Genomic DNA, 54,727 nt, shown 5'->3' with positions numbered 1-54,727 from the left:
CTGACCGGGCTGCCGGTCTGAGGGTCAGTACACGGATACGTCGTCGAAGCGTCCGTCGTAGGCGATATGTCGGGGGTGTGTCGCCTCCATTCCCGAGAGCAGCAGGCGGTCGATCTTCCCCCAGGAGTTCTCGTAGCCGAGGTGGACGAACTCCACCAGCCGTCGCAGCCGTGTCGCGGGATCGCCCTGCCTGACGACCGATCGGGGCCGTCGCTCCTTCAGCGCCGTCACGAGCGCGTCCTCCCCGCGAACGTCACCCTCGAACTCCGTCCACGCCGCGCCGACGGTGCCGTCGAGGTGCGCGTACGAGGAGCCGAACGTCGGGATGTCGAACGCCTCGGCGATCCGACGTCCCCGGTCGTTGTGTCGACCGAACAGTTTCGCGTTGTACGTCTCGACGGCGTCGATCCGGTCGCGGTAGGCGCCCACCTCGGCGCGGGTGAGGCTCACGTTCATGAACTCCGGATGCGGAGCGAGGACGGCCGCGCCCTGTCGCTCGAACTCCGCCAGCGCCGCCTCGAAGGTGATGAAGTCGGGAACCGGATCGTCCAGTCCGACCGCGAGGAGGTGGCGGCGGTTCCCCCAGTCGCCGGTGAACACCTCCCGTGCCGGCACCACCGTCACCGCCTCGGTCGAGAAGCGCTCGGCGCGCTCGCGGATCTCCGGGAGCCGCGTGAAGTGCGGCGCGTACACGAGCGTGTCGACGCCCGACTGCCGTGCCCGCTCGACGACGCGCTCGTCGAGCACCTTCACGTGGGCGTCGACCCGCGTCGGTCCTGCAGTCACACGCGAAGCTATGTCGGGTCGACGTTAGTGATTCCGCTTTGGAGTCGAATGCAGGCGCGGGGACGGACGGGGACGACCGGGAACGGAGCCCCACGGGAACGCTTAAGCGAGCCTGTCGTCTGCATCCGGGTATGTCCCGGTGGGCCTGTGGCCTCGAGGGGTGTGACGCGGCGTTCGACGCGGTCGAGGATGCCGTCGTTCACCAGACGACCGCACACGAGCGACACGAGTGTCAGGTGTGCGGCGCCGTCGTCCCCGACGGCTACTTCGCCATCCGTCACGCCTTCGACGAGCACACCCGCGCCGAGTTCGTCCGCGCGTACGACGCCGACTCGGACGACGTCCGCGAGCGCGAGCGGATCAAAGCCGACGTCGAGGAGGTCGCCGATCTGGACCGGATCGTCGATCGGGTCGGCGACGACGTGTGAGCCGGTCGAAGTCGGCGAGTACCCGTCCGCTATCGTACTGAAAACAGTCCTGTGAGGCGACGAGCTACCGTTCGTCGCTATTCTCGCGAGCGAACGCGAGCGAGAGCACGGCGAGCGCGTCAGCGCTCGTCGGAGGCTGCTCGCGGGCCAGAGGCCCGCTCGCATGGTACGACGAACTACCGTTCGTCGCTATCGAGCACGCGGATCTGGTCGCCGCGCACGGTCACGGGGATCGGGACGGTCGCCTCGTACAGCTCGACGGTCACCTGGTCCTTCCCCTCGTCGATGCGCTGGACCTGTGCCTTCTCGCCCTTGAAGGGGCCGGCGATCAGCTCGACGATGTCGCCCTCGGCGATCCCCTCCACGTCGGGCGTCGGCGAGAGGAAGTGCTCGACCTCCGACATCGACGACCGGCCCGCCTCGCCGCCGGGGCCCTCGACGAGCCCGCGGGCGTGGGGGACCTCCTCCAGCACGCGCCGGATGATCGAGTCGTCGTCCGCCTCGACCATCACGTAGCTGGTGAGCTGGTCGGGCGCGAGCACGGCGTGGATCTCGGCCATCTCCTTGCTGGCGATCATGTCGGCGACGGTGCGCTCCTGACTGGCCGTCGTCTTCACCGAGTAGATCGGCACCGTCAGATCCCCCCGGTGAGGACGGTCATGACCGCGAAGATGATGAATCCGAGAAACCCGACGAGGAAGATGCCTGCACCGGCGATCTTGGAGATCTGGGAGAACTCCTCCCAGGAGGGCGTGCTCGCCAGCTTGAGCACCCTGACGTAGCTTGTCAGGTCGTACTTGACATCCATGGTTACCGGGCGTACTTCGCCGCACCTTCTATATCTGTTGCTCTGACCGCGGAGCGCCCGTCACGGCGGCGCACGCGCTCCGGCGGGAGATCGGGATCACGCCCGTCGATCGATGCCTCGAGAAACGGAACTGTGGAGGACGCCTCGGTCGGAGGGTCGCCGCCGCTGGACTCCGTCGTCGGCGACGAGCGGCCGCGTCAGTCGACGTAGTCGATGTCCTCGAGCCGGTCGCCGGCGGCCGCCTGGGCGGCCTCGTTGCGACCGTAGATCTGCGGGGAGTCGACGCCGGTGACGACGATCATCGTGCGCATCTGCCCGTCGAGTTCCTCGTCGATCGAGGTGCCCCAGATGATCCGCGCGTCGGGGTCGATCCGGTCGTAGATCTCCTCGACGACGCCCTCGGCCTCCTCGATGGACATGTCCGAGCCGCCGGTGACGTTGACGAGCGCGGAGTTGGCGCCGGAGATGTCCACGTCGAGCAGTGGCGAGCGCAGCGCCGACTGCACCGACTCCTGAGCCTTCGTGTCGGAGTCGGACTCGCCCAACCCGATCATCGCGACGCCGCCCTTCTCCATCACGGTGCGGACGTCGGCGAAGTCGAGGTTGACGAGGCCGGGCTTGGTGATGAGCTCGGTGATCCCCTTCACGCTGCGCATCAGCACCTCGTCGGAGATCTTGAACGCCTGACGCACGGGAAGCTTGCCGACGGCGTCGAGCAGGCGGTCGTTCGGGACGACGATCACGGTGTCGGCCACGTCGCGGAGGCGTTCGAGGCCGGCCTCGGCGTTCGTGCGACGCACCTCGCCCTCGGCCGTGAACGGCGTCGTGACGATGGCGATGGTGAGCGCGCCGATCTCGCGGGCCGCCTTCGCGACGACGGGCGCCGAGCCGGTGCCGGTGCCGCCGCCCAGTCCGGCGGTGACGAACACCATGTCGGAGCCCTCCAGCGACTCGCGGATCTCCGACTGCGACTCGATGGCCGCCTCCTCGCCGACCTGCGGGAGCGAGCCCGCGCCACGACCCTGGGTCTTCTCCTGTCCCATCAGGATCTTGGTGTCGGCCTGGATGTTGACGAGGTGCTGGACGTCGGTGTTGGCCGCGACGAGGTCGGCGCCGTGGATCCCCTCCTCGGCCATCCGGTTCACCGTGTTGCCGCCGGCGCCGCCGCAGCCGACGACGGTGATGTTCGTCTGGAGGTCCTTCAGAACGTCCTGAAGCTCCTCGTCGGTCATCTTCCCCGTGCGTGAGGCGTCGTCTCCCGATCCCGACGAGTTCGTCGCGGCGTCGCCGCCGGGCTCGCCGGACGCCGGATCCGCGGAGGCGTCGGTTTCCCCCGCCTCCCCGGCCTCCTCGGCCTCGTTGATCGCGTCCTCAACGATGGAGTCCATAGGTATGGGCAGGCGTTGCCGACGGAGAGTTATTATCCTTCCCCCTCGCGTCTTGCACCCGTCAGACGCCCTCACGTCGGTCGACGCGCGGCCGGAAGCCGGAGACCGCGGCGCCGTCGGACGGCCCGGCAGTTCACACTCCGGCCTGACGGCGTTCACCCATCAGTCAGACGGGGAACACTTCCTCGCGCTCGCGGGCGACGGTCTCCGGGCGGATCGTTTCGCCGCCGACCTCGACCGGTTCGCCGGCCGAGAGCGCCCCGAACTTCAGCCCCTCGGGGACCCCGAGCGTCGCCGCCCGTTCGGGGTCGAACGCCTCGATGCGGGCGCGGACGACGCCGTCCTCGCGGACGACCTCGTCGTACTTCTCGGCCAGCACCGCCGCGAGGTCGTCGACGAGCGCGTCGTACGGGTCGGAGACGCCGGCGGCGTCGGCGTCCGCGCCGGCGACGTGGCCGGCCGCAGGGCCGTCGGGGAGCGCGGCCCGCCCGGCGGCGCGCGTGCCTGCCTGCTCGGTTTCGAAGCCGATCGCGTGGTGCTCGACGGCGTCGCGGGCGGCGTCGGCGTCGATTCCCTGCGCCTCCGCGAGCAGGTCCGCGGGGAGGTCGACGACGCGGTAGGCGTCGGCGGGGTCGCCGCCTCCGTCCACCCCGAGGTCGGCGACGCGATCGCCGAACCGGAGCCCGTCGTCGACCGCACGGAGGTCGGACTCCAAGGACGCGACGAGATCCAGCTCGCGGTCGTCGACCGCGCGGAGCCACGTCTCGCTCACGACCCGCACGTCGCGAGCCGCGAGCGCCTCCCGGAGCACGGGGTACTCCCCCTCGACGAGCGCGAACTCGGCGTCGCTGGCGCTGACGACCGCATCGAGCACGTCGCCGCGCTCTCCGGGGTGGCCAAGCTCCTCCAGTTGCCAGTCCGACGCGATGTGTCCGACGCCCCACGCGGTCTCGCGGATCACGCGCTCGAACCGCGGGGCGTAGTGTCCGCCGCCGAAGCCGACGACGTGGCGCGGGCGGTCGGCGTCGCCGACGGCGACGGTCGCGTCCCGAGACGGGAGATCCAGCACCGTCCGGGCGACCGCGTCGGCGCCGGCGGGGTCGTCCCACTGCTCGTCGTCGCTGCCGAGCTCCGCGAACACCGCAGGGGTCGCGAGTTCGGTCGGTCCGTGGTGGGTTCCCTCGATGGCGACGTCGTACCCGTCGGGCGCGTGCTCGTCGAAGCCGGCGACGAGCGCGCGCTGTACGCCCGGGCAGGCGGGCGCGAACGACCCCGGATCCCCGCCGTACTCCGCGTCTCCGAAGTTCCCGGTGAAGTGGCACGTGAGCAGCGGACCCGTGTCCCCGGAGTGGCGCGAGACGAACACGAGGAACTCGGGGTCCTCGGAGAAGACGGGGGTCGGGTCGTCGAGGTGAATGTGGAGCTCGTCGAAGGTGCGGATCTCGAACCTGCGGGCCCCCTCGTTCGCCCCGTCCGCCCCGTCCGCGTCGTTCGCGTCGTCGCCGGCGGGGGCGACCGGAGCGTCGACGGCGTCGAGCGTGTGGTATGTGCCGCCGCCCTCGGCGTCGGTGCGGGACGCGTCGGTCCGCTCGGTCCACTCCGTCGGCGCGAGCAGTCGCTCCGCGATGTGGGTCGAGGCTCGGTCGGCTCGGGAGACGACGATACCGATCACTGACCGGGGCTAGCGGACGGGCGCTCGAATACGCGTCGGTTCCGGCCGAACGGGCCCGAACGAGCGAGACGGGAACGAACGCGGAGCGGTCCTTCAGTCGGCCGACCGTTCTGACTCGCCGCCGACGGCGTCGCGGATGGTCCTCCCCGAGAGCGACGCGATCGTCCGCATCTCGTCCCGACGGGTCGCGAGGAGCCCGACCGTGAGGACGAGATAGAGGACGGTGTACGCCTCGAGCAGGAGGATCGAGTTGGCCTCGGCGGCCGCCTCCGTCATCGTCCGGATGAAGTAGAACTCGGTCACCACCTGCGAGAGGAACAGCACGAGCAACACCAACGACTCGCGCACGGAGATCTGGAAGTTGACCAGGATGGCGAGCGCGAAGAAGCTCTGTGCGGCGGTGATCCAGATCTCCGCCGCCTGCTTCTCGTCGAACATGAGCACGCCGTACTGCCCCAGCGAGATGCTGTACACGACTGCGAGCGTCCCGATGAGCAGCGTCCACTGGTTCAGCTTCGAGGAGATGAGCGCGTTGAACGCCGCCGTCGCACGAGCCTTGTTGACGAGATACGCGGTGACGATCAGCTCGGGGCTCTCGGAAGCAAGCGGCGCGATCCACTGGATCATGAAGAACTCGGGTATCCCGTACTGGAGCCCGAGGTCCTCGAGCCCGTGAGCGAACGGTTCGACGGCGGTGAAAATGAGCAGCCCCGAGTAGCCGAACAGCGCGAGCACCGAGGTCGCGCGGACACCGAACGGCTTCGACTGGAGGTACGCGGGGACGCCGACCTGCTCCTCGATCTCCTCGACGTCGCCGCGGATGATGACGAGGATGTACGCGACGTACAGCCCGACGAGGACCAGCGTGTCGATGCCGCCGATCCCGCCGCCCAGCGGAACGAAGAACGCGAACACGGTCGCGGCGAACAGGAACGCGATCTCGAGCGCGATGTCGCGGTCGAGCGAGACGTAGTCGCCGAGGGCGTTGTCGGTCGTGACGACGTTGGGGTCGTCGCCGCGGGCGTACGCCTGATAGATGGAGAACAGCGCGATGCCGGACCAGCCGATGCCGATGAGGATCCGGTTCGCGCCGGTCATGTTCGCGACCGCGAGGTTCGCCGCCTGCGCGTCGCCCTGTCCGGCCTGCCAGGCGTACAGCGCGTCGACGGCGTACTCGGGTGCCACAGCGAGCACCGCCAACACCGCGATGGCGAACGCGCGCGGCACGTCCTTCTCGGCCGTCTCCGCGCCCCACGCGAGCAGGAACGACGCACCCAGCACCGCGACGCCGCTGACGGCGACGGTCGTCAGCGTCCCGAAGGACTCGTTTACGCCGGTCAGCCACGACAGGATCCACGGCAACGTCAGCGCCACCCCGCCGAAGAGCGCGACGAGCGGGCTCCGAAGACGTGAACTCATTACCGGCACGGAGCCGGCGGCTTGTCCTTACTCTTGCGCTTCACGCCGATCCGCCGAAACCGGCGTCAGCGCGTCCGATCGGTTCGCTCGGGGACGTTCGCCGCCGTCACGGGAGGAGCAGGTAGAAGAACACGAGGTACCCACCCACCAGCACGGCGCCGTCGAGCCGTCCGATCTCGCCGCCCCGGAGCATCACCGCGACCGCGGCGACGGTGAACGCGATGAGCGCCGGGAAGTCGAACGACGAGACGCCCGAGGAGACGAACACCGGAACGATGACCGCGAGCAGTCCGAGCACGGCGAGCACGTTGTAGATGTTCGAGCCGACGACGTTGCCGACCGAGAAGTCCGCCTCGCCCCGGACGGCGGCGACCACGCTCGCGGCGAACTCCGGAAGCGACGTGCCGAACGCCACCACCGTCAGCCCGATGAGCCGCTGTGTGAACCCGAGCTGATACAGCATCGACCGGCCGCCGTCGATGAGCCACCGGGAGCCGAAGAACAGCAGCGCGAGCCCGACGAGCAGGTACGCGACGTGACGGAGCGAGACCCCTCCGGCGTCGACCTCGGGCAGCTCCTCGACCACCGACCCGCCGTCGGCGACCGCGCCCGACTCGTCGACGGCCGCGTCCTCGTCGATCGCCCCGCGATAGAGGACGACGGTGAACCCCGCGAGCACGAGGAGGAAGACGCCGCCCTCGATCCTGCCGATCGTCCCGTCCATCCCGAAGGCGACGACGAGCACCGCCGCCAGCGCCATGAACGGGACGTGCCTGCGGACGACCTCGCTCGACACCGACAGCGGGCGGATCAGCGCCGAGACGCCGAGCACGAGCCCGATGTTGGCGATGTTTGAGCCGACGATCGCGCCGAGCCCGATCTGTGCGTCGCCCTCGACACCGGAGAGCACGCCGATGAACAGCTCCGGCGCCGTCGTGGCGAACGCCACCACCGTCACCCCGACCAGCGCGGCGTGGAGGCCGACGCCGAGCGCGAGCCCGGTCGCACCCTTCACCAGCGCCTCCGCACCGAGATACAACAGCACGACGCCCAAGAGCAGGAAGAGGCCGTGTTCAGTGAACAGCACGTCCGCCAGCTGTAACATCATCGTGCTGGCAGTTCAACCTCCCCAACTTGAACACCGGGGGCGAAGATATCACGGTTGATTTTCGGAGCGGCCGACGGGCGGCCCGCGGTTCCCGCCGACCCGTCGCCGGGACGCTTTTCCGCTCCCCCCGGAAGGGAGTCGTATGGACGTGTACGGACTCGTCGGGAACCCGGTCGGACACTCGCTGTCGCCGCCGATGCACGAGGCGGCGTACGACGCGCTCGGGATGGACGCCCGCTACGTCACCTTCGAGCCGGACGCCGACGACGGCGCCGCCGCCGTCGAGGCGGCGGCCACGCTCGGCGTCGCGGGACTGAACGTGACGGTGCCGTTCAAACGGGACGTGTTGTCGGCGGTCGAGCCCGCCGACCTCGCGGCGGAGGTCGGCGCGGTCAACACCGTCGACTGCTCGACCGACCCGCCGCGGGGGTACAACACCGACGTGGCCGGCGTCCGACGGGCGTTCGGTCACCACGGCGTCGAGCGCGAGGGCGCCGACGCCGTCGTCGTCGGCGCCGGCGGAGCCGGACGGGCCGCGGCCTTCGCGCTCGCCGCCGACACGGCCTCGCTCCACGTCGCCAATCGCACCGTCGAGCGCGCGGAGTCGCTCGCGGCGGAGATCCGGTCGGCTCGCTCCGACGATCCGGACGCGCCGACCGCCGTCTCCGCGGGCGGACTCGACTCGCTGGCCGAGCGCGTGCCGGACGCGGACCTGCTGGTGAACGCGACGACCGTGGGCATGGAGTCCGACGAGACCCCCGTACCGGCCGAGTACCTGCACGGGGGCCTGGCGGTGCTCGACGCCGTGTACGCCCCGCTGGAGACGCGGCTGTTGCGGGAGGCGGCCGACGCCGGGGCGACGACGGTCGACGGCGCGTGGATGCTGCTGTATCAGGGCGTCGAGGCGTTCGAACGCTGGACCGGCGAGGACGCGCCGGTCGACGCGATGAACGGAGCGCTCCGGGCGGAACTCCCGTGACGCCGGGTCGCCGCCGCTCCTCCCCGGTGTTTTCCCGCCGATCTGCGCTGGATTTTTAAAAGGCGGCGGCGTGGATATCTCAAATGGGACTCCTTCGACAGATCAAGCGACTGCTGGGCATCGGGGGCAGCCAGTCGGGCGATCGTTCGACCGAGACCGCGGTGACGGTCGAGCGCGAACGCGACGAGCCGGACGCGGAGCCGGAGACGACGACCGAGGACGCCGTCAAGGGCACGGACGATCCAGCGAGCGACGGGGACACGGACGAGTCGGAAGTCGAGTCGGCGGACGATACCGACGACGAACCCGTCGCCACGGAGACGGAGGCGGCCGCCTCCACCGACTCGCTGGTCGACGAGGCGGAAGCGAGCGACGACGCCGCCACGAAGGCCGAGCCGGCCGAGGCCGCCGGTCCCGGGTCGGCCGACGTCACGACCGACGTCGACGAGATGGAGTCGGAGGACGACGGCGCCGACGACGCCGTCGAGGACACGGAGGAGTCGGACCCCGAGTCGGCGGACGACGCCGACGACGACCCCGTCGCCACGGAGACGGAGGCGGCCGCCTCCACCGACTCGCTGGTCGACGAGACGGGGGCGAGCGACGACGCCGCCACGAAGGCCGAACCCGCGGAGGCCGCCGGTCCCGGGTCGGCCGACGTCACGACCGACGACGACGGCGATTCCGGTGCCGATGTGTCGGTCGACCAGATCAAGGGGATCGGTCCGGCGTACGCCGAGCGCCTCGGGGAGATCGGGATCGAGACGGTCGCGGACCTCGCGGCCGCCGACGCCGAGGAGGTCGCGGAACGAACCAGCGTCTCCGAGAAGCGCGTCGGGCGGTGGATCGACCGCGCGGTCGAGTTCGAGGCGTAGCGGACGGCGGCGCTCACGTCCACCGACCGGGGTCGTCCGGCCGGATCCGCCGCCCGGAACCGAACCCGCTTTTTCGATGCCGCGACACCACCACCCATGGAGACGGTCACGGACCGCGATACGTTCCGTCGCCTCGCGGCCGACGCCCCCGCGGACGCCCGGATACCCGTGGAGCGCCGGGTCGCGGTCGACGACCCGTTCGACGCCTATCGCCGCGCCCGACGCGACGATCGACCGGGGATGTTCTACGAGACCACCGGCGGCCAGCCCGGCCGGGGATACTTCGGCGTCGACCCCGCGGAGACGCTGACGGTCGGTCCCGACGCGGTCGTCCGTGACCCGGACCACCCGGGCCACGGCGACTACGCCGCCCCGTCGCCGACGCTGTCGGCGCTTTCGGGGCTGCTCGACTCCGGGACGCTCGTGCGCGGCGACTGCGACGTGCCGTATCCGTGCGGCGCCTTCGGCTGGCTCTCGTACGACGTCGCCCGCGAACTGGAGTCGTTCCCCGCCGACGGCGCGGTCGACGACCGCGGCCTGCCCCGGCTGCAGGCCGCGGTGTACCCGACGCTCGCGTCGTGGACGGAGCCGCGAACGGATGAGGAGGTCTCCCTCCGGGTCACCTCCTGTCCCCGGCTCGACGACCACCCGGACGCCGATTCGGCATACGAGGCCGGCCTCGCCGCCGCCGGCGACCTCGCCGAACGGGCGCTGACCGGCGACCCGTCGGTCGGTCCCGCCCCCGCCGCCGGCGACGACGCGGACGCCGACACGACCTTCGAGAGCGACTGCGGACGGGAGACGTACGCCGAGCGCGTCCGCCGAGTCAAGAAGTCGATCCGTGCGGGCGACACCTTCCAGGCGAACGTGAGCCAGCGCCTGACGGCGCCGGCGGCGGTCCATCCCGTCACGGCCTACGCCGCGCTTCGGGAGCGCAACCCCGCGCCCTACTCCGGGCTGGTGGAGTTCCCCGGGATCGACCTCGTGAGCGCGAGCCCCGAGCTCCTGTTGCGGCGCGAGCCCACGGAGGGGATTGACGACGGGGGCGACGGCTCCGACGGCAGCCCCGCCGACGGCGACACGGGCGCTCGACTCGAAACGGAGCCCATCGCCGGCACCCGTCCCCGCGGCGGCGACCCGGAGACCGACGCCGCGCTCGAAGCCGAGCTCGCCGGCGACGAGAAGGAGCGCGCCGAGCACGCGATGCTGGTCGACCTGGAGCGAAACGACCTCGGGAAGGTCAGCGAGTACGGCAGCGTCTCGGTGCCGGAGTACCGCCGCGTCGACCGCTACTCGGAGGTGATGCACCTCGTCTCGCTCGTCGAGGGCACCGAGCGGCCCGACCGCTCGCTGGCGGACACGCTGGCGGCGGTGTTCCCCGGCGGCACCATCACGGGCGCGCCGAAGCCGAAGACGATGGCCATCATCGACGCGCTGGAGGGCACCCGGCGCGGCCCGTACACGGGCTCGGTGTTCGCCGCCGGCCTCGACGGGCGGTTCGTCGCCAACATCGTCATCCGGACGCTCGTGCGGACGGGCGAGGAGTACCACCTCCGCGTCGGCGCGGGGATCGTCCACGACTCCGACCCCGAGGCCGAGTACGAGGAGACGCTCGCGAAGGCCCGCGCGCTCGTCAGGTCCGTGGACGACGCGCTCGACGCGGACATGGCGGTCGAGGAGGGTCACACGAAGCCGGAACGTGGTCACACGGATGGGACGGACCCCGACGCGGGGGTGGACGAGTGACCCGCGTCCTCGTCGTCGACAACTACGACTCCTTCGCGTACAACCTCGTCCAGTACGTCGGGGAGTTGGCCGACGACGTGGTCGTTCGGCGCAACGACCGGATCGACGTCGACGAGATCCGCGCCCTCGATCCCGACGGGGTCGTCGTGTCACCCGGTCCCGGGACCCCCGAGGAGGCGGGCGTCTCGATCCCGGTGTTCGAGGAGCTGACGTACCCGACGCTGGGGGTCTGTCTGGGCCACCAGGCGCTGTGTGCCGCCAACGGCGCCGCGGTGACGCTCGCGCCGGATGTCGTCCACGGGAAGCCCTCGGACGTGCGTCACGACGGCCGCGGCGTGTTCGCCGATCTGCCCGAACGCGTCGAGGTCGGACGCTATCACTCGCTGTGCGTCGAGCACGACGCGATCCCGCCTGAACTGGTCGAGACCGCCTGGACCGACGGCGAGCGCGAGGTGGTGATGGGTGTGCGCCACGCCGAACTCCCCCACGTCGGCGTGCAGTTCCACCCCGAGAGCATCCTCACTCCGGACGGGAAGCGCATGATCCGCAACTTCCTCGGGGTCTGCGAACGAGGTGGGTTCGAATGAGCGACGATAGGGACCGAACCGCCGGCGACGATGGGGACCGAACCGCCGGCGACGACCCGACGGCGACCGACGCCGACGGCGACGACCTCGTCCACCACGTCGACGGCGAGCTCGTTCCCGCCAGCGAGGCGTCGGTGTCGGTGACGGACCGCGGCTTCCAGTACGGCGACGCCGCCTTCGAGACGGTCCGCGCGTACGGCGGGACGCTGTGGCGCTGGGACGCCCACGTCGAGCGCCTGTTCGGCAGCCTCGACGCCCTCGGGATGCCGGCGGACGAGCTCGGGCTGTCGGCGCTGGATCTGGAGGCGCGCGTCCGCGACACCCTCCGCGCGAACGGCCTCGCGGACGCGTACGTCCGCCTGTCGGTGACGCGCGGGGAGACGCCGGCGTTCGCGCCACCCGCGGCTGAGGAGACGGATCCCACGGTCGTCGTCCTCGCGAAGCCGCTCCCCCGGGGCGGCAGCACCGACGCCGGCGGCGAGTCCGTCTGGGAGGGGCCGGCGACGCTGCAGACGGTGAAGACCCGCCGGGTGTCCGACCGCGCGATCCCGAGCGACGCGAAGACGCACAACTACCTCAACAACGTCCTCGCGCGCGTCGAGACCCGCGTGACCGGCGCCGACGAGGCGGTGGTCCTCGACGACGACGGCCACGTCGCCGAGTGCGCGACGGCGAACCTCTTCTTCGTCGCCGACGACGCGATCCGCACTCCGTCGCTGGACGGGCCGGTCCTCCCGGGCGTCACCCGCGCCGAGGTGCTCGACATCGCCCGCGAGGAGGGATTCCCCGTCGAGGAAGGGACGTGCACCCCCGACGATGTCCGCAACGCCGACGAGGCGTTCATCGCCTCGTCGATCCGCGAGCTCCGTCCGGTCGGGACCTACGACGGCGTCGAGGTCGGCGGGGGGCCCGTGACGACGCTCCTGTCGCGGCTGTACGACGAGCGCGTGGAGGCCGAGTGCTACGCCGACGATCCCGGCGGGGCGGGCGACACCGGGACCGATCCCCGCGACGGGACCGATCGCAACGACGGCAACGATGGCGACGACGACGCCAGCAGCGACGGCGACGTGCGCGAATAGGGAGGCATACAAGCGCGCCGTCCCATCACCGCCGTATGGACGAGGCCGCGCGCGTCGCCGACGCCGACGACGTGCCCGAGGGAGAGACGCTGTTGTTCACCGTTCGCACCGACGAGGGCGAGCTCGCGGAGGCGTTCTGCACCCGCCTGGCGGACGGGACGGTCGTCGCGTACCGCAACTACTGTCAGCACTGGACGGACGTGCGCCTCGACAAGGGAGACGGGGCACGCGTCACGAACGGCGAGGTGTGGTGTCAGAAGCACGGTGCCACCTTCCAACTCGACACGGGGTTCTGTGACTTCGGCCCCTGCGAGGGCTCGGTGATGGAGCGCGTCGACGTGACCGTCGCCGACGGCGGCGTGTACGTCGACGACGCGGAGTACGCCTTCGAGCACCTCGGCCCCAGCGGCGTCGACAGGGGCGACGGCGGCGACAGCCGGATCGACTTCACCGGCAACTGAGCGGGGCTCGGGGCGAGCGAACGGCCGCTGTCAGGCGTCGGGCGAGGAGAGCGAATCGCCCGTCGCGCCCAGATCCCGGTCGATCGCGTCCCGGACGGCCTCGATCGCCGTCGTCACGTCCACGCCGGGGTCGAGCGTGAGCAGCAGCCCCTCGCGTCCGGTGTACACGCGGACGATCGTGAGGTGCTCCATCCCGGTGGCGACGTACTCGACGCCGCCCGCGACGGGGAACAACTCGTCGACGAACAGCCCGATCTCCGAGAAGTCGATCCCCGCGTAGCGGTGGATCCGGTCGAAGTGTGCCCCCATCTCCTCGTCGTCGGCGTAGAACGCTCGCGTGAACTCGTCGCAGTGGACGATCTCGTACGCCTCGGCCGTGAACGCGGCGACGACGTGGAGGTCGGAGCCGTCGTCGAGCGCGTCCCGGATGGCCGCCGTCGCGGCGTCCACGTCGAACGAGACGACCTCGTCACCCCCTGTCATGGCACCGACTTTCGGCAGGTGTGTGAAAACAACGTCGGTCAGCGATCGAGCGTCTCAGCGGGGAGGTGTCCCGATGCGGTCGAAGGACGGACCTCGACGCGAGACGAGCCTCTCAAGGACGGAAGCGTCGGTTCGCGAGAAGTAGCGGGAAGTAGATTTGAACTACCGATCTCCGGGTTATGAGCCCGGCGGAATCTCCTGGCTATCCCATCCCGCTACCGAATAGAACAGGAGCTTCACTTGTAAGGGTTGTGTTTCACATCCCGCCGCCGTGTGGGAGTTTCCCCCACGACACGCGACCACACCGGGGGACGTCCGTGTCAGCGACGCGCCGCCCCGAATCACTCCAGCACGCGCCAGGTGAACAGGCTCTCGGCGACGTAGTTGAGCGTCAGCCCGACGCCGATGCCGATCAGGTTGGCGACGGTCGGCCAGAGGTCGCGACCGGCGACGAGGAGCGAGACGTCCGTTCGGGAGGTGAGCAGCCACAGCGTCGTGAACGCGACCGCGAGCCCTCCGAGCCGGACGAGATGGGACTTCCCCCAGCGACGGAGCAGCGCCGCCCCGCCGGCGGCGCCCTCGCCGCCGAACGTGTACCGGTCGTTCAACAGGAACATCAGCGTGATCGACGCCTCCGCGCCGACCGCCTTCGCGGCCAGCGGCGCGGCCGCCGCGAGCGTGGTCAACAGCGCGACGATGGCCGTCTCGAGCGTCGCGCCGGCGACGCCGACGGAGACGAACTGCCCGATCCGGACGCCGGAGAGGAGCGCGCCGACCCCTCCGTCGCTCCCGGCGGCCGCCCCGCCGTCCGTCGTCGCGTCCGGACTGTCCGTCGTCGTGTCCGACCCGTCGGCGTCGCCGCTCACGGGTCACCCCCGTCGCTCACGGCGCCGCGGTCGTCCGGTCGGTCGATCAGCGCGACGCCGTCCTCGCGGTCGATCAGGCGGTGAAGCCGGTCGTCGCGGATGAGCCGGGCGCGGTGGCGCGCCACCAGCAGCCCGCGGCCCATGTCGAGCGTGTCGCCGACGGGTGAGACCGTCGATCCGGGCTGGTCCTCCCACGCGATCGGCACCTCGGCGATCCGGTAGTCCAGCGCCGCCGCGACGGCGACGAGCTCGATGTCCCACGCGAACCCCGGCTCGTACAGGTGGTCGCGAACGCGCTCCCACGCCGGCGCCGTGATCGCCTTCGCGCCGCACTGGTAGTCGTACAGCTCCGCGTCGAGCAGACGGCGGGCGATCCACGCGAACCCGTCGCCGAGGAACCGGCGGGCGAACGTCTGGTGGGACCGGACCACGGAGTCCGGGTGGCGCCGCGACCCCGCCGCGAGGTCGGCGTCGCCGTCGCACACGGGGGCGAGCACGTCCGCCAGCGACGACGCCGGGGTGGCGCCGTCGGCGTCGGCGAAGGCGTACACGTCCGTCGAGAGCGCCTCGAAACCGGCGGTGACGGCCGCGCCCTTTCCGCGGCGACGGCGGACGACGTGGCAGTCCACGCCGTCGGGGAGGTCGAAGGGTGCCGAGTCGGGAGACGGGTCGACCGCATCGCCCGGAAGGGTATCGCCCGGGGAGGTGGCGCCCGAAGGAGTATCGGGTGGGGGAGTATCGTCCGGGAGGTCGAGCTCGACGCGGAGCTCGGCGGGGTCGATCGTCTCGCGGATCGCACGGAGGTAGTTCCGGAGCCGACCGGGGTCCGGATGGTAGGCGGGAACGACGACGCCGACGGTCGGCTGCATGGCGACGACTTCCGCACGGTCGGGTAAAAACGGTGCGAACGCGTCCCGCGGCGGCCGGCTACCGCCGAAGGATCGAGCCGACCAACACGAGCAGCCCGATCAGCGCGGCCGCCGCGAGGACGGGCAGCATCGCCGCCTCGGTCCCCTCCGGGAGCGTGCCGCCGGCGACCAGCGCCTGCACGAGGAGGTTGCCCGCGACCGCCCCGACGAGAACGAGCCCGCCGATGATCGGCAGGCGACTGCCGCCGAAGGCCGCGAAGTCGCCGCCCGCGTTCGTCCCGGTTCCGTCGTCCGTGTCCGTCTCGGCGTCGTCGCTCGCGTCGTCCCGGCGAGCGGTGTCCCGACGTGGCACACGCTCGATCGGGGCGGTCGACGCTTAGTGGTTTGCGTCGACGACCGACGGGACCGACGCACGCCCGGAGCGGTGGAGCGGGGCGGAGGGAAAGGGACTTACCGCGGCGGCGACCCGTGGAAAGCGATGGAGTACGGCCTCGTCGTCCGCTGGCTCGTGGTTCTTCTCGCGCTCGGCGCCGTCGGCGTCCCGGTCACGTCCCGGCTGTTCCCGCGGTCCTCGACTCGGGGAGCCGGGTTCGCGCTGCCCGTCGCCGCGCTGACGCTCGGCCTCGTCGCCTTCTGGGTCGGCCGCGTCGCGTTCGGCCCGATCGCGCTCGGCGTCGCGCTCGCGGTGCTGCTCGCGCTCGCCGCGCTCGCGATGGTCGATCGCGGGGCGCTCCGCGACGGGACCGTCGCGCTCGACGACGACGCGGTCGAGCGCCTACCGGACCGGTCCGTCGTCGCCGAGACGGCCGCGGTGTTCGCGGTCGCGTTCCTGTTCGTCGTCCTGATCCGCGCGTTCGACCCCGGCGTCGACCCGAGCGCGGGCGAGAAGTTCCTCGATTACGGCATCCTCAAGTCGCTGCTGCGGGCTGGAACCCTCCCGCCGGAGGACATGTGGTTCGCCGGCGAGCCCGTCCGCTACTACTACGGCGGTCACCTGCTCGCGGCGCTGTTCACGACGCTGACGGCGACGCCGGCGCGCTTCGGCTACAACCTCGCGCTCGCGGGGTTCTACGCGATGCTCGTGACGGCCGTCTACGACCTCGCGGGGTCGGTCGCCGCGAGCCGCGGGCGCTCGCGTCGAACCGCCGGCTTGCTGGCGGCGTTTCTCGTCGGGATCGCGGGGAACCTGCACACCGCAGGCTGGGTGTTCGTCCGCGCGCTCCCGCCCGGCCTCCGGGGCTCCGTCGCCGGCGCCCTCGGGCTCGACGCGACCGAACTCGTCACGCGCGAGTTCTCCTACTGGACCGCCAGCCGGGTCATCCCCCGCACGATCAACGAGTTCCCGCTGTTCGCGTGGCTCAACGGCGATCTCCACGCGCACATGACGATGACGCCGTTCCTCCTGCTCGGGGCGGCGCTCGCGTTCGCGCTGTATCGCACGCCCGAGACCGAACCGCGCCGCCGGCGACTGCTCCTGTTCGGGGCCGTTCCGCTCGTGGGCGGCTTCCAGGTCGTGCTCGACACGTGGAGCTTCCCGAGCGTGTTCGGGCTCGCGTGGCTCGCGCTCGCGGCCGCGCCGGCGCCGCCGCGGACGCTCCTTCCCGCGCCGCTTCGGCGCAAGCTCGACGCTCGGCTCGGGCGCGACGACGGCGACAGTCGACTACCCGCGGAACTCGGCCGCCCGGTCGTCGCGGCCGCGCTCGTCGCCGGCGCCGGACTGCTCGCGGTCGTCGTGGCCGCGCCGTTCCTGCTCGTCGCCGTCGCCGGCGGCGGGAGCGAGCGCGAACTGGCGGTGTTACCCGTCGAGATGCGCTCGTCGCTGGGCGGGCTGCTCGTCGTCCACGGCGCCTTCCTCGCGACGTTCCTCGCCGGGCTGCTCGGGGCGGTCGGCCGGGAGCGTCCCCTGCCGGTGGTCGCCGGCGCCGTCGCGCTGGCGCTCGCCGGGCTCGGCGTCGGCCTGCCGGCGCTCGGACTCTTCGGCGTCCTGCTGGTCGTCGGCTGGGTCGCGCTCCGGACCGACCGTGCGGGCTTCGAGACGGTGTTGATCGTCGGCGGCGCGGGGCTGGCGCTCGTGGTCGAACTCGTCTACCTGAACGAGCAGGCGGGCCCCGGGCGGATGAACACCGTGTTCAAGACGTACGCGCAGGTGTGGCCGCTGTGGGCCGCCGCCGCGGGCGTCGTCCTCGCCGGGATGCTGGAGGCCGTCCCGCGTCCGGACGCCTCGGTGCTGTGGCCGGGAGAGGGTACACGCGACGTGGCGGCGGCGCTGTTCGTCGCCGTGCTGGTCGTGTCGACGGGGATGTACGCCGCCTTCGCCGTCCCGGCGCACGTGAACGAGGGGTATCCCGACGAGCCGACGCTCGACGGCACCCACTTCGTCGGCGCGTTCCACCCCAGCGAGGAGCGCGCGATCGACTGGCTGGACGCCCGCGAGGGCCAGCCCGCGATCCTCTCGGCGCCCGCGACGGGAGTCTACCCCGGCGCCGAGTCCCGGTACGGCCACTCGCCGACGATGTACCAGTGGGACGCGAGCCCCGCCGCGAGCCTCACCGGCCTCCCGACGGTCGCCGGCTGGCACCACGAGGTCGGCTACCGCGGTCCCGAGGCGTACTTCTCGCGGGTCCGCGCGGTCGACGACGCGTACACCTCGCGAGCGGCCGCCGTCGAGGCCCTCCGCGAGTACGACGTGCGCTACGTGTGGGTCGGGTCCGCCGAGCGCGAACGCTACGACGGCCGCGGCATGATCGACTTCGCGTCCATCGACGGCGTCGAGGTGGTCGAGGAGGCGTCGACGCCGTCGGTGACGGTGTTCCGGGTGACGGAGTCGGAGCTGCCGTCGGCGTCGTCGCTGCGGGACGACGAGAACTGACGGAGCGGATCGGGGACGCGGTCGCCGGGCGTTCAGACGTTGAGGTCGCCGCCGGCCTTCACGACGTCCAGGGCCTCGGCGTCGATCGTGTCGACGTCCAGCCAGTGGGGGACGTACGTCTTCGTCTCGAAGTCCTCGCGCTCGTCGTCGGTACCGATGGTGCACCACAGCTGTGGCTCGTCGGGCCCGTGGTAGTCGCCCTGCCGCTGGATGGAGAAGACGCGCATCTCCTCGCCGTCGTACTCGATGATACCGTCCTTGCGCAGGCCGGGATCCCCGTGGACGATGAGCTTCTTCATGCGCCCGGCTTGGCGGGTTCCTACACTAAGGGTTTCGATGCCGCGCGTCTTCGGGCGGCGAGGCGGCGGTGGCGACGTGACGACGCGTACTGACGCGGCGACCCCGTGGCTCCGACGGCGACGACGGCGACGGAGGTGACGACGGCGGCGCGGCGAGGACGCCTACCCGCCGAGATACAGGCGGGACACCTCGGGGTTGTCGAGCAGGGCGTCCGCCTCGTCGGCGTACGCGACGGTCCCCTGATCGAGCACGTATCCCGAGTCGGAGATGGACAGCCCCTTGCGGGCGTTCTGCTCGACCATCAGGATCGCCGTCCCGAGGTCGTTGACCGCGAGCACGTCCTCGAACACCTCGTCGGCCGTGTTGGGCGCCAGCCCCGCCGACGGCTCGTCGATCAGCAGGACGTCCGGCTCCATCACGAGGGCGCGGGCGAACGCCAGCACCTGCCGCTGGCCGCCCGAGAGCGTCCGGGCCTTCGCGTTCCGCTTCTCCGTGAGGATCGGGAACCGGTCGTACAGCTCGTCGATCACCGGCCCGAGGTCGTCGTCGCGGGCGACCCCGCCCATGCGGAGGTTCTCCTCGATCGTGAGGTTCCCGAACACGTTCTCCGTCTGGGGGACGTAGCCGATCCCCTCGCGGACGATCTCCTCGGGGGCCAGCCCGCCGATGTCGTCGCCGCGGTAGCGGACGTGCCCCGACCACGGCCTCAACAGCCCGAACACCGTCTTCAGCACCGTCGACTTGCCCGCGCCGTTCGGGCCGATGAGGCACGCGACCTCGCCGGCCGACAGCGACAGCGAGAGGTCGTCGAGCACCTGCACGTCGCCGTAGCCGCTGTCGACGTGTTCGACCGAGAGGATGGTCTCCTCGGCGTCGGCGGTGTCGCCCCCGTCGGTCGCGACGGGAACGTCGGTCCCCGCCGGAGCCGTGGGGTCGCTCATTCGCCGGGCCCCCCGAGGTAGGCGTCGACGACGCGGTCGTCGTTGCGGACGGCATCGGGTGTTCCCTCGACGAGGACGCTGCCCTGGTCGAGAACGACGATCGGGTCGGCGAGGTTCATGATGAACTCCATGTCGTGTTCGATGATGCACAGCGTGACGCCCTCCTCGTTGAGGCGGGCGATGTGGTCGCGCAGTTTGTTCGCGAGCGTCGGGTTGACGCCCGCGACCGGCTCGTCCAGCAGGAGCAGCTCCGGCTCGGCGAGCATCGCCCGCGCGAGCTCGACGAGCTTCAGCTGCCCGCCCGAGAGGTCGGTCGCGGGCTGGGTCGCGAGGTGGTCGATCTCGAACTGCTCCAGCATGCGCTGGGCGTCCTCGATGTTGCGCGTCTCCGCGGCCTCGACCTCCCTGGGGCTCGTGAACAGCTTCACGAACGACTCGCCGGGCTGTCGCTGCGGCCCGACGAGCATCGCCTCGCGGACGGTCATCCCCTCCAGCTTGCGGGGCGTCTGGAACGTCCGGATGAGTCCCTCCTCGGCGACCTCGTGCGGTTCGGCGCCGGTCACGTCGACCCCGTTGACCGTGACGGTGCCCGCGTCGGGCTCGTAGAAGCCCGAGACGAGGTTGAAGATCGTCGATTTTCCGGCCCCGTTCGGGCCGATGAGCCCCGTGACGGTCCCTCGCTCGACGGCGAAGGAGGCGTCGTCCGTGGCGATGAGGCCGCCGAACGTCTTCCGGAGCCCGTCGACGCGCAACACGACGTCCTCCTTGTCGAGGTTCGGGCCGTCGGTCAGCGGGGGCGTCCGTTCGCCCTCACTCATCGTCCCCACCTCCGTCGCGGGTCGCGGGGTCGTCCGGCTCCGCGTCGGGACCGGAGTCGGCGTCGTGTGCGCCCGCCGCGGCGTCCTCCGTGACCGTCTCTCGGGGGTTCGTCTCGCCCGGTCCCGCGGAGGCGGCGACCGACGACGGCCAGATGAGCTCCCGCTGGGGCGGGAGCACGCCCTGCGGCCGGAACCGCATCACGAGGATGATGAGCAGTCCGACCGCGAGCAGCCGCGTCGACGCGAAGTTGTTCACGACCGTCGCGTACGTGCTCGTCACGAGCGGCACGTCGACCGGGAACGATGCCGGCAGCACCTCCCCGAGGAAGCGGGTCCCCTCGCGAATGGCGATGACGACGAACCCGCCGAAGATCGCCCCGCGGTTCGAGCCGCTCCCGCCGAGGATCACCGCGATCCACACGTAGAACGTGTTGATCGGCTCCAGGTCGCCGGGGCTGACGAAGAGGTTCAGGTGCGCGTAGAACACGCCCGCCAGCGCCATGATCACGCTGCCGAGGACGAACGACTGCATCTTGAACGCGTAGGTGTCCTTCCCCAGCGCCTTCGCGAGGTCCTCGTCCGAGCGGATCGTCCGGAGCACGCGACCCCACGGCGACCGATGGACCCGTCGGAGCACGGCGAAGACGACGGCGACCATCGTGAGCACGATCCCGACGTTCAACAGCGCCTGCCAGAACGGGGCTCCGAGCGTGAACCCCAGGAGCCGCGTGGACCCGAACCCCGGGAGTGCCACCTCGTGGACCTGAATCCCGGGCAACGTCTGCGGGAGCGTTCCCAGCACCGGCCAGCCCTCGAAGAAGCCCGGAAGGCCACGAAGGCCGGCGCTCCCGTTGGTCACGTCGCGCTGGTTCAGGAAGATCAGGCGGACGACCTCCGCGAGCCCGAGCGACGCGATCGCGAGGTAGTCCGCGCGAAGTCGGAGCGTCGGGATCCCGATGGCGACGGCGACGGCCGCCGCGAGCGCCACCGCGAACAGCAGGCCGAGCACGGTGACCGGGAGGAGGCCGTACAGGCGCGACCCCGAAACCCACACCAACTCCACGCCGGCGAGGCTGAATCGCCACCCCTCGGCCCCGACCGGCGAGTTCCCGGCGGTGAGCAGCGCCGTGCCGTACGCGCCGATCCCGAAGAACGCCGCGACCGAGAAGTTGATCAGTCCGGTGTACCCCCACTGCACGTTCAGCCCGAACGACAGCAGGACGTACATCCCGACGAGGCCGACGAGGTACAGGAAGTACGTCGGCGCGAGCCCGCCGGTGACCAGGCCGAACAGCAGCAGCGCCGCCAGCAGGACGACGAACCCGGCGACACCCTGTTCGGCGCGGGTGAGATCCGCGAACCGTCCGCGGACGGCGTCCGCGGCGCTCATGTCGCCTCCTCCCCGGCGATGCCGGACGGTCGCACGAGCAGCACGGCGACCATGATGAGGAACGCGATCGCGTTCGCGTACTCGATGCCGATCGGGATGCCGAAGCTCTCGGGAACGAACGGGATCTCCTGTCCGAGCCGCGGAAGGATCGGCGTCAGCTGGTTGATCATCCCGATGAGGAAGCCGCCGGCCATCGCGCCGTAGACGGAGCCGATCCCGCCGAGGATGACGGCCGCGAACACGACCAGCAGGATGTTGAATCCCATCCGCGGCGAGATGTTGTTGTAGAGGCCGAGGAAGACGCCGCCGGCCCCCGCGAGCCCGGCGCCGATGACCCACGTCCAGATCTCGATCCGGTCGGTCCGGATCCCCGAGACGCGCGCGAGCGAGGGGTTGTCCGCCGTCGCGCGCATCTTCCGACCGAGGTCAGTGTACTGGAGCAGGGCGTGGAGCCCGGCGACCAGCACGGCGGCGCTGGCGACGATCGCCACGTCGTGCAGCGTCATGCGGATCCCGAACGGGAGCAGCGCCTCGATCGGTCGCAACAGCGGGATCTGGAACTCGATGAATCCGGTGCCGAAGCCGAGCTGGATGATCGCGCGATACACGAACGCGACCCCGATCGACGTGATCAGCAGCCCGATCGACCCGACGTCGAGCGGCTCGTACACGATCTTGTGAGTGACCACCGCGACCGCCGCGGCGACCGCGACGCCGACGACCAGCGCGAGGAAGAACCCGAGCGGCAGCCCGAGCACCTCCGCGCCGAGCGTTCCCACGAAGCCGAACGTCACCAGCGCGGTGTAGGCGCCGACGGTCATCGTGTCGCCGTGGGCGAAGTTCGCGAAGTTCGCGATCGAGTACACCAGCGAGAGTCCGATGCTGGACAACACGATGATGCTGCTGAACACGAGCCCGTTCGCCAGGTATTCGAGAACCGACATCGAGGGTTAGCCCTCGATCGTGCCCGAGGAGACGTACTCGTGGTTCTCCACGGTGAGGACCTGCAGGAACCCGACCGGGTCGCCGTTCTCGTCGAAGTCGATCGGCCCGGAGACGCCCTGGTAGTCGATGTCGGAGGGGGAGCCGTCCTCCCCGAGCACCTCCATCGCCTCCTCGAAGGTGAACACCTCCTCGCCCTCGGGGCGGGTCACGTCCCGGACGGTCTCCTGAAGGGCCGCGCCGGTGAACTCGTCGGCGGTCGCGATCGACAGCGCCGCCGTGACCACGCAGTCGTAGGCGAACGCCGACCACGAGGTCGGACTGTCGCCGTACTCCGACTCGAACTCGGAGGCGAAGTTCTGGTAGTTCTCCTGATCGACGGCCGCGGAGGGGACGACGACCTTCATGCCGTCGAGGCTCCCCTCGGGCGTGTTGCCGAGCACGTCCGACCCCTGGACGGAGTCGGCGCCGTAGAACTGCGCCTCGTAGCCGTTGGAGTACGCCTCCTGCGCCATCGAGGTGAACTCCGGCTGGTAGGTGATGAACAGCCACGCGTCCGCGCCGGAGTTGGCCATCCCGGACACCGTCGAGGAGTACGACGACTGTCCCTGATCGTGTGGCTCGTCGTAGGCGATGTCGCCGCCCCACTCCTCGCGGAACGTCTCGGCCAGTCCCTGTCCGTAGTCGTTGTTCACCCACGCGAGCGCGACCGAGTCGTAGCCGTCCTCCTCGATGATGCGCGCCAGCGCCGTCGACTGCGTGCTCCCCGTCGGCGACATCCGGAGCAGCCCCGGGAAGTTCGTCAGGTCGGGGCTCGTCGAGTTCTGGCTCAACTGAACCACGTCGGTTCCCTGTATCACCGACTCGTAGATGGCCAGCGAGACGCCCGAGCCGACCGCGCCGATGACGAACGGGACGCCGTCCTGGTTGACGAGCTTCTGTGCCGCCGAGACGCCGGACTGCGACTGGCTCTCGGAGTCCTCGACGGTGATCTCCAGGTCGCGCCCGCCGATGCCGACCTCGTTCACGTCGGCGAGCGCGAGGTCCTTCCCGCGCTGGTTGCGCTGGCCGAACGCCGACAGCGACCCGGTGAGCGAGTCGACCATCCCGATGGTGTACGGTCCAGTCTCCCCGTCGTCGCCGTTCCCGCCGTCGTCGGCGGTCGTCTCCTCGTCGCCGCCCCCGCCGCCCGATTCCTCGGTGGGAGTGTCGGTCGCCGCGTCGTCGGTCGTGCTACAGCCGGCCAGGCCCGCCAGCCCCGCGAGGCCCGCCGCCCCGGACACCTTCAGTACGTCGCGCCGCTTCGGTTGGATGTCATCCGATACCATGACTAACGATGTCTGGCTCCACAACCTTATCCCTATATCCCTCCCCGACCATGGTCGGAACGGTAACCGACGCCGGCGATCGGGCCGAGCCGGTCCGTCGTGGAGGGTTGTATTCGTCCGACTCGCCGCGGATCTTTTGGTCGGGTTTCGATTGATGGGGAGGCCGATCCGACTGGGAGGTATGATTCCGCCTATCGCGAACAACTTCGTCGCCGGGGAGACGCCGGAGGCGGCCCTGTCCCACGTCGAGGACCTGAACGCACGGGGGGTCGGCGCCATCCTGAACCTCCTCGGCGAGCACTACGACGAGCGGACCGCCGCAGACGCTGACGCCGACGCGTACGTCGCGCTGGTCGAGGCGCTCGCCGAGCACGACCTCGACGGCTGCGTCTCGGTGAAGCCCTCGCAGATCGGCCTCGGCGTCTCGGAGACGGTATTCGAGGAGAACCTCGCGCGCATCGTCGACAGCGCGTCGGGGACCGACGCGAGCCGATCGAACGGGCGGAGCCCGAGAGACGCCGACGACTGTTTCGTCTGGATCGACATGGAGGACCACGACACCACCGACGTGACGCTCGACGCCTTCGAGCGCCACGCCGTCGAGACGGGCGGGAACGTCGGCGTCTGCGTGCAGGCGAACCTGAAGCGTACACCCGAGGACCTCGAACGGGTAGCGTCGCTTCCGGGGAAGGTCCGGCTCGTGAAGGGCGCCTACGACGAGCCGGCGGCGATCGCCCACCGGAAGAAGTCGCGGGTCGACGAGGCGTATCGGGACTGTCTGTCGTTCATGTTCCGCGAGTTCGACGACGGCGTCGCGGTCGGGAGCCACGACCCGGCGATGATCGAGCACGCCCGTGAGCTCCACGCCGAACACGGGACGCCCTACGAGGTGCAGATGCTGATGGGCGTCCGCGAGGAGGCGCAGGTCGACCTCGCCGCCGAGGGGGTCGAGGTGAACCAGTACGTCCCGTACGGCAGCAAGTGGTTCCAGTACTTCTCGCGGCGGGTGCGCGAGCGCAAGGAGAACGCGCTGTTCGCGCTGCGGGCGGTCCTCGGGTGATTCAGGGATCGAGCAGCTTCGCTTCGGCCTTCCGGAGGTGTTCGAGCAGCGTCGTCTTCGATCGGTCAACCTGGTCGGCCAGCTCCCGCGTCGAGCAGCCGCGGGGCCACTCGTAGTAGCCGGCCGCGCGGGCCGCCTCGAACACCTCACGCTGGGTCGGCGTGAGCGTGTCCAGGCGCTGTTCGCGCTCCGTGCGGTCGGCCGCGCCGTCGGCGGCCGTGATCGAGACGACGGACACCTCCGCGCCGGCGTCCTCGCGGACGTCGTCGAGGGCCGCCTCGATGTCCGACCGCTCGCCGGTGAAACACAGCTGCCACTCCTCGCGGCCGTCCTCGATGCGGACCGGCGCGCTGTGGACGAACCCGTGGCGCAACAGCGTCGGGCAGACCATGTCGTCCGGGTCGTACTCGAGGAAGAACTCGCGAACGACGTTGCCCGGGGCGTCGCGGGCGCGGCCGAACCGCTCCTGCAGTTCGAGCACCTCGCCCGCGTGGTCCGACGCCCGGATCTCCTCGAGGAGTTCCTCCACCTCCCGATTCGTGTCGCCGAAGGCCGTAAACAGGCCGTTGACCGACTCCGGCGCCGTCTTCGGCGTGTCGTAGATGGCGTGGGCCAACACGCCGCCCCCCGCTCGTTCGGTCGCCTCGATGGCCCAGCAGTTCGGGTGCCAGAGATCGAGCGTGAGCCGAGTTCCGGCGTTCATCGCCTGCCTCATCATAGCGCAGGTACCACGTGGAGAGGTATATGTGAGCGGGTACCAACCCCAACCCGACCATAGTCGGGTGTCCGTCGACCGACCATGGACGGTTCGGGAGTTACCACCGACGGCGGCGGTGTCAGATCCATGCCGGCAGCCTACCAGCACTACATCGACGGCGAGTGGACCGACGGCACGGGCGAGGAGACGTTCACCAGCCGGAACCCCGCCAACGGCGAGGAACTGGGCGAGTTCCGTCGCGGCACCGAGGCCGACGTCGACCGCGCGGTCGCCGCCGCCGACGAGGCCTTCGAGGAGTGGAAGGAACTCTCCCACATCGACCGCGCGGAGTACCTCTGGGACATCTACCACGAGCTCAAGGAGCGCCACGACGAGCTCGGCGAGATCGTCACCAAGGAGTGCGGCAAGGAGATCTCCGAGGGGAAGGCGGACGTGACCGAGGCGTGGCACATGGTCGAGTGGGCCGCCGGCGACGCCCGCCACCCCAAGGGCGACGTCGTGCCTTCTGAAATTCCCAGCAAGGACGCGTACATGCGGCGGAAGCCCCGGGGCGTCGTGGGCTGTATCACGCCGTGGAACTTCCCCGTCGCGATCCCGTTCTGGCACATGGCCGTCGCGCTCGTCGAGGGCAACACGGTCGTGTTCAAGCCCGCCGAGCAGACGCCGTGGTGCGCGCAGATCCTCGCGGAGATGTTCGAGGACTCTGGCGTTCCCGACGGCGTGTTCAACATGGTCCAAGGGTTCGGCGACGCGGGAAACGCCATCGTCGAGGACGACCGCGTCGACACCGTGCTGTTCACGGGCAGCGCGGAAGTCGGCCACAAGATCGCGAGCAAGGTCGGGGGCGAACCCGGCAAGCTCGCGGCCTGCGAGATGGGCGGGAAGAACAACATCGTGATCACCGAGAAGGCGGATCTCGACGTGGCCGTCCACTCGGCGGTCATGTCCAGCTTCAAGACCACCGGCCAGCGCTGCGTGTCGAGCGAGCGCTTGGTCGTTCACGAGGACGTGTACGACGAGTTCAAGGAGCGCTTCGTCGAGAACGCGAAGAACGTCGCGGTGGGGGACCCGCTCGATGAATCGACGTTCATGGGGCCGCTCATCGAGGCCGAACACAAGCAGAAGGTCTCGGAGTACAACCAACTCGCGAAAGACGAGGGCGTGAACGTGCTGGTGGACAGGGAAGAACTGGAGCCTGAGGAGATCCCCGACGGCCACGAGGAGGGCCACTGGGTCGGGCCGTTCGTGTACGAGGCAGACCCCCACGAGGACCTTCGCTGCACTCACGAGGAGGTGTTCGGGCCGCACGTGGCGCTGTTGAAATATTCGGGCGACATCGAGGATGCGGTGGAGATCCACAACGACACGGACTACGGGCTCGCCGGGGCGATCATCTCGGAGAACTACCGCCAGATCAACTACTTCCGCGACAACGCGGACGTGGGCCTCGCGTACGGCAACCTCCCGTGCATCGGCGCGGAGGTCCAGCTCCCGTTCGGGGGCGTGAAGAAGTCGGGCAACGGCTACCCGTCGGCGCGTGAGGTCATCGAGGCGGTGACCGAGCGTACCGCGTGGACGCTCAACAACTCCAAGGAGATCGAGATGGCGCAGGGCCTCTCCGCCGACATCAAGACCAAGGACGACTGAGGGGACCGCCCACTGCGACGCCTCCGCGGGGCTTATTCGCCCGGCCGTCGCACCCCCGCGTATGCCGACCATCGCCGAGAAGCGCGTGTTCACGAAGCGCGACGACGTGGTGCGGGCGCTCGCGGCCTCCTCGATGGGCGTCGTGGGCGTCTCGCTGTCGGGCGACATCGTGGGCGAGTTCGGGTTCGAGCACCGCTGTGACGCCCGGGACGTGGCCGCCCGGGGCGAGGCCGTCGCCGTCGCCACCGACGAGGACGTGCTCGTCGGCGACTTCGAGCCGACGGGACACGGCCCCGCGGTCGCGGTCTCGGTCGCCGGCGACGGCGTGCTCGCGGCGGCGCCCGACGGCACCGTCTCGCTGCTCGCCGGCGACGCCGACGGCGAGCCGGGCGGCGACGCCGACGGGGCGGGAACCGGAGGATCGTGGACCCCGGTCGGCGCCGTCGACGACCCCCGCCGGCTGGACGGTCGGCTGGTCGCCGCCGGCGACGGCGTCCACCGCCTGACCGACGGCGAACTGGAGTACGCCGGCCTCGACGACGCCAGGGACGTGAGCGACCGTGGCGTCCCGCTGGCGGTGACCGGCGATGCCCTGTACACTCTCGGGAACGGCTGGATGCGCGACCTCGACGCCGACGGCGACGACGGCGGCGATCCCGAACCCCACGCGGAGGGCGGCGACCGCGCGTTCCGCTGCGTCGTCGCCGACGCCGACGGCGAACGCGCGGTCGCCGCCACCGACGCGGCGGTGTTCGAGCGAGCGGACGCGACCGCGACCGAGTGGGTCCGCCACGACGAGTCGGGGGTCGTCGACGCCGCGTTCGCGGGCCGGCACCTCCTCGGGGTCACCGAGGGCGGCGAGGCTCGGGTGTACGCCGACGGGGGATGGCGCGGCCGGACGCTCGGCCTGCCCGACGTGCGTGCGGTGGCGGTCCCGGGCGAGTAGAGCCGTCGTCGGACGGTTCGCCCCCGGACGGCTCACCGCCGAACAGGGCGCCGCCGGAGCGCCCTCGAGGCGGTCGTCGCGGGCTGTGACGCCGCCGCACGCGTCGCCCGAGTAGGAACGCGTTTGTATCCGGCGGCGGGAACGACGTGTATGATCGTACCCGGGTCCGCGTCGCAGGCGCTCGCGGCCGCCCTCGCCGAGCACACCGGCCGCCCGCTCGCCACGCCGGAGTACCGCTGGTTCCCGGACGGCGAGGAGTGCGCCGCCGTGCCCGAGTTCGAGGGCGAGGAGGCCGTCGTCGTCGCCGCGACCGACTCCAACGACGCGCTCGTCGAGCTGCTCCAGCTGCAGGACGCCGTCCGCGAGGCCGGCGCCGAGACCGTCACGACCGTCCTGCCGTACATGGGCTACGCCCGCCAGGACCGAGCGTTCGAGGAGGGACAGCCCGTGTCCGCGCGGGCCGTCGCCCGCGCCGTCTCGACCGGAACCGACCGCGTCGTCCTCGTGACGCCCCACGAGGCCGGCGTGGCCGATTACTTCGACGTGCCCGTCGAGGTGCTGGAGGCCGCGTCGCTGCTGGCGGAGCCGCTGCCCGCCGACCTGACCGAACCGCTGTTTCTCGGACCCGACGCCTCCGCCGAAGGGATGGCGGCCGCCGTCCGCGACGCCCACGGCGACGGCGAGACGAGCTTCTTCGAGAAGGAGCGCGACTACGACACCGGGGAGGTGACCGTCACGCCCGGCGACGTCGACGTGGCCGGCCGCGACGTGGTCGTCGTCGACGACATCATCGCCACCGGGTCGACGATGAGCGAGGCCGTCGCCGCCCTGCGCGAGCGCGACTGCGGCGACGTGTACACCGTCTGCGTCCACGGGATGCTCGCTGGCAACGCCCGCACGAAGCTCGCCGCAGCCGGCGTGACGCGCGTCGTCGCGAGCGACACGCTCGAACGTGCCGAGAGCGACGTGTCGGTGGCGCCGCTGGTGGCGGAGGCGCTGTAGTCGCGGACGGGACGAACGAGTCCCTTCCGAACGCACGTCGTCGCCGGGTCCGGAACCCGCGACCCCGATCGATCGCCGGTCGGGGTGCCCGGCCGGGTGTCGATCGGATGCTGTCGCGATAACTTGTGTATCGCATTCGATATTCAACCAATATACTTATTGAACGTGCAGCGAGGCTTGACACGAGGATGAGCAACGAAACACCCGCCGCAGACGAGCAGTTCTGCAGCAGTTGCGGTTCAGTGATCAAGAAGGAAGCGGAGATCTGTCCCGAGTGCGGCGTCCGCCAGTCGTCCCCGTCGAGCGGGGGTTCGAAGGACAAGACCAGCGCGGCACTCCTCGCCATCTTCCTCGGGTGGATCGGGGGGCACCACTTCTACCTCGGCAACACCACCCGAGGGATCATCTATCTCCTGTTCTCGTGGACGGCGATCCCCGCGCTCCTCGGCATCATCGAGGGGATCATCTACCTCACGAAGTCCGAGGACGAGTTCCAGCGCAAGTACGGCAACTGAGGTCGAGGCCCCGATGGTTTCGACGTACACCACACCGGTACGCCCCGAGACCACCGACCGCCGATCGCGATGAGCGAATCGAAGGCGGCCGACGAGGCGTTCTGTCGGTCCTGCGGCGAGACGATCAAGCGGGCGTCGGAGCTGTGCCCCAACTGCGGGGTCCGCAACGACGAGCATAGCCCCGTCGGGGGCGGCCCCACGGGTGGTTCCCACGGCCTCACACAGTACGAGACGTCGGTATCGGACACGTGGTGGTACGGCGTCGCCGCGGGAACGGGGATCTGGCTGCTGCTGGTGATCGCGTCCGCCACGACCAGCGATCTGGGCGCCGCGGGGGGACTCCTCGTCCTGATCGGGTGGGTCGGTCTCCCGCTGTCGGTGTACTTCGACACCCGCTACGTCCGTGCGAGCTCCGAGTGGGATCCGAACGTCGCGGTCTGGGTGGTGCTGACGGCGGTGTGGTTCCTCAACGTGCCGGCCGGCGCGGCCTACCTCTACCGACGCCACCGGGTGCTCGGCGAGCCCTGACTCCGCCATGACGGGCGACGACGATCGGATCCGTCATCCCGATCCCGAGGACCGGTTGGTCCTCGCTCCGGACTGTTCACGCTGTCCGGCGCTGGTCGAGTCGCGTACCCGCATCTCGTGGGGCACCGGTTCCCGGGACGCGAACGTGTTCGTCGTGGGTGAGGCCCCCGGCGCGGGCGACCCCGACGCCGAAACCTGGAAGGGTGGGAACCACACCGGCTGTGCGTACACCTCCCGTCACTCGGGCCGCCGGATCCGCCGCCTCGTTCGAGATCTCGGCTACGGCGACGACTGCTTCTTCACGAACGCGGCGAAGTGCCATCCCGAGAACGACCGCGATCCGACCGAGACCGAGCTGACGAACTGCCGCGGTCACCTCGAAACCGAGTTGGAGGTCGTCGACCCGGCGGTCGTCGTCACGACCGGGAAACACGCGACGGCGACGCTGCTCGCGTTCGAGGGGATCGAGTTGGACGGGTTTCTCGACGCGGTGTGTGAGCCGATCGACTGTCCGACGCTCGGCGTGACCTGTCTGCCGATCCTCCACCCGAGCTATCAGGAGGTGTGGCTGTCGCGGCTGGACTTGAGCGACGCGGAGTACCGGGAGCGGATCTCGGAACGGTTGCCGTGAACGGGAGGCGACAGCTCCTCCCGCCGCCCGCAGTTTCAAGCGATCGGACGACAGAGGGGTCACGTACATGAGCGACGACTGCATCTTCTGCTCGATCGTCGCGGGCGACATCCCCGCCCGCGTGGTCGCCGAGACCGACGACGCGCTCGCGTTCCTCGACGCGAACCCGATGGCTCGAGGCCACACCCTCGTGATCCCCAAGGGTCACCACCGGCGCCTCGCGGACCTCTCACGGGAGGAGTCGCGCGCCGTCTTCGACCTCGTGCACGAGCTCGCCCCCGCGATCGAGGACGCGGTCGACGCCGACGCTCACACGATCGGCGTCAACGACGGCCCGGACGCCGGTCAGGAGGTCCCCCACGCGCACGTACACGTCATCCCGCGGTTCGAGGGCGACGGCGGGGGCCCGATCCACGTCGCCGCCGGCGAGCGGCCGGACGTGGGGGACGACGAGCTGGACGAGATCGCCGACGCGATCGCCGAGTAGTCCGGCTTGTTCCACGTTCGAACACACGCAACTATTTATCGGATGCGGGCACAGCAGCCGCATGGCCAGCATCCGATCGCTCGCGCTCGTCGGCGCCGTCGGCGGCGCCGGCACGACCCGAACGGCCGTCGAGTGCGCCGCCGCGCTCGCCCGTGACGGCCGCGAGGTCGCCGTTCTCGACGCCGCCTACGCCACCCAGGGGCTCGGCGAGTTCGTCCGGGGGCGCATCGATCCCGATCTGACCGGGCTGTGTCTCGATCCCGAGCGTTCGCTCGACGAGGGACTGTACGACCTCGATGCGTCGGTCGAGGGCCGGATCGCGCTCGCGCCGGCGAGCGCCCCCTTCGAACGCCTCGCACGCGCGAGCGACGACGCCGCGGCGCAGGCGCTCGCCGACAGAGTGGCGGAGGCCGTCGCTCGCTTCGATCACGTGCTCGTCGACGTCCCGCCGATCGCCGCCAACCCGTCGATCGCCGCGGTCCACGCCGTCGACCGGGTCGCGATCGTCGCACCCGACACCGAACACGGCGCCGACGGCCGACGACGACAGCGGGACGTGCTCCGCGACGTCGACGCGCCCGACGGCGACCCCGCGGTCATTGCGGTCGCCGTCCCCGGCTCCGGGGACCGAACTGACGGGAGCGGGGACGACGGAAACGGGAGCGGCGGGACCGACGCGGACGCGACGGTTCCGCGCGGTCCCGTCGAGTTCGCCGCCGCGCCGGCGTGCCTCGGGACGGACGCGTTCGCCGCCGGCGTCGTGGCCGCGACGGAGACGCTGTTCGAGACGGAGCTGGACGTCGAGTTCGGGGAAACGGGCGTGATCGGTCGTCTCAGTGCCGGCGTCGACCGCGTCCGCGGAGGGAGGTGACGAACGGGTCGATCGCGATCCGTAGCAACGACGACTGACGACGGCGGAAACCGGAGTCACCGCGGGTCCGCGGCATCGGTCGGTGCGTTCCGTCTCGAGCGACACGCCGACCGGAGTCAGCGTAGGTCCGAGACGGAACTCATCGTCTCCCCGAGCGCGTCCCGTTTCTCCACGCTCGCGTTCCCGCCGTCGGCGAGCGCGCCGCGGGCGACGTCGCTCAGCTCCGGGACAGGGTCGTGTGACTCGACGTAGCTCGCGAGCGCGAACGCCGCCTCGTCGCCGCCGGTCAGCTCGAGCGCGTCCGCGCGCGAGACGTCGCCGGAGAGCCAGTCGCGAACCACGCGACGGGCCGTCGGCGCGAGCGGGGAGACGCCCTGTACGCCGCATCGGTGGAGCACCTTCGCGGCGGTCATCGCGGCGACGCCTGCCTCGCGAGCGCTCTCACCCACGCTCTCCCCGCGAGCGTGGTGATCGAGCACGACCGCCGTCGCCTCGGGGGAACACGGCAACGCGTCGACGTGGGGCGCGAGCAGGGACGCGAGGTCGCCGTCGGTGTCGTCCACCGAGGCGACCCCGCGTTCCTCCTGCCGGGCGGTCACCTCGATACCGGCGGCGATGTCGGAGAGCGTCATAGCCACTCTCGGTCGGCATCCGATATAAATTCACTCTTCATCTATCTACAACAACCGAGTGTAGGATCGCAACGTACCGGTTATCGGTACGTTCGAGCGCGCTCGACCGGTCCGAGGGGGCCGGAGCCCCCCACACATAAGTATGGCTTCGGGACCGACGTTCGAGTATGGCAACGAGCACGACGGCGTGTCCCGAATGCGAGGGCCGAGTGTACGCGGACGGCGACGAGGCGGTGTGTAGCGAGTGCGGGCTCGTCGTCTCGGAGGACCGGATCGACCACGGCCCCGAGTGGCGAAGCTTCGCGGACGACGACCACGATCCCAGACGGACGGGGGCGCCGCTGACCCGCTCGCGCCACGACCGCGGACTCTCGACCGAGATCGGCCACACGCGCGTGAAAGGTCGCAAGCGTCGCCAGTGGGCGCGGATGCGCAGACAGCACACGCGGGCACAGATCTCCTCGAAGCGGGACCGCAACAAGGTGTACGGCTTCACCGAGATCCGACGGATCGTCTCGTGTGCCGGGCTTCCCGATTCGCTGCGCGATCGGGCGTGTTCGCTGTTCACCTCGGCGCAGGACGCCGACCTGCTCCGGGGGCGGTCGCTGGAGGGGTTCGCCGCGGCGGCGGTGTACGTCGCCTGCCGGGTCGCCGGCGTCTCGCGCACCCGCGGCGAACTCGTCGCCGACGCCAAGGCCGACGCCGACGAGCTTCGCGCCGCCTTCGACGCGATGAACCGCGAACTCGGCCTCCCCGTCGGTCCGATCGACCCGGTCGAGTACCTGCCCCGGTTCGCGACGGAGCTGGGACTCGACACCGAGGTCGAGCGCGCCGCCCGCGAGTATCTGGACCGCGCCCGCGACGAGGGACTCACGAACGGGCGCAACCCGTGCGGCGTCGCCGCGGCGTGTCTGTACGCCGCCGCACGCGACGCCGGCGCCGACTGCACGCAGGCGGCCGCGGCCGAGGTCGCCGACGTGACCCCCGTCACGCTCCGCTCCTCGTACGTCGAGCTTCGCGGGGAGTGACCGGTCGAAGCCTCTGCGGGTGAACGGGTCGTCCTTCTCGCCTAGGCGACCGCACAGCGACGGACGGCCGCGGCGAGTTCCTCGATCGCTCGAGCCGCGGCCGACTCCGGGGCCGCCGTTCCGATCGGTTCCTCCGCGGCGATCGACCGCCCGATCCGTTCGTCCGCCGGAATCCCCGTCGTCGGCGCGCCGAGCGCGCGTTCGACCGCCTCGACGGGCGGGTCGTCGACGACGCGGTTGAGCGCGACGGCCGCGAGCCCGCAGTCGAGCTCCCGGGCCAGTTCGCGGGCCGCGAGCGCGTCCGCCAGCGCCCACCGCGTCGCCGACGCGACGAGGAGACACGCGTCGGCGACGGCAAGCGGCGCGCCCGCGTCGACGCGGAGCCCGGCGGGCGAGTCGACGACGACGTGCTCGTACCCGTCGACCGCGACCGTCTCCCGGAGCCGGCGCACGTCGGCCAGTCGGGCACCCGCGAGAGTTCGACCGCACGGGAGCACGTCCACGGGCCCCGGCCGAACTGCTTCCGCGGGGGTCGCCCGGCCGGCGAGCACGTCGTGGAGGTCTGGCCCGCGCTCGCGCCCGCCCGGCAGGTCCGCCATCGCGAGGTACGCGTCGACGACGAGCGCGTCGAGCGCGCCCGCGACGTTGTACGCCAGCGTCGACTTGCCGACGCCGCCCTTCCCGCCCGCGACCGCGACGATCACGCGAGGCGCTCCAGCGCGTCCGTCGGCACGTCGACGGCCTCCGCCCGCGCGGCGAGCGACTCGGCTCGGTCCGCGATCCGCGCCAATGCCCGCGCGTCGAGTGCGACCAGTTCCTCCAGCCCGACCGGAGCGACTCCTCCCTTGAGCTCCGCCGTCGCCTCCGAAACCGACCCGCTCTCGAGCGTCTCCGCCCGCGAGATCCGACCGTCGACCTCCTCGAGGTAGCGCGCCACACCCGGCGGAGGCGTCGCGGGCGCGGAACGCGACTCGCGTGGTGTCGGCGTGTCGGGAGTCGACCCGTCGGGGCTCGACCCGTCCGGGCCGGACTCGCCCGCCGTCGACGCCTCGGCCTCGGCCCCGCCGGGATCCGGCTGGCCACCCGCCGGACCGACCGCGTCCGGCGGGGGCCTGTGATCCGCCAACCCGGCGAGCGCATCGCTCAGCGGGTCCGCCTCGCCGGTCGACGGGTCCGAAACGTCGACGAGTTCGACCGGCTCCTCCGTCCGACAGGCGTTGGGAGGGTTCGGACCGTCCGAAGCGTCCGGGGCGTCCCGTGGGGGCTTCTCGTCCTCCGAAGTGGCGCCGTCGCCGTCGACTCGGCAGGCGTAGCCGAGCACGAGTTCGCCGTGCGCGTCGACGACGCCGGCGTAGCCGTCGCTCGACCACCCCGGCTCGGGCACGCCGTGTCGCCGCGGCGGGAACACCGAGCCGGGGAGGCGGTTCTCGACAACGACACGGCGGGCGACCGGCTCCGAGTTCCGGACGCGGACGGAGACGAGCGCGACGCCCCCCTCGGTCCTCACGCCGGAGTCCAGCGAGATCGGCATGCCCGGAGTGGTTCCGTCATCGGCGATAAACGTCCGTCCGGTCGGGTCGACGGTCTGAGCTCGGTCGGTCGCCTAGTTGCCGTGTACAGCGTACGGATCCGGCGACAGGTCAGTCGGGAGCGACGAACACGACCGGCGAGCCGAGCCACTCGTGGACCTTCTCTGGAGACGGGAATCGGTCGACGGCGACGACGACGGGGTCGGCCCGATCGGCGATTCGCACCGCAGCCGCGTGCGCGACCACGGCGTCGCCATCGAAGTCATCCGGACCGTCGCCCGGTCGAGCGGTGAGAGACCCGTCGGAGGCGGTGCCGTGGGCGTCGGAGTCGCCGACACCGGAGTCGCGGGTGGCCGAGTCGCCGCCGAGGATGCACGCGGCGTTCGAGCGGAACGTCGCGACCGCGTCCACGAAGGCCGGATACACCTCGCGAGCGAGGTCGCGACGGATCTCTCGGCGGCGGTTCGTGAGCGCGTCGCGGAGGTGGAGGCGACGCTCACGTGCGTCGCGAGCCGCCCGCGACCGCTCGACGGCGTCGGCGAGCGCCTGTTCGGCCGCGACGCGCTCGGTCTCGGCCTCGGTCAGCGCGCGCGTCGCCGCCTCGAACTCCGCCCGCAGCGCGTCGACCGTCGTCTCCGCGGCGTCCGAGTCTGCCTCGGTGTCGGCGCTCGTCCGTTCACGCGCCTGCGTGAGCCGCCCGCGGAGTGTCGCCGCCTGCTCGCGCAGCCGCTCCACGTCGGCGCCGGCCGTCGCCGCGCGACGGCGCGCTGCCGCCAGCGCGTCGCTCGCGTCCCCCGCGTCGTCGACGTCCGCGTCGACGGCCTCGAGCTCGGTCCGGAGCCGACGGCGTTCATCGTCCAGTGGGTGCTCCCGACCGCGCTCGCGAGCCGCGGCGGCGAGCGCACGCCACAGCGACGGCGGTCGATCCGTGAGCGTCGCCAACGGGTCGTCCGGGTCGAGGTCGAGCACGGCACACGCACCCTCGACGGTTCCCGCCTCGGCGGCACGTCGAAGCGTGGCCGCCTCCGCCGGGGCGGACCGAGGCACGGGTCGCTCGGTCACAGTTCGGCGTCGCGCATCGCCGCCGGGTCGGGGTGGTCGTCGCCGGCGGCGAACTTCGCGTACGGCGTGCTCGGCGTCTCGCGGTCCTCGTAGGCGACGGCGGCCTCGCGCACCGCCGGCCGGACGGCCGCGAACTCGTTGAACGGCTCGGTGCGCTCGACCTGCACGTCGGAGCCGTGCTTCGCCCGGAGGCGACACGCGAGGAAGGCGCCCAGTTCCGTCTCGGCGAACAGCGCCGCCCGACCGAGCCGCCGGACGACGGTGTCGTCGTGGCTGCGACAGACGTTGCGGAGCGTCGTTCGCGCCCCGCGGGAGTACGTCACGACGAGTAGCATACGTTCGCGGATTCAGTTACTAATATAAAACGTTCCGAGCCGCGTATCGAAGTCGATACCGCCGTCGCCTACAGCGATTCGACCGTCACGTCGGCTGGAGTTTCCCCGTCACCGCTGTCGGCGAGCCGGACGGCTCGCTCGCGCGCCTCGGCTGGCGTTCCGGCGACGACGACGCGCCCCTCGCCGGGACCGTCGACGACGCGGTACGCGCGGCGGTCCTCCACCTCGAACTCGGTCGCGTAGGTGCGCAGCACCGTCGCGACGCGACGCTCGGTGTCGGCGAGGTCGGCCTCGCCGTCCTCGAACGCACGGATGGCGTCCTCCACGTTCCGGAGGGCGGAGATGCGGTCCATCCGCGGTCACGTCGTCCGGACGTAGCCCGGCTTCGGCTCGTAGATCTCGCCTTTCGTCCGGAACTTCTCGATCTGTTTCTCCGCCTTGTCCGCGTCCATTCCGGCCTCCTCGGCGCGTTCGAGGATCGTGTCCACCGGCGCGCCGGGCTCGTCGTCGTACTCCTGGGCGATCGTCTCGATCAGCTCCTTGACGCTCTTGATCCGGTCGCGCTGGCTCTTGCTGGTCCCGGTCTCGACCACGTCGGCGTCGAACTGGCCCGTCTCCGGGTCGACGCCGATGTCCTGCAGACACGAGCGGACGATCTCGATGATGCGCGTGGCGTCCTCCTCCTCGACGGTGTCCGAGAGGCGAACGCGGGCGCTCGCCTCCGAGAGCCGCACGAGCGCCTCCAGCTTCCGGGCGGTGACGGGGACGGGCGCGTCCTCGTCGGCGCCCTTCGCCCGGAGGTCCACGTAGAACTCGCGGATCGCCGCCCGCGCCTCGTCGGTCATCGTCGGGTAGCAGTTGCGCTTGGCGTACGCGATGTACTTCCGGAGGAGTTCGGCGTCGATGACGGGCGCGACCTCCTCGGTCACCTCGTCGACCTGCTCCTGCGTGAAGTTCGAGGTCGCCATCTCCGTGCGCTGGGTGTTCAACTCGCCGGCGTAGTTCGTCGTCAGGATGTGGTCGGCCAGCTTGGCGTCGTGCTCGGGGTCGGGGCTGTCGGTGACGGTGAAGATGAGGTCGAACCGGGAGATGAGCGCCGGTTCGAGGTCGATCTGCTCGCCGATCGGCTCGTACTGGTCGAAGCGGCCGTACTTGGGGTTGGCCGCGCCCAGCAGCGAACAGCGGCTCTTGAGCGTCGCGTTGATGCCGGCCTTGGAGACGCTGATCTGCTGTTGCTCCAGCGCCTCGTGCATGGCCGATCGGTCCTCCGGGCGCATCTTGTCGAGCTCGTCGACCGCCGCGATCCCCTTGTCCGCGAGAACGAGCGCCCCCGCCTCCAGCGTCCACTGCTGGCCGTCGCCGAAGTCGTCGCGGACCGCCGCCGCGGTGAGGCCGGCGGAACTGGACCCCTTCCCGGAGGTGTAGACGGAACGCGGGGCAATATTTCGAATGTATGATAACATCTGGCTCTTCCCCGTACCCGGGTCCCCTATCAGAAGCATATGTAAGTCGCCACGAATGCGCGACCCGTCCGGAAGGTGCTTCGTCACCCCCGAGAACAGTTGGAGGATCATCGAGAGCTTCTCCTGCTCGTAGCCGTAGATGGAGGGCGCGACCGAGGCGACCATCTCGTCGTAGATGTTCTCGTGCGTCGAGAGCTCGAGGATCTCCTGTTTGTCCTCGTCGGTGATGTCCATGTCCTCGAACTCCTCGTCCTCGATGACGACGGAGACGCCCTCCATGTACGGGTCGAACACCGTCGTCTTCTCCTGCCCGCTCGTCACCTGCTCCATCTCCAACCGGCCGACGACGGTGACGTGGTCGCCGGGCGTCACCTTTCCGCAGATGTCGTCCTCTAGGTTCACGTCGATGCTCTGGGGCGTCTCCCCGCCGCGCAGACCCTCCGGCGACTCCTGTACCCGGAGCTGCTGGGAGTCGATGAACTTCGACTCGTTGTTGTTGACGCGGAACGGCCCCTGCCGCTCGCAGCCCTGGCACTCGTGGGGTTCCTGAAACCCGGAGTCGTTCTGCGGGATGTACGTCATCGTCCCGCAGCGCTGGCACTCGAAGGCGGCCTCGACGATCTTCGGGCGCACGTCCGTCGCCTTACGGACGATCCCCATCACCGCGACCATCGAGCCGATGTGGTCGTCGCTGACGCGGATGCCGCGGATGTCGAGGGTGTTCTCGCGGGGGAGGTGACGGAGGCGGACGTGCGCCTGCCCCAGCGAGATGTCGACCGGGAGGTCGTACGTCCGAAGCGCCTCCTCGGCGACCTCCTGCATCTCCCCCGGACGGTTGAGGTACCGCTCGGCGAGGTCCGGGTCGTACGTGTACAGGTCGTCGTACTCGACGTACAGCGAGCGCTGCTCCTTCGGGTAGTTCTGGGCGAGACGCGCGACCTCGTCGGCGTAGTAGGTCCGATAGAAACTGAGGAAGGCGTCGACGTCCTGGCTCTCGGAGACCTGACTCATTGCACTGAGGTAGCCACCTCATCGGGTAAGAACTGTCGCCTCTCGGTGGAAGTGGACCCGGCGTAGAACTACTCGGGGATATCAGGGGGCCAGCGAGCGTCGAACTCGTAGTCTTCGGCCCAGTTGATCATACTGTTCCACCGATCGGGAGTCTCGACTCTGAGCGAGAGTGCGGTGTCGTACTCATCGCGACGAACTAGAAAGAGCGAGTCGGGCGAGTCGAGGTGGACCACGATGAGATCGATCGTATCCGGACCCGGGAGCTGGCACTTCGGGTCGAACCGTATGCGCCCTTCGGTGACTGTCCCTCGCTCGACAGCGGTACGATATCGCTTACCGTCGTTCGTTTCGAGCAGTAAGTCGTACTGTTCTTCGTTAATTGGGACGTGAACGGTGATCTCGCGGTCCACCAGTTCTCGGGCCACGTTTGGCTCCGACCTCTGCGTGTCGACCGCTTCTGTGGGCGGCCAGTTTGCGTCGAATTCGTACTCCCGTGCCCAGTTCATATTCGCGTGTCGTTGGCTCGGCTCGGCAGTCCGGAGAAACATGTTAGAACCGACCTCGGATTCGGGTACGAGATACAACGATGTCGACTCGTGGCAGTATACGAGAAAGTAATCGACGTCGTCTTCATAGAGTTTGTATACGTTCCCGCTGCTGTTCGTGTGTTGGGAAGCACCTCGAAACCGTATTCCCTCCCGCTCGTACGAACCCGTCTTGATCTGTACGGTCAGGAGTCGATCCTTCGCCTCCAAGATAGCATCGTACCGTTCGTTGTCGCCGACAGGTTTCGAAACCGCGATCCCGCGCCGTTTTAATTCGGCCACCACGACCGCTTCGGTGTAGTCTCCCTTCCGGTGACTCGGCATCTCCTCCAGTGGACCCATACATTCGGTTCTGAGGGAGCCGAATTGAACGGTCGGTACGGAGTGAAAGTGGATGGGACCGCCCGGATTCGAACCGGGGACACTGGCACCCAAGGCCAGGAGTATACCGCTAACCCACGGTCCCGTGCTACCACCTCTGTGGCGGACGCGAATAAACCGTTCCGTTCGCTCCGCCCCCGCGACCGGCTCACAACCCCAGTCCGAACACGATCGGGATCCCGAGCGTCGTCACGACCGCGAAGATCGCCTGCAGCGGCGCCCCGACCCGCAGGTAGTCGGTGAACCGGTAGCCGCCCGGCCCGTACACGAACAGGTTCGTCTGGTAGCCGACGGGAGTCATGAACGCCGTCGACGCCGCGAACGTGACGGCCATCGCGAACGCGAGGGGGTTCGCGCCGAGCGTCGCGGCCACCTGCAGGGCGACGGGGATCATGAGCACGACGCTCGCGTTGTTCGAGATGACGTTCGTGAGCAGCGCCGTCACGACGTAGAACGCCCCGAGCAACGCCAGCGGGGAGAGCACGTCCGCGCTCGCGACGATGGCGTCCGCGATCAGCCCCGCGGCGCCGGAGGTCTGCATCGCGATCCCCAGCGGGATGACGCCCGCGAGCAGGAAGATCACGTCCCACTCGACGGCCTCGTACACCTCCCCGGGCTTCAGACAGCCCGTGACGACCATCGCGAGCGCCCCCGCGAGCGCGGAGACGACGATGGGAACGAGGTCGACGGCCGCGAGGGCGATCGCGAGCGCGACGATCCCCACGGCGAGGAGCGTCTTCGACTGGCGGTAGTCGTGGCGCTCGATCTCCCGCGCGAGGATGAAGTTCCGGTTCGTGTCGAGCCGGTCGATCGACGCCTCGCTCGCCTGCACGAGCAGGGTGTCGCCCACCCGCAGCGGGACGTGGTCCATGCGCTGGCGGAACAGTTCCCCGCCGCGCCGCAGCGCCAGCACCGTCGCGTCGTAGCGCTGGCGGAAGCTCGCGGAGGCGAGCGACTCGCCGATCAGCGACGATCCGGGTGCGACGACGACCTCCACGAGGTTGTGTGCCTCCTCGGCGGTCTCCAGCTCCGCCTCGTCGACGACTTCGGGGATGAGGTCGAGCCCCTCGACGTCGAGCAGTTCGACGAGCGTCGTCCGGTCCGTTCGGACGGCGAACACGTCGCCCGCGCGGATCTCCTTCTGTCCGAGCGGTTCGAGGAACGTCCGGTTGTCGCGGACGAGTTGGACCAGATCCACGTCGAACTCGGTCTCCGAGAACGCCGTCTCGACGCGCTGGCCGACCAACGGGGAGTCCTCGCGGACGACGACCTCCGTCAGGTACTCCGCCATCTGGAACTCCTCGGTGAGATCCGCACGCGGCGCGATCCGGGCCGGCGTGAGCCACCGTCCGATCGTGAGCAGGTACAGCGAGCCGACGACCAACAGCACCGCGCCCAGCGGGAGGAACTCGAACATCCGGAACGGTCTGGCCACGTCTGCGGGCGCGAGCGTCGCGTACAGGTCCGACGCGAGGATGTTCGTCGAGGTGCCGATGAGCGTGAGCGTCCCGCCGAACATCGACGCGTAGCTCAGCGGAAGCAACAGCTTCGAGGGTGAGGTCCGCCCCCGCTCCGCCAGGTCGATCACCATCGGGAGCAGGATGGCGACCGCGGCGGTGTTGTTGATCAGCCCGGAGATCGGACCGACCACGCCGATCGTCGCGCCCAGTTGCTTCCGCTCGTCGCCCTTCGTGAGTCGAGCGATGAACGACCCGAGCCGCTGGACGATGCCGGTCATGCGGATCCCCTCCGAGAGGACGAACATCGCGAGTACCGTCAGCGTCGCCGGGTTCGCGAACCCCGACAACCCCTCCTCGACCGACACCAGCGCGAACGACTCCGCGAGCACCCCGACGCCGGCGAGCGCGGTCGTGACCGGGCCGGAGAGCAACAGCGCCACGAGGATCCCGAGCGCGGTGATGTCCACGGGCACCGGCTCGGTGACGAACAGCACGAGCGCCGCGAGAACCACCGCGAAGACGAACAGGATCTCGGGCGCGAGCACGCCGGATGTGATGCCGTGTGCCGGCAAAAAGGGTACGGGAACGGAACGAGACTGGACGCCGAGGTGACAGGCGCCGTCCGCGTGGGCGATCCGCGTTCCTGCGGGTCGTCAGTCGAGTTCGCACGGGTCGACAATCGGACGCGGGGTTATCCGGAGCGGAGACCAACGCTAGGGGATGGCAGACGACAAACAGGGACGCGATAAACAGGCCCACGACGCCGAAACGCGCCGTCGAAAGCGAGCCCTCGCGACGGATCTCGAGCGGTACAACGAGGAGGAGCCGCCGGTCCACGAGGACGCCCTCGCCGCGATCGAACGGGATCTCGAGTCGGTGGAGTTCCCCGCGACCGGCGCCCAAGTCGTCGATGTGGTCGGTGAGCGGGAGATCCCGACTGACGCCGAGACGTTCACCGCCGAGGCGCTGCTCCCCGACACGGACGTGGAGTTGTTCGACGGCCCCGCGGCCGTCCGCGCCCGAGTGCAGCGACCGACGGTCGCCGCGGCGATGAAGCGGGTCGTCGAGGCGGCCGGGACGCTCCAGGGCGTGGACTTCACCGGATCGCAGCGCGACGCCTACGAACGGGCGTTTCACGAACTCGTGGAGATCGACCCGGTCGACGAGAACGAGGGGATCCCGGTCGTCGCCGACTGGATCGTCGAGCAGATCGGCGAGAAGGACAAGCTTCCCGGGTCGCGGTCGGTCCGTCGACGGGCGGCCAAGTTCTGTCGGGCGAACGGCTACGAGGTCCGGAACGACGAGTGGCTCGGCGTCTGACGGGGCGCCGCGTTCCGTGTGATCGAACGGGGAGCCGGTTCGCCCGCGTGTCCGTATCCGCGGCCGAGGTCAGTCGCGATCGAGGTACTCGTCGAGTCGTTCCTCGACGAGCTCCGTGACCCGCTGGGCGTACGTCCACAGCGCCGCGTTGATCCGCTCCTCGGTCTCGTCGTCGAGGTCGTCGATCCCGCGGAGGACCGAGTCGCTCGTCACCTGCGGGTGATACACGCAGACGACCCCGAGCGCGTCGGTCGACCGCCCGCCGTCGGCCGAGTGGATGCCGTACTGGTCGGTTCCCCAGACGCCGTCGTCGCCGTGCCGTTCCAGTTGGGAGTCGATCGTATCGAGCAGTCGGAGCTCCTCCTCGGGGAGGATCGGATCGTCGCCCTCGAACAGCTCGGTGTACGCCTCGACGCGGGCGCGGTCCACCCAGCCGTCGAGCTGGGATCGGACCTCGTGAACGAGCTGTCGGCGGGAGTTCGAGTCGGCCATACCCGGACGACGGCTGCGACGGCAATCAACCTTGGTACAGTCTTCGGTCCGACCGGAACGTGATGGGACGGGTCCGCTCCGACGATCGAACGACCGAGTCGCTGTGTGGCTTGCGCCCGACTACAGTTCCTCGTCGGCCAGCTCCATGTCCGCGACGATCTCGTAGGGGTGGTGGTCCTTCCGGATCCCGTCGAGGATCCGGAACGCGTCGTCCGGGGCGAGGAAGTGCTCGGTGACCGCCCGGCCCAGCGGGGTCGGCGACAGCCCGTCGATGAACTCCCACTCCAGCAGCTTGCCGATCGCGTGGGTCGTGGGGACCTCGCCGATCATCCGGTCGTTCAACCGCTTGGCCTGCTTCCCCGCGACGACGACGTTCGCGAGGGTCTCCTCGGCGGCGGAGGCGGTGTCGTACACCGTCGTCACGTCCTCCATCTCCCCCTTCAGCAGCTTGAACGCGGTCTCGTCCTCGGTGCCCTCCATCGAGGAGTGGTAGCTGGCGTCCGGCTCGACGAGCACGTACACCTTCCCCTGATCGTGGTAGTCGGGCCGGCCCGCGCGGCCGAGCATCTGCTCGAACTCCTGCACGGACAGCCACTCGATCCCCATCGCGAGCGTGTCGAAGATCACCTGCGAGGCGGGGAAGTCGACGCCGGCGGCCAGCGCGGCGGTGGTGACGACCGCCGCCAGCTCCTGATCGCCGAACTTCCGCTCGACGGTCTTGCGGCGCTTGTAGTCGAGGCCCGCGTGGTACGGCGCGGAGTCGTACTCCAGCTTCCGGGAGATCTCGTGGCAGCGCCGGCGGGAGTTGGTGAAGACGATCGTCTGCCCGCGGTACCCCTTCGAGGACTTCGTGTCGAACTCGCGTTTGACGAGCTTCTTCTCGATCTCGACCTTCTCGCGCTCGTCGGCGAAGGTGACGTGACGCTCGATGGGGACCGGACGCTCCTCGAACTCGATGAGGGTCGCACCCAGCCGCTCGGCCAGGAACTCGGGGTTGCCGACGGTCGCCGAGAGGTACACCCACTGTGCCGAGGAGTTCCGGTTCTCGGAGTAGTGCTTGAGCCGCGAGATCATCCCGTCGAGGCGGTGACCGCGGCCCGCCTCCTTCAGGGTGTGGACCTCGTCGATGACGACGGTGCCGATGTCGCCCATGTCCTTGCCCGTGCGCAGCGCGTGGTCGATCCCCTCGTAGGTGCCGACGATCACGTCCGCGTTCGGATCGAAGCGGTTGCCGTCGTCGTTGATCCGGGAGGCGCCCACCCGGATGGTCACGTCGAGCACGTCGCCGTACCGTTCCTCGAAGTCCTCGTGCTTCTGGTTTGCGAGCGCGACCAGCGGGACGAGGAACAGCAGCTTCCCCTTCCCGTTGAGCGCGTTGTTCACGCCCGCGAGCTCCCCGACGAGCGTCTTCCCGGTCGCCGTCGCGCTCACCACGAGCTGGTCGTCGCCCTCGAACAGGCCGTTCTCGGCCGAGAGGCTCTGCACGGGCAGCAGCTCCTCGAACCGCCCCTCGACGCGCTCCTGGAGCGCGGGGTGGAGGTTCAGCGAGTCCGTGCGGACGGGGTCGATCTCGTCGGTCGTCGCCGAGATGGTGTCGAACTTCGTGAGGTCGGGGTCGAGGTTCCCCTGCAGGAGGTTCGTGATGCGCTCCAGGTCCTGCACCTCGAACAGGAGGTCCTCGAGACGGTCCTGCGCGTTGCCGGTGAACTGCCCCTTGTAGGAGAGCTCGCGCTCGAGCTCGCGCTTCGCGCAGTCCTGACAGATCCAGTCGCGGTCGGCCTTCACCGCGGTGTCGGAGGTGACCGGGGAGTAGCGTCCGGCGTTCGCGCAGTAGCGGCAGGTGCGCACCTGCTTGGCGTCGAGTTGGTAGGCGTCGAGCATCTCGACGAGTCGGTCGCGGGCGCCCGCCCCCGTCTGCTCGGAGATGCGGATCCGGCGCGCGTTGCGCGCCAGCTCGACGAACTGGTCGGGCTGGCGCGGCTCCTCGCCGCCCTTCTGTTTCACCCGGAAGCGTCGCGGGCGCGGGCCGGCGTCGGCCTCCTTGAGTTCGAGGACGCCCTGGAGGACGCGCGAGCCGTCGCGCTCGACGACGACGGTGAACTCGTCGGCGTCGTCGCGCGCGTGGAGGAACAGGGTCTCGACCTGTGGGAGTTGCTCGGACACGGTGATCGCTTGGTCCGTGCTAGGCGGATGCGGTATTTCAGGGATTCGGCTTCCGTGTGTGCGGGAGTCCAGCCTGAACCGTCGGGGCTGTCGCCGAGCGACCGTCGTCTCGGCGAAGGATCCGGCGGACGCGGAACCGGCCTACTCCTCGTCGAGCACGCGGATCGTGTCGTCGCCGTGGGGGACCACACAGATGAACGCCCCCGGCTCGTCGCCGTCGTTGCGGTACCAGTGCGGGACGCCCGCGGGGATGAGCAGCGCGTCGCCCTCGGCCACCGTGTACTCCTCCCCGTCGAGCCCCACGGTGTACTCGCCCGCGAGCACGTACTGCTCGTGTTCGACCTCGTTGGTGTGGTTCGGGACGTGCGCGCCGGGCGCGAGCTCGAAGCGGCGCATCGCGAAGTGGGGCGCACCGTCCGAGTCGTCGAGGAGCACGCCCTTCGACATCCCCTCGCCGGCGTCGACCTCGCTCGGTTCGAGGTCGGCGCCGCGCTTCACCACGGGGGTCGTCGTCGGTTCGTCCGCCGTCGCGTCGGTCTCGCTCATACCTCCGCTTTCGCGCGACGGGGCATAAACGTCGGCGGGCGGGTTTATACCCGACGAGGGACAACCCCGGGGTATGCGAGGAATCCGTATCGGGCGGGTCGCCGGGATCCCGATACAGTTGAACTGGACGTTTCTGCTGATCCTCCCGCTGTTCGCGTATCTCATCGGGAGCCAGGTCGGGGAGTTCGCCGGGATCGTCGGCGACACGTTCGGCGTCGCCATCCCCGCGGCCGCGATCACCGGCGGGAGTCTCCCGTGGGTGCTCGGTACCGCCGCGGCCGTCGGACTGTTCGTTTCCGTCCTGTTTCACGAGTTCGGCCACTCGCTGACCGCGATGCACTACGGCTACGAGATCGAGTCGATCACGCTGTGGCTGTTCGGCGGCGTGGCCTCCTTCGAGGAGATGCCCGAGGACTGGAAACAGGAGTTCACCGTCGCGATCATGGGTCCGGTCGTCTCCGTCGCGCTCGGCGTCGTCGCCTACGCCGTGCTCGTGGCCGTCAGCCTCCCACCGTCGGTCGCGTTCGTCGTCGGCTATCTCGCGCTGATGAACCTCGTGCTCGCGGCGTTCAACATGCTGCCCGGCTTCCCGATGGACGGGGGACGGGTGCTCCGTGCGCTGCTGGCTCGGAACCGCCCCCACGCTCGCGCCACCCAGATCGCCGCCGAGGTCGGGAAGGTGTTCGCGTTCCTGTTGGGCCTGGTCGGCCTGTTCGGGGGCAACTGGCTCACCGTTGGCCTCGCCTTCTTCATCTACATCGCCGCCTCCAGCGAGGCACAGCAGACCACGATGCGCGCCGCCTTCGAGGGCGTCATCGTCGACGACATCATGACGGGGCGCGAGCAACTGAGTGTCGTCCACCCCGGGGACAGCGTCGCGAAGCTGATGGAGCGGATGTTCCGCGAGCGCCACACGGGCTACCCCGTCGTAAAGAGCGGCTCCCTCGTGGGGATGGTGACGCTGGCGGACGCACAGGGCGTCCGCGAGGTCGAGCGCGACGCCTACACGGTGCAGGACGTGATGGAGGCGGACATCCCCAGCGTTACCGCCGGCGCGGACGCGGTGACGGCGCTGGAGACGATGCAGCGGCGCGGCGTCGGCCGCCTCGTCGTCGTCGACGCCGACGGCGAGTTGGTGGGTCTCATCTCGAGGACCGACCTGATGACGGCGTTCAACGTGATCCAGCAGGGCGGCCGGGAGTCGCTCGGCATCGGCGCCGGGACCGGCCCGCTGCCGGACGTGGGCGGCCGCGGTCTGTGACGACCCGGAGCGGCGCCGAATCCGACCGCGACACCCGCCGGTCATGGGTCGTCGCCCCTCTCACTCGCCGTCGAGGAGCGGCAGCACGAACCCCTCGACGAACGCGGCCCCGTCGTCACCGCCGTCGCCGGCGACGCCCCGACCCCGCTCCCACACCCGTACGACCCGGCCGTCGGCCCGCCGGACGCGATAGGTGAACTCGAACGGGTCGTCGGCCGACAGCGACGCCTCCATCGCGTCGTGCGTCCACTGTCGGTCGGCCGGGTGAACCACGTCGTCGGTGTAGACGACGTCCCCGCGCTCGAACGCCCCGGGATCGTAGCCGAGCAACACGGTCGCCCCCGGACCGACGACCTCGGCGGGCCATCCGGGCGCCCGCCGACATCGGTAGAACATCGCGTCCGGGCGTGCGGGCGCCGACGGACCGTCGACGGTCGGGGACCCGATCCCGACGTCGGCGGCGACGCACAGCCGGTACAGCCCGCGCGCGAGCGACTCGAGCGCGTCGGCGCCGCCCTTCGCGTACGCCGGCGGCGCGTCGGGCCGTTCTGCGGCCCACGGACGCCCCGTGAACAGGACGAACGGGAGCGACGGGAACGACTCGCGGACCCGCTCGTAGAGGTCCAGTCCCGACAGTCCGGGCATCTCCAGGTCGCTGAGGAGGCAGTCGTACGACCCTCCCTCGAGCGCCGCCAGCGCCGCCTCCGCGCTCGAAACCCGGGTGACGGAGCCAACCCACGCCTCCCGCTCGAGGACGAGCGCGACGACCTCCGCCAGCGCGTCGTCGTCCTCGGCGTGGAGGACACGAAGGGGTTCCGTCGCTCGATGGGAGTCCATCGGCGGTGCCACGGAGGGGAACCACCAAAGAATACCGGTTCGACGAACCGTCGGTACGACCGCCGAGCGTCGCGGCTCGGCCGGTCGCGCCCGTTCAGTCGGAGAGGTCCAGGTGCGAGAATTGAACCCGCGTCTCAGCCTCCACAAGGCTGAAGGATAGTCCACTACCCCAACCCGGACACGCACCCGTAGGTTGCCCGGTCCGATTCAAATACGTTACGAATCGGCCGGGTCCCCACGCGCGATCGGCGACGGCGGGCGGACGGACGGGTCCCCCCTGCGGAGCCGACGGATGACCGTCCCCGGTGCGTCCGGATTTATCCGCGGCGGGCGAGAACGAGAGACGATGGCCGAACACCAGTACCGGTGGGATGCGTTCTCCGCGGGTGTGGTCCTTCTCGGTTCGGTTCTGACCGCCGCGACGGCGTACCACCACGTCGTCCGCGAACCGGCCGCCGTCGGTCAGGTGATCGCGCCGACGGCGGCGTTCCTGCTCGACGGGGGATTGGCCGTCGTCGTCGCCGCCGCGGGGATCGGAATGGCGCGGTCGGACCGGGGGCGCGAACACAACCGGACCGTCGCCGCGTTCGGCGCCGGAACCGCGGTCGCGTTCCTCGCGGCGGTGGCGCTCACGATCGGGATCCGCACGGTGGAGGGACGCGCGGTCCCGGAGCCGGTGTTCGTCCTGTTCACGTCCCTCGGAGCCGGGTTCCTCACCGGCGCACTCGCCGGCGAGTACCGCGCTCGAAGCCGCTCGTACGCCCGGTCGGCCGCCCGCAAACGCGACTCGCTGGCGTTCGTCAACGGGATGCTCAGACACGACGTCCGAAACGACGCCGCGATCATCGCCGGCTACGCGGAGGACCTCGACGGCGGGGAGGCGGCGACCGACGGACGGGACGCGGCGTCGGTCGTCCGCGACCGCGCACAGCGGGTCGTCGAGCGGACCGAGCTGGCTCGGACGGTCGGCGAGACCGTCTCCGGGGAGATCGATCCCGATCCGATCCCGCTCGCGCCGCTCGTCGACGAGGCGGTCGCGTCGGCCCGAGCCGCGTACCCGTCCGCGACGGTCTCGAGCGAGCTACCGAGTGATCTCGCCGCGCCCGTGAACGAGTCGTTCCGGCTCGTCCTCGACAACCTGATCGAGAACGCGATCGAACACCACGACGGCGAGGCGACCGTCCGCGTCGAGGGCGAACGGGACGGCGATCGCGTCCGGGTGCGTGTGCTGGACGACGGGCCGGGTATCGACCCGGAGACGCGGACGGGACTGTTCGATCACGCGGTGGGAACCGCGAAGGGGCTCCACGTCGTGAACACCGTCGTCGACGGCCTCGGCGGCGACGTGCGCGTCGAGGACCGCGACCCGCGCGGGACCGCGGTGGTCGTGTCGCTCCCGGCGGCGGAGACGGAACCGGGGGCGGACGCGACGACCGGAAGCGGGCCGGGGTCGACAGCCGCCGGCGACGGTCGCGACCGCGGCGACGACGCGATCGGTCCCCCCGTCGACGATCGGGACGGCGTCTGACCGTCGCGCTTTTCTCGTCGGATCCGCTATCGTCACCCAGCAGTGGCCATCACGGACAAGATCTACCTGAAGAACCACCGGCAGATCGCCTCACAGCTCGACGCGAACATCCCGAAGGGCGCGTTCTCGGGGGCGACGCTGGACCTGGTGTTCTCGGGCGACGGCCTCGCCGAGCTCGACGAGACCACCCGCGACCGGGTGCTGGAGTTCGCCGAGGACTTCCTCGATTGCGCCTGCGACGACGCGCCGTACTGCGGACACCCCGAGCGGAAGTTCGTTCGCTACCTGCTGGAGCTGCGCGCGCAGGGGCTCGGTCCGGACGCCATCGTCGACGTGATGGGCGACGACTACATGCTGTACGCCTATCCGGGCGACGTGCTCTCGTTTCTCGACTCGGCCGTGCGCACGCTGGAGGCGACGGAGTCGCTCGCGGCCGTCGAGGGCGACGAGGAGGCCCGCGAGAGGGCGCACGAGGCGCGAAACGAGTTGGCGCGGTAGGCACCGGCTAGCTCCCTCCGACGCCGGACTGCGGGCTTAATACGGATGAAACCGCGTTCGTAACGCTCGGTGTTTACCGTTCCTCACGGGGAAGTCGTAGCCATGTCGAAGCAGGAAACGAGACGGAGGGCGGCAGCCGAGCGTCGTCCGAGCGAACTCGTCGTCGAGCACGTCGCGGCCGCCGAGGGGGTGTCGCCGGCCGCCCTCGAGGATCGCCTCCACGACGCCGTCGACCCGGAAGCGCTCGATGGCGTCGTCCGAAGCGGGTCGCCGGACGTGGAGGTGACGGTTCGGTTCGGCGGGTACCTCGTGACCGTTGTCGGGGGTCGAACACCCGAGGTGACGGTCCGACCGGTCGACTAGAGGTTCGTCGACCGGTCGACGGACGCGAGCCTACCCGAGTTGATACGGTTCGTCGTCGCGCTCGCGGTCGCGGTCGTCGTCGAGCTCCTCGAGGAACACGACCTCCTCGCCGTCGTCGGCCTCCTCGAGTCTGTCCTGCAGGTACGTGACGAACGCCTTGTACTCGTCCAGCTGCTCGCGGAGGTGCTCGGCCTCCAGTTCGAGCCGCTCGTGCTCGCGGACGAAGCTCTTGGGCACCTCGACGGTCGGCGGGAACGACTCGCCGTCGGCGTCGGTCTCCTCGACGCGGTTCTCCGGGACGACCTCCACCTGCCCGTCGTGGGCGACGAGGGTGTCCACGTAGTCGCGGAACACCGCCGACAGCGAGAGGTCGCGCTCGTCGGCGATCTCGCGCAGCGCCTCGAAGGCGTCCTCGTTGACGCGGAACGAGACCGTCTTGTTCTTGCTCCCCATTGCCGGATGCTCGTTCGGCCTGTCACTTAACCGTTCGTCAGACGCTCACACGGCGCTCTCGGGGATGGAGTGTGAAAACGGGAGGTCGGCCGCCGACCTACGCGGGCGCCTCGTCCTCGAGTTCGTCGGCGTCGTCGAGCGACTGCAGCGCCGCGACGGCGGCGTCGCGGTACTCCTCGACGGGCAGGTCGTACTGCTCGCGGGCCATCCGCGCGTACTCGTTGCCCTCGTCGTCGAACGCCTCGATGCGGTCGAGCGTCCGCGCGGCGGTCTCGGCGACCCAACGGTCGCGCGTGGCGGCGTCGACGGTCGTGATGGACTCGGGACGCACGGAGACGTTCACGCTGCCGTCGTCCGTCTCGTAGGTTCGGGGCTTGCCGACGACGGCGACGTACGCGGGCGGCTCCAGCTCCCGGAGGGCGCTCGCGGCCTCGGGCTGGTACTGCCCGGCGTAGGTGAAGAACGTCCCCGTCGGGTCGACGATCCGGCCGCGCCAGTACTCGCTGTCCTCGCCGACGTCCTCCTTCTCGGTGAGGGTGCCGACGATGAACACGCGGTTGGCGCGCTCGCCCGTGGGGAGCAGCAGGTACAGGGGGGCCCGCTCGTCGTCGGACTCCTTGAACGTGTAGCTGGCGTCGTTGTACTCGGCCGCGAACACGCGGCGTGCGACCTCTCGGGATGGAACGGACTGGCTCATTACAGGGACCTCGCGCGGATCAGCAGCGACTCGGCGTCGACGGTGTCGTCGGCGCCGGACAGTTCCTCGAACTCGTCGGCGAGCACGTACCGGCCCAGCGTCGGGCCGCGAACGCGGTAGTAGCGGCCGACGATCATGTCGGCCATCTCCTCGCCCACGACGGTCGTGTCCAGGGCGTCCTGGGCCATCTCCTTGGCCTCGTCGAGGCCGATGCCGGTCAGCTCGGCGGTCGCCTCCTCGTTGAAGATGACCTCCTGGACGGCGTCGCCGTCGTCGAGCACCGCCTTGATGCGGAGGTCGAACTCGCCGTCGACCTGGCCGTGCTCGCTGCAGCGCCCGTTCTGGAGCACGCGCGTGCAGTCGTCCTCGGGACAGCGCTTGATGAGGCCCGAGCCCGACTGGATGTCCACCAGCGCGCCCTCGACCTCGTCGCTGTCGTCGCCGACCTCGATCTCCTCGTCGAGTTCGGAGATCGTGGTCGTCCGATTGAGCTTCACCGAGTAGTTGCCCTGGTACTCGTCGGTGACGACGTTCGAGAGCGCGTAGCTCTGGCCCTCCTCGAGCTCCTCCAGCTCGCTCGTGGAGAAGGAGACGAACTTGATCGTGCCGGACTCGTCGCCGAGCAGGCCCACCTGCGCGATGGAGTCGTGGTTGGGGTCCCACAGGTCGGCCACCGTCACGCGAAGGTCGACCCACTGTTCGTCCTCGTCGATGTCGCCGACGAGCGCCTGTTGGCTCCCGCCGGAGCCGATCTCGTCGCGCTCCAGCCCCGCCTCGTCGAGGTAGGAGTTGACGACGCTCCGGCGCGCCTCGTCGACGGGGACGCTGTACTCGTTCACCAGCGAGGCGAGGCGCTCCTCGATCTCCTCGACGGTGAGGTCCAAGTGGTCTGAAAACTGCTCGTGTATCTCTTCCGCGTGGGTTTGCAGGTCTGCCATGGTTCTCTCGCCTCCGGGTATGTGTTCAGTGGGAGGCGTACGACGGTTGGTTCGCGATCCTATTTAGTATTCCGTGACCGGGGTGAAAGTGGAGATCCGGGAGGGCGGTGACCCGTCGCCGCGACCGTTCGCGCGCGGGCAACGGACTGATAGTCGGGGCGCGCCCACACGGGAACATGGGACTGGGCGACAGGCTCCGGCGTGTGCTCGAACAGCAGGCACGCAAGGCCGGCCGCGAGTACGCGCGCAGCAAGCGTGCCTACCGCGAGGGTCGCGAGTGGGGCGAGAACCACGCCGGCGACTTCGACCTCCCGACGGACGACGAGGACCGCGCCCGCATCGTCTGTCGCCGCCACGCCGAGAAGCGCCGCGTCGCCGTGAACGCCGACGGGGAGCCGGCGTGTTTCGAGTCGGGGCACCCGGACTGTGAGGGGTGCGCCGAGGACGTGCGGGAGGGACGCATACAGACCTGGTAACGTTTTGCCCGCCGCGCACGAGCGGGTCGACATGGATCGACCCGTCGTCGCCGTGATCCTCGCCGGCGGCACCGGTTCGCGGCTGTACCCCGCCTCCAGAAGCGACCGCCCGAAGCAGTTCCTCGCGCTGGGCGACCCCGACGACGACCGGAGCCTCCTCGCGAGAACCGCCGAACGAACGGGCTTCGCGGACGCGACGCTGGTCGCCACGCGCCCCGAGTTCGCCGACGAGGTGCCCGAACACGCCCCGAACGCCGAGGTCGTCGTCGAGCCGGCGGGCAAGGACACCGGGCCGGCGATACTGTACGCGACCCACCGCGCACGCGAGGCCGTCGACGGCGACCCGGTGGTGGTCGTCCTCCCCGCCGACCACCACGTGCCCGACGGCGACGCCTTCGAGGCGACGATGGCGCGGGGGGCGCGCGTCGCCGCCGACACCGACCGGCTGGTCGCCTTCGGCGTCAAGCCGACCCGGCCCGCAACGGGGTACGGCTACATCGAACCCGGCGAGGGGCACAGCGGCGACGGCTCCGCGGTCGACTACCGCGACCTCGCCGCCTTCCACGAGAAGCCCGGGGCCGACAACGCCGCTGAGTACGTCGAGGCGGGCTACTACTGGAACGCCGGCATCTTCGCGTGGACGCCCGCGGCGCTGTTCCGGGAGGCCCGCGACACGCCGCTCGGGCCGCTTGCGGACGCGCTCGACGGCGACGACCCGGATCCCGAGGCCGGCTTCGCGGCGGTCGACCCGGTCAGCATCGACTACGCGGTGATGGAGCGCGCCGAGGGCGCCGCCGTCGTCCCCGCGGATTTCGCGTGGGACGACCTCGGGGCGTGGGACGCGCTCGACCGCGTGCTCGACGCGGACGACGACGGCAACGTCGTCGGGGGCGGTGCCGAGGCGCTCGCGGTCGACGCCGCGGACAACGTCGTCGCGGCGGACGACACGCACGTCTCGCTGGTCGGCGTGGAGGGGTTGTGCGTCGTCGCCTACGACGACCGCGTGCTCGTCGTCCCGAAGGAACAGGCACAGCGTGTCCGCGACGCGGTCGACCGGCTGAAGGAGAACGGGCGGTTCTGACTCGATCCTCCGATCCCCGGCCGTGACGGGTTAGGACCGCAGGCGCCCACCGTCGACGGGCAGCGCCGCGCCGTTGAC

The 54,727-nt window shown here is 70.2% G+C and carries 61 protein-coding genes and 3 tRNA genes (2 of these 64 cut by a window edge); 26 read left to right on the top strand and 38 right to left on the bottom strand.

Going from position 1 to position 54,727, the window contains the following annotated elements:
- Positions 1–21 carry the 3' end of a metal-dependent hydrolase gene (locus GRX01_RS10605; RefSeq protein ID WP_321168027.1) on the top strand. 486 nt of this gene lie to the left of the window's left edge, so 21 of the gene's 507 nt are visible here — the last part of the coding sequence; its start codon lies off the left edge, out of view; it ends in the stop codon at positions 19–21.
- A 3-nt stretch (positions 22–24) separates the two neighbouring features.
- Here the strand turns inward: GRX01_RS10605 and GRX01_RS10600 are convergent, their stop codons facing one another.
- Positions 25–786, bottom strand: coding sequence for a PHP-associated domain-containing protein (locus GRX01_RS10600; RefSeq protein ID WP_321168026.1), 762 nt, complete (start codon positions 784–786; stop codon positions 25–27).
- Between the two features lie 131 nt (positions 787–917).
- Here GRX01_RS10600 and GRX01_RS10595 point away from each other — a divergent pair, with 131 nt between their 5' ends.
- On the top strand, positions 918–1,214 hold the full coding sequence (locus GRX01_RS10595) for a DUF7565 family protein (RefSeq protein ID WP_159666862.1): 297 nt from the start codon (positions 918–920) through the stop codon (positions 1,212–1,214).
- 176 nt (positions 1,215–1,390) lie between these two features.
- On the opposite strand, the gene GRX01_RS10590 is transcribed toward GRX01_RS10595, so the two are convergent.
- The 6 genes from GRX01_RS10590 to GRX01_RS10565 form a co-directional block, all read right to left on the bottom strand.
- Positions 1,391–1,846: a transcription elongation factor Spt5 gene (locus tag GRX01_RS10590; protein ID WP_321168025.1), complete on the bottom strand. Its 456-nt coding sequence runs from the start codon at positions 1,844–1,846 to the stop codon at positions 1,391–1,393.
- Positions 1,847–1,848: 2 nt separating this feature from the next.
- Positions 1,849–2,022 carry a protein translocase SEC61 complex subunit gamma gene (locus GRX01_RS10585; protein ID WP_159667249.1) on the bottom strand — a complete coding sequence of 58 codons (174 nt, stop codon included), beginning with the start codon at positions 2,020–2,022 and terminating at the stop codon, positions 1,849–1,851.
- 197 nt (positions 2,023–2,219) lie between these two features.
- Positions 2,220–3,410, bottom strand: coding sequence for a cell division protein FtsZ (ftsZ, locus tag GRX01_RS10580; protein WP_159666859.1), 1,191 nt, complete (start codon positions 3,408–3,410; stop codon positions 2,220–2,222).
- A 166-nt stretch (positions 3,411–3,576) separates the two neighbouring features.
- Complete coding sequence (locus tag GRX01_RS10575) at positions 3,577–5,082, bottom strand: D-aminoacyl-tRNA deacylase (RefSeq protein WP_321168024.1); 1,506 nt, start codon at positions 5,080–5,082, stop codon at positions 3,577–3,579.
- Positions 5,083–5,175: 93 nt separating this feature from the next.
- A complete protein-coding gene (locus GRX01_RS10570) occupies positions 5,176–6,501 on the bottom strand; it encodes a sodium:calcium antiporter (protein WP_159666856.1) in 1,326 nt (441 codons plus the stop codon).
- 106 nt (positions 6,502–6,607) lie between these two features.
- Positions 6,608–7,609: a calcium/sodium antiporter gene (locus GRX01_RS10565; RefSeq protein WP_233740986.1), complete on the bottom strand. Its 1,002-nt coding sequence runs from the start codon at positions 7,607–7,609 to the stop codon at positions 6,608–6,610.
- Positions 7,610–7,751: 142 nt separating this feature from the next.
- On the opposite strand from GRX01_RS10565, the gene GRX01_RS10560 reads away from it, so the two are divergent.
- From GRX01_RS10560 to GRX01_RS10535, 6 genes are all read left to right on the top strand, one after another.
- The gene (locus GRX01_RS10560; RefSeq protein WP_159666853.1) at positions 7,752–8,588 is read left to right on the top strand and encodes a shikimate dehydrogenase; all 837 of its coding nucleotides are present in this window, start codon (positions 7,752–7,754) and stop codon (positions 8,586–8,588) included.
- A gap of 83 nt (positions 8,589–8,671) precedes the next feature.
- Positions 8,672–9,463: a helix-hairpin-helix domain-containing protein gene (locus GRX01_RS10555; RefSeq protein ID WP_159666850.1), complete on the top strand. Its 792-nt coding sequence runs from the start codon at positions 8,672–8,674 to the stop codon at positions 9,461–9,463.
- Positions 9,464–9,559: 96 nt separating this feature from the next.
- The gene (locus tag GRX01_RS10550) at positions 9,560–11,209 is read left to right on the top strand and encodes an anthranilate synthase component I family protein (RefSeq protein WP_159666848.1); all 1,650 of its coding nucleotides are present in this window, start codon (positions 9,560–9,562) and stop codon (positions 11,207–11,209) included.
- A complete protein-coding gene (locus GRX01_RS10545) occupies positions 11,206–11,796 on the top strand; it encodes an anthranilate synthase component II (protein WP_321168023.1) in 591 nt (196 codons plus the stop codon). The genes GRX01_RS10550 and GRX01_RS10545 overlap by 4 nt, the downstream gene beginning before the upstream one ends.
- Positions 11,793–12,878 carry an aminotransferase class IV gene (locus GRX01_RS10540; protein ID WP_159666845.1) on the top strand — a complete coding sequence of 362 codons (1,086 nt, stop codon included), beginning with the start codon at positions 11,793–11,795 and terminating at the stop codon, positions 12,876–12,878. Before GRX01_RS10545 ends, GRX01_RS10540 begins: the two co-directional genes overlap by 4 nt.
- 35 nt (positions 12,879–12,913) lie before the next feature.
- Positions 12,914–13,339, top strand: a complete 426-nt coding sequence (locus GRX01_RS10535) for a Rieske (2Fe-2S) protein (RefSeq protein WP_159666842.1) — start codon at positions 12,914–12,916, stop codon at positions 13,337–13,339.
- 30 nt (positions 13,340–13,369) lie between these two features.
- Here GRX01_RS10535 and GRX01_RS10530 read toward each other — a convergent pair whose 3' ends face one another.
- The 5 genes from GRX01_RS10530 to GRX01_RS10510 form a co-directional block, all read right to left on the bottom strand.
- Positions 13,370–13,822, bottom strand: coding sequence for a hypothetical protein (locus GRX01_RS10530; RefSeq protein ID WP_159666839.1), 453 nt, complete (start codon positions 13,820–13,822; stop codon positions 13,370–13,372).
- Positions 13,823–13,964: 142 nt separating this feature from the next.
- Positions 13,965–14,039: transfer RNA gene (locus GRX01_RS10525), tRNA-Met, on the bottom strand.
- Positions 14,040–14,163: 124 nt separating this feature from the next.
- On the bottom strand, positions 14,164–14,688 hold the full coding sequence (locus tag GRX01_RS10520) for a GtrA family protein (protein WP_201289572.1): 525 nt from the start codon (positions 14,686–14,688) through the stop codon (positions 14,164–14,166).
- A complete protein-coding gene (locus GRX01_RS10515) occupies positions 14,685–15,557 on the bottom strand; it encodes a glycosyltransferase (RefSeq protein WP_159666836.1) in 873 nt (290 codons plus the stop codon). Before GRX01_RS10515 ends, GRX01_RS10520 begins: the two co-directional genes overlap by 4 nt.
- A gap of 58 nt (positions 15,558–15,615) precedes the next feature.
- Positions 15,616–15,909 carry a hypothetical protein gene (locus tag GRX01_RS10510; RefSeq protein ID WP_159666833.1) on the bottom strand — a complete coding sequence of 98 codons (294 nt, stop codon included), beginning with the start codon at positions 15,907–15,909 and terminating at the stop codon, positions 15,616–15,618.
- A 126-nt stretch (positions 15,910–16,035) separates the two neighbouring features.
- Here GRX01_RS10510 and GRX01_RS10505 point away from each other — a divergent pair, with 126 nt between their 5' ends.
- On the top strand, positions 16,036–18,426 hold the full coding sequence (locus GRX01_RS10505) for a DUF2298 domain-containing protein (protein WP_159666830.1): 2,391 nt from the start codon (positions 16,036–16,038) through the stop codon (positions 18,424–18,426).
- Positions 18,427–18,458: 32 nt separating this feature from the next.
- Here GRX01_RS10505 and GRX01_RS10500 read toward each other — a convergent pair whose 3' ends face one another.
- The 6 genes from GRX01_RS10500 to GRX01_RS10475 form a co-directional block, all read right to left on the bottom strand.
- On the bottom strand, positions 18,459–18,725 hold the full coding sequence (locus GRX01_RS10500) for an HAH_0734 family protein (protein ID WP_159666827.1): 267 nt from the start codon (positions 18,723–18,725) through the stop codon (positions 18,459–18,461).
- 162 nt (positions 18,726–18,887) lie between these two features.
- Positions 18,888–19,667, bottom strand: a complete 780-nt coding sequence (locus tag GRX01_RS10495) for an ABC transporter ATP-binding protein (protein ID WP_159666824.1) — start codon at positions 19,665–19,667, stop codon at positions 18,888–18,890.
- A complete protein-coding gene (locus tag GRX01_RS10490) occupies positions 19,664–20,485 on the bottom strand; it encodes an ABC transporter ATP-binding protein (protein ID WP_201289571.1) in 822 nt (273 codons plus the stop codon). The genes GRX01_RS10495 and GRX01_RS10490 overlap by 4 nt, the downstream gene beginning before the upstream one ends.
- Positions 20,478–21,875: a branched-chain amino acid ABC transporter permease gene (locus tag GRX01_RS10485; RefSeq protein WP_159666821.1), complete on the bottom strand. Its 1,398-nt coding sequence runs from the start codon at positions 21,873–21,875 to the stop codon at positions 20,478–20,480. Before GRX01_RS10485 ends, GRX01_RS10490 begins: the two co-directional genes overlap by 8 nt.
- Positions 21,872–22,819, bottom strand: coding sequence for a branched-chain amino acid ABC transporter permease (locus GRX01_RS10480; RefSeq protein WP_159666818.1), 948 nt, complete (start codon positions 22,817–22,819; stop codon positions 21,872–21,874). Before GRX01_RS10480 ends, GRX01_RS10485 begins: the two co-directional genes overlap by 4 nt.
- Positions 22,820–22,825: 6 nt before the next feature.
- Complete coding sequence (locus GRX01_RS10475) at positions 22,826–24,145, bottom strand: ABC transporter substrate-binding protein (protein WP_159666815.1); 1,320 nt, start codon at positions 24,143–24,145, stop codon at positions 22,826–22,828.
- A 181-nt stretch (positions 24,146–24,326) separates the two neighbouring features.
- Here GRX01_RS10475 and GRX01_RS10470 point away from each other — a divergent pair, with 181 nt between their 5' ends.
- The gene (locus GRX01_RS10470; RefSeq protein ID WP_159666812.1) at positions 24,327–25,205 is read left to right on the top strand and encodes a proline dehydrogenase family protein; all 879 of its coding nucleotides are present in this window, start codon (positions 24,327–24,329) and stop codon (positions 25,203–25,205) included.
- 1 nt (position 25,206) lies between these two features.
- On the opposite strand, the gene GRX01_RS10465 is transcribed toward GRX01_RS10470, so the two are convergent.
- The gene (locus tag GRX01_RS10465) at positions 25,207–25,920 is read right to left on the bottom strand and encodes a helix-turn-helix domain-containing protein (RefSeq protein WP_394351379.1); all 714 of its coding nucleotides are present in this window, start codon (positions 25,918–25,920) and stop codon (positions 25,207–25,209) included.
- Positions 25,921–26,049: 129 nt separating this feature from the next.
- Between GRX01_RS10465 and GRX01_RS10460 the strand changes: the two genes are divergently transcribed.
- The 8 genes from GRX01_RS10460 (at position 26,050) to GRX01_RS10425 (ending at position 32,550) form a co-directional block, all read left to right on the top strand.
- Positions 26,050–27,570: an aldehyde dehydrogenase family protein gene (locus GRX01_RS10460; RefSeq protein ID WP_159666809.1), complete on the top strand. Its 1,521-nt coding sequence runs from the start codon at positions 26,050–26,052 to the stop codon at positions 27,568–27,570.
- 61 nt (positions 27,571–27,631) lie between these two features.
- Positions 27,632–28,516 (top strand): HVO_0234 family beta-propeller protein, encoded by an 885-nt coding sequence (locus GRX01_RS10455; protein WP_159666806.1) that lies wholly within the window; start codon positions 27,632–27,634, stop codon positions 28,514–28,516.
- A gap of 150 nt (positions 28,517–28,666) precedes the next feature.
- Positions 28,667–29,518, top strand: a complete 852-nt coding sequence (prs, locus tag GRX01_RS10450; RefSeq protein ID WP_159666803.1) for a ribose-phosphate diphosphokinase — start codon at positions 28,667–28,669, stop codon at positions 29,516–29,518.
- Positions 29,519–29,706: 188 nt separating this feature from the next.
- Complete coding sequence (locus GRX01_RS10445) at positions 29,707–30,033, top strand: TM2 domain-containing protein (RefSeq protein WP_159666800.1); 327 nt, start codon at positions 29,707–29,709, stop codon at positions 30,031–30,033.
- Positions 30,034–30,102: 69 nt separating this feature from the next.
- A complete protein-coding gene (locus GRX01_RS10440) occupies positions 30,103–30,561 on the top strand; it encodes a hypothetical protein (protein ID WP_159666797.1) in 459 nt (152 codons plus the stop codon).
- A 7-nt stretch (positions 30,562–30,568) separates the two neighbouring features.
- Positions 30,569–31,192: a uracil-DNA glycosylase gene (locus tag GRX01_RS10435; protein ID WP_159666794.1), complete on the top strand. Its 624-nt coding sequence runs from the start codon at positions 30,569–30,571 to the stop codon at positions 31,190–31,192.
- A 67-nt stretch (positions 31,193–31,259) separates the two neighbouring features.
- The gene (locus tag GRX01_RS10430; RefSeq protein ID WP_159666791.1) at positions 31,260–31,679 is read left to right on the top strand and encodes an HIT family protein; all 420 of its coding nucleotides are present in this window, start codon (positions 31,260–31,262) and stop codon (positions 31,677–31,679) included.
- Positions 31,680–31,740: 61 nt separating this feature from the next.
- Positions 31,741–32,550, top strand: coding sequence for a ParA family protein (locus GRX01_RS10425; protein WP_159666788.1), 810 nt, complete (start codon positions 31,741–31,743; stop codon positions 32,548–32,550).
- A 116-nt stretch (positions 32,551–32,666) separates the two neighbouring features.
- Here the strand turns inward: GRX01_RS10425 and GRX01_RS10420 are convergent, their stop codons facing one another.
- A complete protein-coding gene (locus GRX01_RS10420; RefSeq protein ID WP_159666785.1) occupies positions 32,667–33,182 on the bottom strand; it encodes a DUF7858 family protein in 516 nt (171 codons plus the stop codon).
- Positions 33,183–33,349: 167 nt separating this feature from the next.
- On the opposite strand from GRX01_RS10420, the gene GRX01_RS10415 reads away from it, so the two are divergent.
- A complete protein-coding gene (locus GRX01_RS10415) occupies positions 33,350–34,210 on the top strand; it encodes a transcription initiation factor IIB (RefSeq protein ID WP_159666782.1) in 861 nt (286 codons plus the stop codon).
- Positions 34,211–34,251: 41 nt separating this feature from the next.
- On the opposite strand, the gene GRX01_RS10410 is transcribed toward GRX01_RS10415, so the two are convergent.
- The 9 genes from GRX01_RS10410 to GRX01_RS10370 all read right to left on the bottom strand — a co-directional run bounded on the left by GRX01_RS10410 (position 34,252) and on the right by GRX01_RS10370 (position 42,541).
- Positions 34,252–34,914 carry a MinD/ParA family ATP-binding protein gene (locus GRX01_RS10410; RefSeq protein WP_321168022.1) on the bottom strand — a complete coding sequence of 221 codons (663 nt, stop codon included), beginning with the start codon at positions 34,912–34,914 and terminating at the stop codon, positions 34,252–34,254.
- Positions 34,911–35,741, bottom strand: a complete 831-nt coding sequence (locus GRX01_RS10405) for a DUF7857 domain-containing protein (protein ID WP_159666779.1) — start codon at positions 35,739–35,741, stop codon at positions 34,911–34,913. Before GRX01_RS10405 ends, GRX01_RS10410 begins: the two co-directional genes overlap by 4 nt.
- Positions 35,742–35,850: 109 nt before the next feature.
- Positions 35,851–36,786: a DUF7856 family protein gene (locus tag GRX01_RS10400; RefSeq protein WP_159666776.1), complete on the bottom strand. Its 936-nt coding sequence runs from the start codon at positions 36,784–36,786 to the stop codon at positions 35,851–35,853.
- 11 nt (positions 36,787–36,797) lie between these two features.
- Positions 36,798–37,136, bottom strand: a complete 339-nt coding sequence (locus GRX01_RS10395) for a DUF7855 family protein (RefSeq protein ID WP_159666773.1) — start codon at positions 37,134–37,136, stop codon at positions 36,798–36,800.
- Positions 37,137–37,204: 68 nt separating this feature from the next.
- On the bottom strand, positions 37,205–37,489 hold the full coding sequence (locus GRX01_RS10390; protein WP_159666770.1) for a DUF7854 family protein: 285 nt from the start codon (positions 37,487–37,489) through the stop codon (positions 37,205–37,207).
- Positions 37,490–37,495: 6 nt separating this feature from the next.
- Positions 37,496–39,610 carry a minichromosome maintenance protein MCM gene (locus GRX01_RS10385; RefSeq protein WP_159666767.1) on the bottom strand — a complete coding sequence of 705 codons (2,115 nt, stop codon included), beginning with the start codon at positions 39,608–39,610 and terminating at the stop codon, positions 37,496–37,498.
- A 68-nt stretch (positions 39,611–39,678) separates the two neighbouring features.
- Complete coding sequence (locus GRX01_RS10380; RefSeq protein WP_159666764.1) at positions 39,679–40,497, bottom strand: group I intron-associated PD-(D/E)XK endonuclease; 819 nt, start codon at positions 40,495–40,497, stop codon at positions 39,679–39,681.
- Between the two features lie 53 nt (positions 40,498–40,550).
- Positions 40,551–40,621: transfer RNA gene (locus GRX01_RS10375), tRNA-Pro, on the bottom strand.
- Between the two features lie 63 nt (positions 40,622–40,684).
- Complete coding sequence (locus tag GRX01_RS10370; protein ID WP_321168021.1) at positions 40,685–42,541, bottom strand: SLC13 family permease; 1,857 nt, start codon at positions 42,539–42,541, stop codon at positions 40,685–40,687.
- Positions 42,542–42,716: 175 nt separating this feature from the next.
- Here GRX01_RS10370 and GRX01_RS10365 point away from each other — a divergent pair, with 175 nt between their 5' ends.
- Positions 42,717–43,316, top strand: a complete 600-nt coding sequence (locus GRX01_RS10365) for a DUF5789 family protein (protein ID WP_159666761.1) — start codon at positions 42,717–42,719, stop codon at positions 43,314–43,316.
- 69 nt (positions 43,317–43,385) lie between these two features.
- Here the strand turns inward: GRX01_RS10365 and GRX01_RS10360 are convergent, their stop codons facing one another.
- The 3 genes from GRX01_RS10360 to GRX01_RS10350 all read right to left on the bottom strand — a co-directional run bounded on the left by GRX01_RS10360 (position 43,386) and on the right by GRX01_RS10350 (position 46,517).
- Positions 43,386–43,808: a DUF7539 family protein gene (locus GRX01_RS10360; RefSeq protein WP_159666758.1), complete on the bottom strand. Its 423-nt coding sequence runs from the start codon at positions 43,806–43,808 to the stop codon at positions 43,386–43,388.
- Between the two features lie 120 nt (positions 43,809–43,928).
- Positions 43,929–45,971, bottom strand: a complete 2,043-nt coding sequence (locus tag GRX01_RS10355) for a DEAD/DEAH box helicase (protein ID WP_321168020.1) — start codon at positions 45,969–45,971, stop codon at positions 43,929–43,931.
- Positions 45,972–46,112: 141 nt separating this feature from the next.
- Positions 46,113–46,517 carry a cupin domain-containing protein gene (locus tag GRX01_RS10350; protein WP_159666755.1) on the bottom strand — a complete coding sequence of 135 codons (405 nt, stop codon included), beginning with the start codon at positions 46,515–46,517 and terminating at the stop codon, positions 46,113–46,115.
- Between the two features lie 73 nt (positions 46,518–46,590).
- Here GRX01_RS10350 and GRX01_RS10345 point away from each other — a divergent pair, with 73 nt between their 5' ends.
- Positions 46,591–47,778 (top strand): site-2 protease family protein, encoded by a 1,188-nt coding sequence (locus GRX01_RS10345; RefSeq protein WP_159666752.1) that lies wholly within the window; start codon positions 46,591–46,593, stop codon positions 47,776–47,778.
- Positions 47,779–47,838: 60 nt separating this feature from the next.
- On the opposite strand, the gene GRX01_RS10340 is transcribed toward GRX01_RS10345, so the two are convergent.
- Entirely contained in the window at positions 47,839–48,615 is a 777-nt protein-coding gene (locus tag GRX01_RS10340) for a response regulator (RefSeq protein WP_159666749.1), read from the bottom strand.
- Positions 48,616–48,721: 106 nt separating this feature from the next.
- Positions 48,722–48,794 (bottom strand) — tRNA-His (locus tag GRX01_RS10335).
- Positions 48,795–48,961: 167 nt separating this feature from the next.
- Here GRX01_RS10335 and GRX01_RS10330 point away from each other — a divergent pair.
- The 3 genes from GRX01_RS10330 to GRX01_RS10320 all read left to right on the top strand — a co-directional run bounded on the left by GRX01_RS10330 (position 48,962) and on the right by GRX01_RS10320 (position 51,004).
- The gene (locus GRX01_RS10330) at positions 48,962–50,143 is read left to right on the top strand and encodes an ATP-binding protein (protein ID WP_159666746.1); all 1,182 of its coding nucleotides are present in this window, start codon (positions 48,962–48,964) and stop codon (positions 50,141–50,143) included.
- A gap of 42 nt (positions 50,144–50,185) precedes the next feature.
- A complete protein-coding gene (locus GRX01_RS10325) occupies positions 50,186–50,641 on the top strand; it encodes a DUF5814 domain-containing protein (protein WP_321168019.1) in 456 nt (151 codons plus the stop codon).
- 102 nt (positions 50,642–50,743) lie between these two features.
- Positions 50,744–51,004 (top strand): HalOD1 output domain-containing protein, encoded by a 261-nt coding sequence (locus GRX01_RS10320; protein ID WP_159666743.1) that lies wholly within the window; start codon positions 50,744–50,746, stop codon positions 51,002–51,004.
- Positions 51,005–51,034: 30 nt separating this feature from the next.
- On the opposite strand, the gene GRX01_RS10315 is transcribed toward GRX01_RS10320, so the two are convergent.
- The 3 genes from GRX01_RS10315 to GRX01_RS10305 all read right to left on the bottom strand — a co-directional run bounded on the left by GRX01_RS10315 (position 51,035) and on the right by GRX01_RS10305 (position 53,092).
- Positions 51,035–51,457, bottom strand: coding sequence for a ribbon-helix-helix protein, CopG family (locus GRX01_RS10315; protein ID WP_159666740.1), 423 nt, complete (start codon positions 51,455–51,457; stop codon positions 51,035–51,037).
- Between the two features lie 97 nt (positions 51,458–51,554).
- Positions 51,555–52,154 (bottom strand): RPA family protein, encoded by a 600-nt coding sequence (locus GRX01_RS10310; protein WP_159666738.1) that lies wholly within the window; start codon positions 52,152–52,154, stop codon positions 51,555–51,557.
- Positions 52,154–53,092 carry a replication factor A gene (locus GRX01_RS10305; protein WP_159666736.1) on the bottom strand — a complete coding sequence of 313 codons (939 nt, stop codon included), beginning with the start codon at positions 53,090–53,092 and terminating at the stop codon, positions 52,154–52,156. Before GRX01_RS10305 ends, GRX01_RS10310 begins: the two co-directional genes overlap by 1 nt.
- Before the next feature lie 182 nt (positions 53,093–53,274).
- On the opposite strand from GRX01_RS10305, the gene GRX01_RS10300 reads away from it, so the two are divergent.
- Positions 53,275–53,568: a DUF7091 family protein gene (locus GRX01_RS10300; RefSeq protein WP_159667222.1), complete on the top strand. Its 294-nt coding sequence runs from the start codon at positions 53,275–53,277 to the stop codon at positions 53,566–53,568.
- Positions 53,569–53,599: 31 nt separating this feature from the next.
- Positions 53,600–54,649: a mannose-1-phosphate guanylyltransferase gene (locus tag GRX01_RS10295; RefSeq protein ID WP_159666734.1), complete on the top strand. Its 1,050-nt coding sequence runs from the start codon at positions 53,600–53,602 to the stop codon at positions 54,647–54,649.
- Positions 54,650–54,679: 30 nt separating this feature from the next.
- Here GRX01_RS10295 and GRX01_RS10290 read toward each other — a convergent pair whose 3' ends face one another.
- A protein-coding gene (locus GRX01_RS10290) for an SDR family oxidoreductase (RefSeq protein ID WP_159666732.1) crosses the window boundary here: on the bottom strand, positions 54,680–54,727 show its final stretch. Its footprint extends 735 nt past the window's final position; 48 of the gene's 783 nt are visible here — the last part of the coding sequence; its start codon lies off the right edge, out of view; the stop codon is at positions 54,680–54,682.

Source organism: Halobaculum saliterrae, from assembly GCF_009831625.1.
Taxonomy (GTDB): domain Archaea; phylum Halobacteriota; class Halobacteria; order Halobacteriales; family Haloferacaceae; genus Halobaculum; species Halobaculum saliterrae.
Note: the sequence above shows the minus strand (reverse complement) of the source record. Positions and strands in the feature narration are given on the sequence as shown.

Coding starts and splice junctions, on each gene's coding strand:
- GRX01_RS10595 (WP_159666862.1), top strand. CDS start 918: ATGTCCCGGTGGGCCTGTGGCCTCGAGGGGTGTGACGCGGCGTTCGAC.
- GRX01_RS10585 (WP_159667249.1), bottom strand. CDS start 2,022: ATGGATGTCAAGTACGACCTGACAAGCTACGTCAGGGTGCTCAAGCTG.
- ftsZ (WP_159666859.1), bottom strand. CDS start 3,410: ATGGACTCCATCGTTGAGGACGCGATCAACGAGGCCGAGGAGGCCGGG.
- GRX01_RS10570 (WP_159666856.1), bottom strand. CDS start 6,501: ATGAGTTCACGTCTTCGGAGCCCGCTCGTCGCGCTCTTCGGCGGGGTG.
- GRX01_RS10565 (WP_233740986.1), bottom strand. CDS start 7,609: ATGATGTTACAGCTGGCGGACGTGCTGTTCACTGAACACGGCCTCTTC.
- GRX01_RS10560 (WP_159666853.1), top strand. CDS start 7,752: ATGGACGTGTACGGACTCGTCGGGAACCCGGTCGGACACTCGCTGTCG.
- GRX01_RS10555 (WP_159666850.1), top strand. CDS start 8,672: ATGGGACTCCTTCGACAGATCAAGCGACTGCTGGGCATCGGGGGCAGC.
- GRX01_RS10550 (WP_159666848.1), top strand. CDS start 9,560: ATGGAGACGGTCACGGACCGCGATACGTTCCGTCGCCTCGCGGCCGAC.
- GRX01_RS10540 (WP_159666845.1), top strand. CDS start 11,793: ATGAGCGACGATAGGGACCGAACCGCCGGCGACGATGGGGACCGAACC.
- GRX01_RS10535 (WP_159666842.1), top strand. CDS start 12,914: ATGGACGAGGCCGCGCGCGTCGCCGACGCCGACGACGTGCCCGAGGGA.
- GRX01_RS10530 (WP_159666839.1), bottom strand. CDS start 13,822: ATGACAGGGGGTGACGAGGTCGTCTCGTTCGACGTGGACGCCGCGACG.
- GRX01_RS10515 (WP_159666836.1), bottom strand. CDS start 15,557: ATGCAGCCGACCGTCGGCGTCGTCGTTCCCGCCTACCATCCGGACCCC.
- GRX01_RS10505 (WP_159666830.1), top strand. CDS start 16,036: ATGGAGTACGGCCTCGTCGTCCGCTGGCTCGTGGTTCTTCTCGCGCTC.
- GRX01_RS10500 (WP_159666827.1), bottom strand. CDS start 18,725: ATGAAGAAGCTCATCGTCCACGGGGATCCCGGCCTGCGCAAGGACGGT.
- GRX01_RS10495 (WP_159666824.1), bottom strand. CDS start 19,667: ATGAGCGACCCCACGGCTCCGGCGGGGACCGACGTTCCCGTCGCGACC.
- GRX01_RS10490 (WP_201289571.1), bottom strand. CDS start 20,485: ATGAGTGAGGGCGAACGGACGCCCCCGCTGACCGACGGCCCGAACCTC.
- GRX01_RS10485 (WP_159666821.1), bottom strand. CDS start 21,875: ATGAGCGCCGCGGACGCCGTCCGCGGACGGTTCGCGGATCTCACCCGC.
- GRX01_RS10480 (WP_159666818.1), bottom strand. CDS start 22,819: ATGTCGGTTCTCGAATACCTGGCGAACGGGCTCGTGTTCAGCAGCATC.
- GRX01_RS10475 (WP_159666815.1), bottom strand. CDS start 24,145: ATGGTATCGGATGACATCCAACCGAAGCGGCGCGACGTACTGAAGGTG.
- GRX01_RS10470 (WP_159666812.1), top strand. CDS start 24,327: ATGATTCCGCCTATCGCGAACAACTTCGTCGCCGGGGAGACGCCGGAG.
- GRX01_RS10465 (WP_394351379.1), bottom strand. CDS start 25,920: ATGAGGCAGGCGATGAACGCCGGAACTCGGCTCACGCTCGATCTCTGG.
- GRX01_RS10460 (WP_159666809.1), top strand. CDS start 26,050: ATGCCGGCAGCCTACCAGCACTACATCGACGGCGAGTGGACCGACGGC.
- GRX01_RS10455 (WP_159666806.1), top strand. CDS start 27,632: ATGCCGACCATCGCCGAGAAGCGCGTGTTCACGAAGCGCGACGACGTG.
- prs (WP_159666803.1), top strand. CDS start 28,667: ATGATCGTACCCGGGTCCGCGTCGCAGGCGCTCGCGGCCGCCCTCGCC.
- GRX01_RS10445 (WP_159666800.1), top strand. CDS start 29,707: ATGAGCAACGAAACACCCGCCGCAGACGAGCAGTTCTGCAGCAGTTGC.
- GRX01_RS10440 (WP_159666797.1), top strand. CDS start 30,103: ATGAGCGAATCGAAGGCGGCCGACGAGGCGTTCTGTCGGTCCTGCGGC.
- GRX01_RS10435 (WP_159666794.1), top strand. CDS start 30,569: ATGACGGGCGACGACGATCGGATCCGTCATCCCGATCCCGAGGACCGG.
- GRX01_RS10430 (WP_159666791.1), top strand. CDS start 31,260: ATGAGCGACGACTGCATCTTCTGCTCGATCGTCGCGGGCGACATCCCC.
- GRX01_RS10425 (WP_159666788.1), top strand. CDS start 31,741: ATGGCCAGCATCCGATCGCTCGCGCTCGTCGGCGCCGTCGGCGGCGCC.
- GRX01_RS10420 (WP_159666785.1), bottom strand. CDS start 33,182: ATGACGCTCTCCGACATCGCCGCCGGTATCGAGGTGACCGCCCGGCAG.
- GRX01_RS10415 (WP_159666782.1), top strand. CDS start 33,350: ATGGCAACGAGCACGACGGCGTGTCCCGAATGCGAGGGCCGAGTGTAC.
- GRX01_RS10405 (WP_159666779.1), bottom strand. CDS start 35,741: ATGCCGATCTCGCTGGACTCCGGCGTGAGGACCGAGGGGGGCGTCGCG.
- GRX01_RS10395 (WP_159666773.1), bottom strand. CDS start 37,136: ATGCTACTCGTCGTGACGTACTCCCGCGGGGCGCGAACGACGCTCCGC.
- GRX01_RS10390 (WP_159666770.1), bottom strand. CDS start 37,489: ATGGACCGCATCTCCGCCCTCCGGAACGTGGAGGACGCCATCCGTGCG.
- GRX01_RS10385 (WP_159666767.1), bottom strand. CDS start 39,610: ATGAGTCAGGTCTCCGAGAGCCAGGACGTCGACGCCTTCCTCAGTTTC.
- GRX01_RS10380 (WP_159666764.1), bottom strand. CDS start 40,497: ATGGGTCCACTGGAGGAGATGCCGAGTCACCGGAAGGGAGACTACACC.
- GRX01_RS10365 (WP_159666761.1), top strand. CDS start 42,717: ATGGCAGACGACAAACAGGGACGCGATAAACAGGCCCACGACGCCGAA.
- GRX01_RS10360 (WP_159666758.1), bottom strand. CDS start 43,808: ATGGCCGACTCGAACTCCCGCCGACAGCTCGTTCACGAGGTCCGATCC.
- GRX01_RS10350 (WP_159666755.1), bottom strand. CDS start 46,517: ATGAGCGAGACCGACGCGACGGCGGACGAACCGACGACGACCCCCGTG.
- GRX01_RS10345 (WP_159666752.1), top strand. CDS start 46,591: ATGCGAGGAATCCGTATCGGGCGGGTCGCCGGGATCCCGATACAGTTG.
- GRX01_RS10340 (WP_159666749.1), bottom strand. CDS start 48,615: ATGGACTCCCATCGAGCGACGGAACCCCTTCGTGTCCTCCACGCCGAG.
- GRX01_RS10330 (WP_159666746.1), top strand. CDS start 48,962: ATGGCCGAACACCAGTACCGGTGGGATGCGTTCTCCGCGGGTGTGGTC.
- GRX01_RS10320 (WP_159666743.1), top strand. CDS start 50,744: ATGTCGAAGCAGGAAACGAGACGGAGGGCGGCAGCCGAGCGTCGTCCG.
- GRX01_RS10315 (WP_159666740.1), bottom strand. CDS start 51,457: ATGGGGAGCAAGAACAAGACGGTCTCGTTCCGCGTCAACGAGGACGCC.
- GRX01_RS10310 (WP_159666738.1), bottom strand. CDS start 52,154: ATGAGCCAGTCCGTTCCATCCCGAGAGGTCGCACGCCGCGTGTTCGCG.
- GRX01_RS10305 (WP_159666736.1), bottom strand. CDS start 53,092: ATGGCAGACCTGCAAACCCACGCGGAAGAGATACACGAGCAGTTTTCA.
- GRX01_RS10295 (WP_159666734.1), top strand. CDS start 53,600: ATGGATCGACCCGTCGTCGCCGTGATCCTCGCCGGCGGCACCGGTTCG.